The 57,178-nt window shown below is 68.0% G+C and carries 51 protein-coding genes (2 of these 51 only partly in view); 32 read left to right on the top strand and 19 right to left on the bottom strand.

From position 1 onward, the window contains the following. Positions 1-241 carry the end of an HPP family protein gene (locus tag WI697_RS11170; protein WP_231889375.1) on the top strand. The gene continues 557 nt to the left of window position 1, outside the view, so the window shows 241 of its 798 coding nt (coding positions 558-798); its start codon lies off the left edge, out of view; its stop codon occupies positions 239-241. Between the two features lie 315 nt (positions 242-556). Continuing rightward, positions 557-2,515: a putative PEP-binding protein gene (locus tag WI697_RS27480; RefSeq protein ID WP_385998301.1), complete on the top strand. Its 1,959-nt coding sequence runs from the start codon at positions 557-559 to the stop codon at positions 2,513-2,515. Positions 2,516-2,602: 87 nt separating this feature from the next. Here WI697_RS27480 and WI697_RS11150 read toward each other — a convergent pair whose 3' ends face one another. Beyond that, positions 2,603-3,184 carry a helix-turn-helix domain-containing protein gene (locus WI697_RS11150; RefSeq protein WP_345958503.1) on the bottom strand — a complete coding sequence of 194 codons (582 nt, stop codon included), beginning with the start codon at positions 3,182-3,184 and terminating at the stop codon, positions 2,603-2,605. Positions 3,185-3,334: 150 nt separating this feature from the next. Between WI697_RS11150 and WI697_RS11145 the strand changes: the two genes are divergently transcribed. From WI697_RS11145 to WI697_RS11115, 7 genes are all read left to right on the top strand, one after another. Then, positions 3,335-4,099, top strand: a complete 765-nt coding sequence (locus tag WI697_RS11145) for a gluconate 2-dehydrogenase subunit 3 family protein (protein ID WP_345958502.1) — start codon at positions 3,335-3,337, stop codon at positions 4,097-4,099. A gap of 57 nt (positions 4,100-4,156) precedes the next feature. Beyond that, positions 4,157-5,920 carry a GMC family oxidoreductase gene (locus WI697_RS11140; protein WP_385998305.1) on the top strand — a complete coding sequence of 588 codons (1,764 nt, stop codon included), beginning with the start codon at positions 4,157-4,159 and terminating at the stop codon, positions 5,918-5,920. Next, positions 5,917-6,300: a c-type cytochrome gene (locus WI697_RS11135; protein WP_345958500.1), complete on the top strand. Its 384-nt coding sequence runs from the start codon at positions 5,917-5,919 to the stop codon at positions 6,298-6,300. The genes WI697_RS11140 and WI697_RS11135 overlap by 4 nt, the downstream gene beginning before the upstream one ends. A gap of 67 nt (positions 6,301-6,367) precedes the next feature. Beyond that, positions 6,368-7,294, top strand: a complete 927-nt coding sequence (locus WI697_RS11130) for a ketopantoate reductase family protein (RefSeq protein WP_345958499.1) — start codon at positions 6,368-6,370, stop codon at positions 7,292-7,294. Then, positions 7,294-8,157, top strand: coding sequence for a DMT family transporter (locus WI697_RS11125; protein ID WP_345958498.1), 864 nt, complete (start codon positions 7,294-7,296; stop codon positions 8,155-8,157). Before WI697_RS11130 ends, WI697_RS11125 begins: the two co-directional genes overlap by 1 nt. A gap of 51 nt (positions 8,158-8,208) precedes the next feature. Beyond that, on the top strand, positions 8,209-8,574 hold the full coding sequence (locus tag WI697_RS11120) for a nuclear transport factor 2 family protein (RefSeq protein ID WP_385998310.1): 366 nt from the start codon (positions 8,209-8,211) through the stop codon (positions 8,572-8,574). Between the two features lie 12 nt (positions 8,575-8,586). After that, on the top strand, positions 8,587-8,793 hold the full coding sequence (locus WI697_RS11115) for a tautomerase family protein (RefSeq protein ID WP_345958496.1): 207 nt from the start codon (positions 8,587-8,589) through the stop codon (positions 8,791-8,793). Positions 8,794-8,952: 159 nt separating this feature from the next. Here WI697_RS11115 and WI697_RS11110 read toward each other — a convergent pair whose 3' ends face one another. The 5 genes from WI697_RS11110 to WI697_RS11090 form a co-directional block, all read right to left on the bottom strand. Next, on the bottom strand, positions 8,953-10,233 hold the full coding sequence (locus tag WI697_RS11110) for an NAD(P)/FAD-dependent oxidoreductase (RefSeq protein ID WP_345958495.1): 1,281 nt from the start codon (positions 10,231-10,233) through the stop codon (positions 8,953-8,955). A 101-nt stretch (positions 10,234-10,334) separates the two neighbouring features. Then, positions 10,335-10,538, bottom strand: a complete 204-nt coding sequence (locus WI697_RS11105; RefSeq protein ID WP_062763623.1) for a rubredoxin — start codon at positions 10,536-10,538, stop codon at positions 10,335-10,337. 53 nt (positions 10,539-10,591) lie between these two features. Further along, positions 10,592-11,581: an AurF N-oxygenase family protein gene (locus tag WI697_RS11100; protein WP_296715882.1), complete on the bottom strand. Its 990-nt coding sequence runs from the start codon at positions 11,579-11,581 to the stop codon at positions 10,592-10,594. A 501-nt stretch (positions 11,582-12,082) separates the two neighbouring features. After that, a complete protein-coding gene (gene glyA / locus WI697_RS11095) occupies positions 12,083-13,375 on the bottom strand; it encodes a serine hydroxymethyltransferase (protein WP_345958494.1) in 1,293 nt (430 codons plus the stop codon). Positions 13,376-13,647: 272 nt separating this feature from the next. Then, positions 13,648-14,349, bottom strand: a complete 702-nt coding sequence (locus WI697_RS11090) for a glutamine amidotransferase (RefSeq protein ID WP_296715880.1) — start codon at positions 14,347-14,349, stop codon at positions 13,648-13,650. 287 nt (positions 14,350-14,636) lie between these two features. Between WI697_RS11090 and WI697_RS11085 the strand changes: the two genes are divergently transcribed. Then, positions 14,637-15,950: an aminotransferase class I/II-fold pyridoxal phosphate-dependent enzyme gene (locus WI697_RS11085; protein WP_014747881.1), complete on the top strand. Its 1,314-nt coding sequence runs from the start codon at positions 14,637-14,639 to the stop codon at positions 15,948-15,950. Between the two features lie 188 nt (positions 15,951-16,138). Here the strand turns inward: WI697_RS11085 and WI697_RS11080 are convergent, their stop codons facing one another. Beyond that, on the bottom strand, positions 16,139-16,525 hold the full coding sequence (locus tag WI697_RS11080; RefSeq protein WP_062763628.1) for a cupin domain-containing protein: 387 nt from the start codon (positions 16,523-16,525) through the stop codon (positions 16,139-16,141). 244 nt (positions 16,526-16,769) lie between these two features. Here WI697_RS11080 and WI697_RS11075 point away from each other — a divergent pair, with 244 nt between their 5' ends. Then, positions 16,770-17,756: a protein-methionine-sulfoxide reductase heme-binding subunit MsrQ gene (locus WI697_RS11075; protein ID WP_345958493.1), complete on the top strand. Its 987-nt coding sequence runs from the start codon at positions 16,770-16,772 to the stop codon at positions 17,754-17,756. Here the strand turns inward: WI697_RS11075 and WI697_RS11070 are convergent. Next, complete coding sequence (locus tag WI697_RS11070) at positions 17,720-18,886, bottom strand: MFS transporter (protein ID WP_345958492.1); 1,167 nt, start codon at positions 18,884-18,886, stop codon at positions 17,720-17,722. The two genes, WI697_RS11075 and WI697_RS11070, sit on opposite strands and share 37 nt — an antisense overlap. Before the next feature lie 56 nt (positions 18,887-18,942). Next, positions 18,943-19,989: an aldo/keto reductase gene (locus WI697_RS11065; RefSeq protein WP_345958491.1), complete on the bottom strand. Its 1,047-nt coding sequence runs from the start codon at positions 19,987-19,989 to the stop codon at positions 18,943-18,945. A 159-nt stretch (positions 19,990-20,148) separates the two neighbouring features. Between WI697_RS11065 and WI697_RS11060 the strand changes: the two genes are divergently transcribed. After that, entirely contained in the window at positions 20,149-21,075 is a 927-nt protein-coding gene (locus WI697_RS11060; protein WP_062763631.1) for a LysR family transcriptional regulator, read from the top strand. A gap of 4 nt (positions 21,076-21,079) precedes the next feature. Here WI697_RS11060 and WI697_RS11055 read toward each other — a convergent pair whose 3' ends face one another. Continuing rightward, positions 21,080-21,724, bottom strand: a complete 645-nt coding sequence (locus WI697_RS11055; RefSeq protein WP_062763632.1) for a TetR/AcrR family transcriptional regulator — start codon at positions 21,722-21,724, stop codon at positions 21,080-21,082. Between the two features lie 264 nt (positions 21,725-21,988). Here WI697_RS11055 and WI697_RS11050 point away from each other — a divergent pair, with 264 nt between their 5' ends. From WI697_RS11050 to WI697_RS11025, 6 genes are all read left to right on the top strand, one after another. After that, complete coding sequence (locus WI697_RS11050) at positions 21,989-23,566, top strand: class I adenylate-forming enzyme family protein (RefSeq protein ID WP_345958490.1); 1,578 nt, start codon at positions 21,989-21,991, stop codon at positions 23,564-23,566. Next, a complete protein-coding gene (locus WI697_RS11045; protein WP_345958489.1) occupies positions 23,563-24,549 on the top strand; it encodes a glutathione S-transferase family protein in 987 nt (328 codons plus the stop codon). The genes WI697_RS11050 and WI697_RS11045 overlap by 4 nt, the downstream gene beginning before the upstream one ends. Next, positions 24,546-25,319, top strand: coding sequence for a glucose 1-dehydrogenase (locus WI697_RS11040; RefSeq protein WP_345958488.1), 774 nt, complete (start codon positions 24,546-24,548; stop codon positions 25,317-25,319). Before WI697_RS11045 ends, WI697_RS11040 begins: the two co-directional genes overlap by 4 nt. Before the next feature lie 88 nt (positions 25,320-25,407). Beyond that, entirely contained in the window at positions 25,408-25,899 is a 492-nt protein-coding gene (locus tag WI697_RS11035; RefSeq protein WP_345958487.1) for a CreA family protein, read from the top strand. A gap of 120 nt (positions 25,900-26,019) precedes the next feature. Further along, complete coding sequence (locus tag WI697_RS11030) at positions 26,020-26,601, top strand: LemA family protein (protein WP_345958486.1); 582 nt, start codon at positions 26,020-26,022, stop codon at positions 26,599-26,601. A gap of 4 nt (positions 26,602-26,605) precedes the next feature. Next, positions 26,606-27,739, top strand: coding sequence for a M48 family metallopeptidase (locus WI697_RS11025; protein ID WP_345958485.1), 1,134 nt, complete (start codon positions 26,606-26,608; stop codon positions 27,737-27,739). A gap of 15 nt (positions 27,740-27,754) precedes the next feature. On the opposite strand, the gene WI697_RS11020 is transcribed toward WI697_RS11025, so the two are convergent. Further along, positions 27,755-28,255, bottom strand: a complete 501-nt coding sequence (locus tag WI697_RS11020) for an SAM-dependent methyltransferase (RefSeq protein ID WP_062763639.1) — start codon at positions 28,253-28,255, stop codon at positions 27,755-27,757. A gap of 164 nt (positions 28,256-28,419) precedes the next feature. Between WI697_RS11020 and WI697_RS11015 the strand changes: the two genes are divergently transcribed. The 10 genes from WI697_RS11015 (at position 28,420) to WI697_RS27475 (ending at position 37,992) form a co-directional block, all read left to right on the top strand. Next, positions 28,420-29,175, top strand: coding sequence for an SDR family NAD(P)-dependent oxidoreductase (locus tag WI697_RS11015; protein WP_298652329.1), 756 nt, complete (start codon positions 28,420-28,422; stop codon positions 29,173-29,175). 144 nt (positions 29,176-29,319) lie between these two features. Then, a complete protein-coding gene (locus WI697_RS11010; protein WP_296716027.1) occupies positions 29,320-29,742 on the top strand; it encodes a DUF350 domain-containing protein in 423 nt (140 codons plus the stop codon). A gap of 77 nt (positions 29,743-29,819) precedes the next feature. After that, positions 29,820-30,401, top strand: a complete 582-nt coding sequence (locus tag WI697_RS11005) for a DUF1190 domain-containing protein (protein ID WP_062763641.1) — start codon at positions 29,820-29,822, stop codon at positions 30,399-30,401. Positions 30,402-30,415: 14 nt separating this feature from the next. Beyond that, positions 30,416-31,627, top strand: coding sequence for a glutathionylspermidine synthase family protein (locus WI697_RS11000; protein ID WP_345958484.1), 1,212 nt, complete (start codon positions 30,416-30,418; stop codon positions 31,625-31,627). A 107-nt stretch (positions 31,628-31,734) separates the two neighbouring features. Next, complete coding sequence (locus WI697_RS10995; RefSeq protein WP_345958483.1) at positions 31,735-32,235, top strand: RNA polymerase sigma factor; 501 nt, start codon at positions 31,735-31,737, stop codon at positions 32,233-32,235. 6 nt (positions 32,236-32,241) lie between these two features. After that, entirely contained in the window at positions 32,242-33,225 is a 984-nt protein-coding gene (locus tag WI697_RS10990; protein WP_345958482.1) for a FecR family protein, read from the top strand. Between the two features lie 182 nt (positions 33,226-33,407). Further along, positions 33,408-35,852: a TonB-dependent siderophore receptor gene (locus WI697_RS10985; protein WP_345958481.1), complete on the top strand. Its 2,445-nt coding sequence runs from the start codon at positions 33,408-33,410 to the stop codon at positions 35,850-35,852. Between the two features lie 4 nt (positions 35,853-35,856). Continuing rightward, positions 35,857-36,114 carry a hypothetical protein gene (locus WI697_RS10980; RefSeq protein ID WP_345958480.1) on the top strand — a complete coding sequence of 86 codons (258 nt, stop codon included), beginning with the start codon at positions 35,857-35,859 and terminating at the stop codon, positions 36,112-36,114. Positions 36,115-36,157: 43 nt separating this feature from the next. Beyond that, complete coding sequence (locus WI697_RS10975; RefSeq protein ID WP_345958479.1) at positions 36,158-37,621, top strand: PepSY-associated TM helix domain-containing protein; 1,464 nt, start codon at positions 36,158-36,160, stop codon at positions 37,619-37,621. Continuing rightward, on the top strand, positions 37,618-37,992 hold the full coding sequence (locus WI697_RS27475) for a DUF3325 domain-containing protein (RefSeq protein WP_409351432.1): 375 nt from the start codon (positions 37,618-37,620) through the stop codon (positions 37,990-37,992). The genes WI697_RS10975 and WI697_RS27475 overlap by 4 nt, the downstream gene beginning before the upstream one ends. Here WI697_RS27475 and WI697_RS10970 read toward each other — a convergent pair. The 5 genes from WI697_RS10970 to WI697_RS10950 form a co-directional block, all read right to left on the bottom strand. Further along, on the bottom strand, positions 37,874-38,506 hold the full coding sequence (locus WI697_RS10970; RefSeq protein ID WP_345958478.1) for a hypothetical protein: 633 nt from the start codon (positions 38,504-38,506) through the stop codon (positions 37,874-37,876). The two genes, WI697_RS27475 and WI697_RS10970, sit on opposite strands and share 119 nt — an antisense overlap. A gap of 136 nt (positions 38,507-38,642) precedes the next feature. Further along, positions 38,643-39,536 carry a CAI-1 autoinducer sensor kinase/phosphatase cqsS gene (locus WI697_RS10965; RefSeq protein WP_345958477.1) on the bottom strand — a complete coding sequence of 298 codons (894 nt, stop codon included), beginning with the start codon at positions 39,534-39,536 and terminating at the stop codon, positions 38,643-38,645. Between the two features lie 5 nt (positions 39,537-39,541). Beyond that, positions 39,542-40,984, bottom strand: a complete 1,443-nt coding sequence (locus WI697_RS10960) for a sensor histidine kinase (RefSeq protein ID WP_345958476.1) — start codon at positions 40,982-40,984, stop codon at positions 39,542-39,544. 279 nt (positions 40,985-41,263) lie between these two features. Next, on the bottom strand, positions 41,264-44,776 hold the full coding sequence (locus WI697_RS10955; protein WP_345958475.1) for an indolepyruvate ferredoxin oxidoreductase family protein: 3,513 nt from the start codon (positions 44,774-44,776) through the stop codon (positions 41,264-41,266). 341 nt (positions 44,777-45,117) lie between these two features. Further along, a complete protein-coding gene (locus tag WI697_RS10950; protein WP_345958474.1) occupies positions 45,118-45,810 on the bottom strand; it encodes a TetR/AcrR family transcriptional regulator C-terminal domain-containing protein in 693 nt (230 codons plus the stop codon). A gap of 156 nt (positions 45,811-45,966) precedes the next feature. On the opposite strand from WI697_RS10950, the gene WI697_RS10945 reads away from it, so the two are divergent. Continuing rightward, positions 45,967-47,076, top strand: coding sequence for an oxygenase MpaB family protein (locus WI697_RS10945; RefSeq protein ID WP_345958473.1), 1,110 nt, complete (start codon positions 45,967-45,969; stop codon positions 47,074-47,076). A 67-nt stretch (positions 47,077-47,143) separates the two neighbouring features. Here WI697_RS10945 and WI697_RS10940 read toward each other — a convergent pair whose 3' ends face one another. Further along, on the bottom strand, positions 47,144-48,865 hold the full coding sequence (locus WI697_RS10940) for a sigma-54-dependent transcriptional regulator (protein ID WP_345958472.1): 1,722 nt from the start codon (positions 48,863-48,865) through the stop codon (positions 47,144-47,146). 264 nt (positions 48,866-49,129) lie between these two features. On the opposite strand from WI697_RS10940, the gene WI697_RS10935 reads away from it, so the two are divergent. The 3 genes from WI697_RS10935 (at position 49,130) to WI697_RS10925 (ending at position 53,429) form a co-directional block, all read left to right on the top strand. Continuing rightward, positions 49,130-50,941, top strand: coding sequence for a M3 family oligoendopeptidase (locus WI697_RS10935; protein WP_345958471.1), 1,812 nt, complete (start codon positions 49,130-49,132; stop codon positions 50,939-50,941). 54 nt (positions 50,942-50,995) lie between these two features. Next, entirely contained in the window at positions 50,996-52,438 is a 1,443-nt protein-coding gene (locus WI697_RS10930; protein WP_345958470.1) for an ABC1 kinase family protein, read from the top strand. Between the two features lie 280 nt (positions 52,439-52,718). Then, positions 52,719-53,429, top strand: a complete 711-nt coding sequence (locus WI697_RS10925; RefSeq protein ID WP_345958469.1) for a hypothetical protein — start codon at positions 52,719-52,721, stop codon at positions 53,427-53,429. A 27-nt stretch (positions 53,430-53,456) separates the two neighbouring features. On the opposite strand, the gene WI697_RS10920 is transcribed toward WI697_RS10925, so the two are convergent. Both WI697_RS10920 and WI697_RS10915 read right to left on the bottom strand, forming a co-directional pair. After that, the gene (locus WI697_RS10920; RefSeq protein WP_345958468.1) at positions 53,457-56,111 is read right to left on the bottom strand and encodes an EAL domain-containing protein; all 2,655 of its coding nucleotides are present in this window, start codon (positions 56,109-56,111) and stop codon (positions 53,457-53,459) included. 2 nt (positions 56,112-56,113) lie between these two features. After that, positions 56,114-57,178, bottom strand: partial view of a M20 aminoacylase family protein gene (locus tag WI697_RS10915; protein ID WP_345958560.1) — the 3' portion only. Its footprint extends 75 nt past the window's final position; 1,065 of the gene's 1,140 nt are visible here — the last part of the coding sequence; its start codon lies off the right edge, out of view — the gene reads right to left on this strand; its stop codon occupies positions 56,114-56,116.

Raw genomic sequence — 57,178 nt, 5'->3', positions numbered from 1 at the left:
TCATCGCCTGTCGGGCCAGCACTGGCCGCTTCGCGCCACGCAGCCGGCCAGCCAGCCGGTCGGCGCCCGCCGTTTCACCTCGGAAGACATAGCCGGCGCGGTCGACGACATGGGCACCGCGGTCGACATCAGCCGCGAGGATCTGGAAACCCTGATCCGCCGCATCGAGGCCCGCGCCGCCAGCCGCCTGGCCCGCGAAAGCCGCACCCGCCGCCACCATCATCGCCACCGCCCATCCTGATATGCCCGTCCTGACAGACGGGGGCGGCCGGCGCCCTGCGGTGCTTGCCGGAGAGGCGGCAAATCCTTGGAATCGCGGCCGATCACCAGCGGCAGCCGACCGGGCGCCGCCGTCGGGATCGGCTGTGCGGCTGCCCTCCCGCCAAATCTCTCCGTAGACTATCGTCTACTATTATGTACAATCATAAGGCGTGTGTTTATCTACCTGAAAGGGCTTTATGCAGGGGTTTAAGAACCGTGCGTGGAGACATGGCGCGAACCTCGGGCATGCACCTTGCTCTGTACAAAATCCGTCAACAGGCTGATCGAGGTCGTCATGGCGACGCTGAGCAAAATTGATTTCAAGGAATTACTGGCTGGAATAAGTACCCGTGCCCGGAGACCGGAAGACATCCTGTCCGGTATCCGCGCCGCCGATCTTGAAGGCGTCATCTTCCCGCGCTTTGCCGACGAGGAGTACACGCCCTTCGCCTCGGGCGAGGCCATCCATGATGGCGATCATTCGGGGTATCTGGTGCTCCACCGGAGCACCGCACAGCAGATGTCCGAAGGTCCCGGCGACAGCGCCGACGCGCCCGATTACATCTACTCGGTCGCCGAAGGGGACATCGACGATTTCGCGGCGATCAAGGGCGCCGCGGGCTTTTTCACCAGCCATCCGGGCAAGACCACATTCTCTCCGGTGCAATCGGTGTCGGAGGGAAAGTCGACGATCATCGCCGCGAATATCGACTATCACGAAAGCGATGAGCCCGTTGACCTTCATTTCCAGACGAAGAGTGGCGGCTCCCGCATCGTCAGAACCAGAAAGCGCTGGATCTCGACGGTCGATATCGACGGCCGCGAAGCCCGGATCCACGAAGGCGACATGGTGGCGATGTCGGGATCACGGGGTCTGGTCTTCGCGGGCGCACGTGTGGTCGCACCGTCCCGGATCGATACCCTCTACAACCTGCTGACCGACGCCTACCTGGCGGCCGAGACCGAATTCGGGCCGGCCTCTGCCTGGGAACGCCTCTCCGACACGGCGTTCTTTGCCGCCCATCGCGAGGAGATCCGGGAGATCGTCGCGTCGGATGAGTTCAGAGGCTTCCAGTCGCTCATCGGCTTCTGTCATGCCCAGTCGCCTTTGCGGGTCTATGTGAACGTTCACAAAACCGCCTGCGTGGTCCGGGCCCGGCTGCTCGCCTCGACGCTGACCTTCGACGGGACGGGCCTGTCGATCGATTGCAACGAGGCAGCACTGGGGGTCGGCCTGCTGCGTGACGAAAGGATGTGGATCGATCCGTCGGATATCGACATCCTGCGCATTCTGTTCCTGGGCGACGACTGCACGACGAAAGAGCATTACGATCGCATCGTCCGCCAGTACGAGCGCCGGCACGGGGACCGCTACTACTCGATCTTCTCCGCCCGACCGGGCGGGATCTGCGTCGTCAGAACCCTTTGCATGCCGTTCAGCAAGTTCCTGCCCGACAATTTCGACATTGCGGATTTTGCGGCGCGGCACGGCCTCGACCCTGCCAAGACGCAAAGCGCCTTTCGCCGGCTGAGCGGAGAGCGGGAGGTCTATCACGGATGCCGCGGCATCCGCCTGTTCTCGATCCGTCCGGATCTGGCGCGTCTGTGGCTGCGGACCGTGCTGGGTGCGCTGGCCCGCGCAAATGCCGACGGTGCGGGGGTGAAGGTCCGGTTCCTCCTCGCCACGCTCACGCTTCCCGACGAGGCATCCCGCTTCATCATGACGCTCGAAGAGGTCGCATCTTCGATCTTCGGAAGCGTGAAGGCCGCCCCGATCGAAGGTGCGGCGACCATGCTGGAGACCGGTGGCGCCTTCATCTGCCTGGAAAGCATCCTCCGGCAACGCGGCCACGAGCTGGGGATGGTCGGCGGCCTGATCGGGTCGAACGACTTCACGACCGCCTGCCTCAACATGAACCGCAGTGATGCGCCGCGCCATCTGATCCCCGGCTATGTCGAACAGGGTTTTTTTGCATCCAGCCCGTTCACCCATGTCCAGGTGTCGGTGGTGGGGCGGGCGATGCATGAAGCACTGCAGCGCTCCACCCGCCTTGCCCTGGAGATGGACCAGCAGTTCATCTGGGGGCTTGCGGGCGAGTTGACCACCGACTGGCACTCCGTCCAGTGGCTGGCGCGGTTCCTCGCCCCGGCCGGCCTGACCTATCTGTCGACCAGCCCTGAAACCATCATCGCAGCACTGCTCGCCTCTGCCGCAACCCGGTATCAGCGGCCGGAGGTCAGCCGCGCCGCCTGAACGCAGCGCAGCGGCTCAGGTCCCGATCAGGCGATTTCAGCTGATCGGGACCTGTTCCCGCCTCGCCGGCGCGGCATCTTTGGCCGGTCAGGTGATCGACTTGACGTATTTCGTGCCATCGATCACGAGAAGCCACAAGACCGCTTCCGTCGTGTCGTTGACCATTTCATGGGTGCAATCGGCATCGAAGAAAAGACTATCGCCTGTTTTCATGATGATTTTCCGATCGTTCAAGTGGACGCTCAATTGGCCCGCCAGAACGAAGATGTATTCGTGAATGCCCTTCTTGTGCGGAGAAAAAGGGCCCGTGCGCCCGCCGGGCCCGAGTTCATTATGGACGACGTCGACCCCACGCCCTGGAAAAATGGGCGAAAGAGCGCGGCGGACGAAGCCACGTGCGCTGTCGTGAAGGACAGGCTGCGCATCGGCGGGCAGGTATATGATGCTGTTTATGTCGTCTTTGCTCAGCAGGTCTGAAATTCCCACCTCCAGGGCTTCGGCAAGCTTGCCGAGCGTCGTGGCCGAAACACCGCCGTCACCGCGCTCGATCTTCGAAATCATCGCCTTGCTGACCGAGGATGCGGCTGCGAGCGCCGACATCGACAGCCCGCGCAGCTGACGGATTGCCCTCAGATTCTTACCAATATCTTCAGCCGATTGCTGTGCCATCGCCTCTCCGCTGCGCCGCCTGCGCCTCTGCATGCCGGAACCGTCTCGCAACTCTACCAAAAATCCGCCGGCCCTCCCGACCCGACGAATCAGTAGACATATGTCTACTATTCTAATACGATTCAACCATTGAGGGATTGGAGGTGGGCGATGTTGCCAGATGAACCGCAAGGCCTCAGCCGGAGATCACTGCTGACCGGCGCCGGCGCGCTTGGTGTGGGCGCAGGTGTGGTTGCAGCAGCGCCGGGCGCCGTCCTTGTCCGACAGGCCGGCGCCGAAGAAGCCAGCCCCCCGGCAACGGCGTCCGGACAGGCTGCACAGCCCGACGCCGTCGCCGGATATCAGAGCCTCGGCATCGAAGAGGCCGCGATCGTGGAAGCGCTGGTCGCCCATATGTGGCCGGCCGATGATCTGTCGCCGGATGGCGTCGCCCTGGGCATCGCGATCTTCATCGATCGCCAGCTGGCCGGCGCCTATGGCCAGGGCGATCGCCTGTATCTGAGCGGCCCGTTCAGGCAGGGCAAACCGGAACACGGCTATCAGCTTGCCTGCACGCCCGAAGCCTGTCTCAAGACCGGGTTGCGTCATCTTGCGGAGATATCCGACCGGCGCCATGCCGCGCCCCCGGATCGCCTGACGGCGGATCAACTGGAGGCGCTTCTCCACGACATATCCGAGACGCCGCCCGAGCCCGGCGCTTTCGATCTGAAGGCGTGGTTCAACGAGCTGTTCTACCCGCTGTTCGTTCGCGGCGCCTTCGCCGACCCGATCTATGGCGGAAACCGCGACAAACAGGCCTGGCGGATGATCGGCTATCCCGGCCTGCCGGCCACCTACACCACCGACATGGTGACCTGGCGCGGCCGACGGCATCCGGCATCGGACACGCCCATGTCGATTCAGGATTTCTCCTGAGACCATGAGCGCCGTTCAGGCGCCCGAGCCCCCCGAAATGGCTTCAGCGAGGCAGCAATGGCGACGCGACTGCCTGAAAAAGAGATCGTGGTGATCGGCGGCGGCCTGACGGCGGGTCTGGTTGCCCGCAGGCTGGTGCCGGCCGGTCGAGAGGTGCTCGTCCTGGAGCGCGGCCCGGACTGGTCGGGATCGGCGGTCGGAGAGCTGCCGCATCAGCGGGACGAGCTGCGCTGGTCGACCTATCGCGGCATGACCCGCCGCGAAAACGTCGAGACCTATACCCTGCGCCACAGCCCGGACGAGGAGGCGCTGCCGATGCGGCAGTTGCTGTCCTTCCTGCCCGGCTTCGGCGTGGGCGGGGCCGCGCAGCACTGGAACGGGCAGACCTGGCGCTTTTCCGAGTCCGATTATGTCCTGAGACAGCATCTGACGGAGCGCTATGGCGCAAAATCCATTCCGGACGGGATGACGATCCAGGATTGGGGGCTCACCTACCGCGATCTCCAGCCCTATTACGAGGAATTCGAAGCGCTTTTCGGCATTGCCGGCAAGGCGGGCAATCTGAAGGGCGTCAGGCAGGCGGGCGGCAATCCCTTCGAACCCTGGCGCGCCACGGAATATCCGCTTCCCCCGCTGGAGATGTCGGAGGCCTCGCAGATCTTCAAGGACGCGACCGGACAGCTGGGCTATGAGGCGTTTCCACTGCCGGCTGCCAATGCCAGCCAGCCATACCGGAACCCGGACGGGATGCAGCTGGGGCAATGCCAGTATTGCGGCCATTGCGAACGCTTCACCTGCGAAGCGAACGCGAAGGCCACGCCGGCCTCTCTGCTCTTTCCGCTCGTCCGATCCCGCCCGAATTTCGAGCTGCGCGCCGGTGCGGAGGTCATCCGTCTCAACACGACCGCCGATGGGACACGCCTTGAGAGCGTGAGCTATGTCGACGTGGCGACGGGGCAGGAATTCATCCAGCCCGGCTCGCTCTTCGTTCTGTGCAGCTACACGCTGAGCAATGTCCGCCTGCTTCTTCTGTCGAAGATCGGCACGCCCTATGATCCGGTCACCCGCACCGGTACGGTCGGGAAGAATTATTGTTATCAGGTGACATCCGGCCTGAACATGTTCTTCCCGGACAGATACATAAACCCCTTCATGGGGGCCGGGGCGCTGGGTTTCGTCATCGACGACTTCAACAACGACAATTTCGATCACACCGGCCTGGGGTTCCATGGCGGCGGATACATCTCCGCAACCCAGACGAATGGCCGCCCGATCGATACGAGACGCCTGCCGCCCGGCACGCCCCGCTGGGGATCGGCGTGGAAGAAGGCGAATGCCGACTGGTATCTGCGATCCATGAGCATTTCGCTGCACGGCTCGAACTACGCCAACGCCCGGAATTACATGGATCTGGACCCTGATTACAAAGATCAATGGGGCCGGCCGCTTCTGCGGATCACCTTCGATTTCGACGAAAACGATGCCCTTATGTGCCGGTTCGCCAATGGCAGGATGGAAGAGATTGCCGCCGCAGCCGGCGCGAAAATCGTCAGCAAGCCGGGTGTCCGCAAAAGCCCCTACGATACCCGCCAGTATCAGTCGACGCACAACACGGGCGGCACGATCATGGGTGCCGATCCCAACTCTTCCGTCGTCTCGCCTCATCTCCAGAGCTGGGATGTGGAGAACCTGTTCATCTCGGGGGCGAGCGTGTTCCCGCAGAATTCAGGCTATAACCCGACCGGACCCGTGGGCGCGCTCGGCCTGAGATTGGCCGGGGATCTTCTGTCATATCTGTCTGATCCGAGGCGGCTCGGATGAAGAGGATCGGCCAGGTCGTCCTGGGTCTGGTGTCGGTTCTGGCCGCCACTGTCCCCGCCAGGGCCGATCCGGAACGGGGAGAGACGCTCTTCGCCGCATGCGCCGCCTGTCATGAGACGGGCCCCGCGAGCGGCCGGCGGGCCCCGAGCCTGAAGGGCATCATCGGGCGACCTGCCGGAAGCCTGGCCGATTTCCGGTACAGCCGGGCGATGAGCCAGAGCGGAATCGTCTGGACCGACGAGACGATCCGCAAATTCATCCAGTCCCCGCAAGCCTTTGTCCCGGGAAACAGGATGCCGTTCTCCGGAATACCATCCGAGGCCGACAGGGCGGACATCGTCGATTACCTGAAGACCATTTCAAGCGAGAGCAGTTCCTGATCCGGGGGGATCACCCGACTGGAAACCGCTCTGAACAGGCATCGTTATTGGCACAGGAGACTCCGGAATGCGTATCCTCATCCTGGGAGCCGGCGGAATCGGCGGCTATTTCGGCGGCCGGCTGGCCTCGTCCGGGGTCGACGTTCAGTTCCTGGTCAGGCCGTCGCGTGCGGAGGTTCTGGCGCGGGACGGGCTGGTGATCAAAAGCCCGCTGGGCGACCTGCGCATGCCCGTCAAAACGATGACGGCGGCGACGGAGCCGGTCGATGCGGTGCTGCTGGCCTGCAAGGCCTATGACCTGACCGAGGCGATGGAGGCGGTGGCGCCGGCCATCGGCCCCTCGACCCTGATCCTGCCGCTTCTGAACGGCGTCCGCCAACTTGACCTGCTCGATGCCCGCTTCGGCCGGAAACACGTGCTGGGCGGGCTGTGCCACATTGGTGCGACGGTGAACCCCGCCGGTGAAATCCTGCATCTCAACACCCTGCAGCGCTTCGTCTTCGGCCCGCGGATGCCCGATCAGACGGATGCGGCGGAGCGGCTGTTCACGGCGGTGAGGCCCGGCGGCTTCGAGCCGGTGCTGAGCCCCGCCATCACGCAGGAGATGTGGGAGAAGTTCACCTTCCTCGCCACCTATGCCGGTATGACGACCCTGATGCGCGCGCCGATCGGCGCCATCATGGCCGCGCAGGAGGGCGAGGCGATCATGCGCGAGATGCTGGACGAGTGCCTGGCGACGGCAGCCGCCGGCGGTTACCGGCCGCGCGAAGAGGCCATGGCGCAGATGATTTCGTCCCTGACCGAGCGCGGTTCGGCGGGCACGGCGTCGATGTTCCGCGACATGGCGCGCAACGGCCGGACGGAGCACGAGCACGTGATCGGCGACATGCTTACACGCGCCAGGACAGCCGGCGTGCCGGCGCCGCTGCTCCGCCTCAGCCTTGCGAATATGCAGGCCTACGAGGCGCAGCGTTCCGCCACGGCCGCCGGATGATGCCGGCACGTCCAACCGCCTGGCTCAACGGTCTGGTCGGCGTGGTGATCTTCAGCGGCTCGCTGCCCGCCACGCGCCTGGCGCTTCAGGGGTTCGATCCGCTGTTCCTGACCTATGCGCGGGCCACGATCGCCGCCATGGCGGGCGCCGTCGCCCTGGTCCTGCTGAAACAGACACGGCCGCAGAGGGGGGAAATCCCCGGTCTGGTCCTGGTCGCGGCCGGCGTGGTCATCGGCTTTCCGCTGCTGACCGCCCTGGCGCTCGAGCACATCACCGCGGCGCGCGGCCTGCTCTACATCGCCCTGTTGCCGGTGATGACGGCGCTTTTCGCGGTGATCCGTGCGGGCGAGAGGCCTCGCCCGCCCTTCTGGCTGTTCTCGCTTGCCGCCAGCCTGCTGGTCATGGCCTTCGCCGCATCGACCGGGCGCGTCGCCGGCACGCTGCCGGGGGACCTCATGATGCTCGCGGCCATCGTCCTCTGCGGGCTCGGCTATGCGGAAGGCGGCCGCCTCTCGCGCCGGCTCGGCGGCTGGCAGGTCATCAGCTGGGCCCTTCTGATGACGCTGCCGGTGATGCTGCCTCTGGCACTCTACGCCTGGCCGGAAGATCCGACGACGGTCGCCCCTCCGGCGGTTCTGGCACTGTTTTATGTCGGCCTGTTCAGCATGCTGATCGGGTTCATCTTCTGGTATCGCGGCCTCGCCCAGGGCGGCATCGCCAGCGTCGGGCAGCTGCAATTCCTTCAGCCCTTTCTCGGGCTGGCCCTGGCCGCGGCAATCCTCGGCGAGCCGATCGGCTGGTCTCTTCTGGTCGTCATGATCCTGGTGATCGGCTGTGTCGCCGCGGCACGGCGTTTCGCCTGACCGGCCTCATCCCTGCGGATGGTCATCCATCCGGTTCCGGGCCTTCAGCTTGTGGCCGACCTCGACGATGGCATCCAGGACTATTTCGACGCGCTCTATTTCTGCGACGTCGACAGGCTTCAGCGCGTCTTTCACCCGAAGGCGATCTATGCGACCGCCGACGAGACGCCGCTGCTCTACCGCACCATGGACGAGTACATACCGGTGGTGGCTGCCCGGCAATCGCCGGCCTCGCGCAATGAAATCCGGCGCGACCATATCGACGCCATCGACCTCGCCGGAGAAAATACCGCCATGGTCCGCGCACGCTGTTCGATAGGCCCGCGCGATTTCGTGGATTTCCTGACCCTGGTGCGCACCGACGGCCAGTGGCGGATCATCGCCAAAGTCTTTCAGATCATCGAACGTCAGTCATAAGGAGTGATGGACATGCCGTATGTAAACATAAAGATCACCCGCGAGGGCGCCACGGCTGCGCAGAAGGCCGAACTCATCAAAGGTGTGACCAAACTCCTCGCCGATGTGCTGAACAAGAGCCCCGCCGCAACCTTCGTCGTCATCGACGAGGTCGACCTGGAAAACTGGGGAATGGGCGGCCTCCCCGTCGCGGAGTACCGCAAGACTCTCGAAACCTGATCGGCCCTCGAAACGTGATCGAGACATGCCGATAAGCGCCCCCAGCCGCCATTGAGGCGGCGGCCAAGGGCGCGGCAGCGCCCGCCCGGCGAGGGGCTAAAAACCAACTCTCGAACGGCGCCCCCACGGGGGCAGCCAATGGGGGCGCCGTCCGATGCTTCAGGCCGGAACCGCCACCGTCCCGGTCTGAAGCGTCTTGAGCGGCCGCGCCGGGTCGGCGAGCGCGGCCGGATCGAGGATCGGGGCCAGGGCGTCCGCCTGGGCCTGGATCAGGCCGCGGCCCTGGGCGAAATCGAGCGGGGCGTTGACGCAGTCGATCGCCACCACCCGGCCGTCGCGGAGATAGACGGCCGAGAAACTGCCGCTCTCGGGCCGGCCGCGCAGGATTTCGGTGTCATGGCCCGGCACGATGCCGATGGTCTGCAGCTTGATGTCGTATTGCGACGACCAGAAGCGCGGCACGGCATCGTAGGGCTGGTCGCCGCCGAGCATGGCGCCGGCCACCACGCGTGCCTGATCGACCGCGTTCTGCACGCATTCGAGCCGCACCCGGCGGCCGCCGGCGAAGCGGTTGACATGGGCCGCGCAGTCGCCCAGCGCCCAGACATCGGGCAGGCCGGTCCGGCAGAGGCCGTCGACCGCCACGCCGCCCGCCGCCTCGGCCCCGGTGGTGGCGCCGGCGGCGGCGAGCGCCGAGACCTCGGGCACCAGGCCAATACCCACGATCACCAGATCCGCCGGCAGACAGTCGCCATCCGACAGGACCACGCCGGCGACCCGGCCGGCGGCATCGCCGGTCAGCGCCTCGACCCCGACACCGGTGCGGATCTCGACACCGGCATCCCGGTGGCGCGCCTCGATGGCGGCGGCGATGCTGCGGCCCGACACCCGGGCCAGAACGCGGTCGGCGGCTTCGACCACCGTCACCCGATGGCCCTGGCCGACCAGCGCCGCGGCGGCTTCCAGGCCGACATAGCCGGCGCCGACCACCACCACCCGCGGGCGGCCCGACAGATCGGCACGCAGCCGGTCGGCATCGGCCAGGCTGCGGATGGTGTGGATGCCCGAGAGATCCGCCCCCGGGCAGGTCAGCCGGCGGGCGGCCCCGCCCGTCGCCCAGGCGAGCCGGCCATAGCCGATCCGCCGGCCATCGGCGGTGAACAGGCGATGGGCGGCCGGGTCCAGATCGGTGATCCGGGTGCCGGGCACGCGGGTGATGTTGCGCTCCGCCCAGAAGCCGTCGGGCCGCAGCCGGATGTCGGCGGCAAGGGCGGCACCGGTCAGGTAATCCTTGGTCAGCGACGGCCGGTCGTAAGGGGCTTCGTGCTCAGCGCTGATCAGACCGATCGTGCCGGCGAAACCGCCCTGGCGGAGGCTGATGGCGAGCTGGGCCCCGGCATGGCCGGCGCCTGCGATGGCGATGTCGAATGTCCAGGTCATCGTCCTGCTCCCGGGGGGGAAACGGAAAGGCCGGCCGGGGGCTGCGTGCGGGGGTACGCAGCACCCCGGCCGGCGGCAGCGGGATCGCGAACCGGTGCGCCTCAGGCGTCGAGCGGCTCGAAATCCTCGCGACCCGCCCCGCAATCGGGGCAGGACCAGTCCTCATCCAGGTCTTCGAGGCGGGTGCCGGGCGGAATGCCATGGGCCGGCGAGCCGGTCGCCTCGTCGTAGACATAGGTGCAGAGCAGGCACTTCCAGGCCTTGCCGGCGGTGGCGCCGGCTTCGGCCTCGATCTTGGCGGTCATGGGCACGGAAGAAATTCCCGAATTGTGTCGGAGGGGGTGGGCGGCACCCGACGTCAAATCGCGATGCCCTGGGCCGCAAAGCTGTTGCGGCCGGCATCGGTCGAGAGAATGCCCACCTCGTGCGACAGGCCGACGATGCCGGTATAGTCCAGCCGCTCGCGGGCCGCGGCATTCAGCGGCCGGCAGTCGGCGATGATGGTGGCGGCACCCGGCACGCGCAGCTGCTCCAGCACCGACGACCAGATGTCGAGTTCGAGATCGGCGAACCATTCGATCGGCTTGGGCAGCACGCTGGCGAAGAAGGCCTGCTCCCGCGGGCTCAGTGCCGGATAGAAGGTCTTGGTCATCAGGGTGAAGATCTTGGAATGCGCCAGCTCGTCATGACGATGGGCGGCCACGGTCGCCATGTTCATCGGCTGAATTTCGGCGCAATCCGACAGCTGATGCAGATAGTCGCTGACGAAGATCTCGGACACGACCGAGGTCGCAAGATGCACCAGGATCTTCTGCCAGTCTTCCGACTGCAGCGACTTCTCGCGGTTCATCATCGTGACCAGGTTGAAGCTCGGGATCTTCAGATCCTCGAGCCCGCGCCGGGTGCGGGTCAGCCGGTTGGCATTGGCCACCAGCAGCAGGTGATAGGCCTCGTCGACCAGGGTTTCGCAGACGATCTGGCGGCTGGTTTCGTCGGTCAGACCGGGGATGCGGCCGTCCAGCGCGTCGTAGCACGAGGGCGAGACGATCGCGCTTTCGATGGCGACGGTCTTCTCGTTATAGATGATCCAGCCGGCCGACAGGATCTTCGACTTCAGCTCGGGCGCCAGCCGCTGGTAGAGCGGGTGGGCGTGGAAGGGCAGCAGCTCTTCCAGGAAATCCGGCCGGGCCGGATCGAAGGCGAGATCGACCGCATCGCGGCGCACCTTGGCGCGCTTGATCCAGCCGTCGCCGATGCGCTGCAGCAGCGCCTTGACTTCCGACTGTTCGTGCTGATGCGCGGCGTCAGTGCCGCCGGTGGCGATGGCGGGGGCGCTCATCGTCGTCATGACAGGGCTCTCCGAAAACATGTGCGAAGGGACAGGGTCACTGGTCCGCGCACCCGTGGCTCAAAGCGGGTGGCGGCATCCATCTCTCTCGGTCGATCTTCGAACGACGGCGTCTCGTCCGGCGGGGTCGCGCGGCGGGCCGCTCTCCTTGGTGCTGGCGCAGGTCCATGGCGGCCCGCGTCTCATTTTTGGCCTATGTCATTATTTGTAACGGCCTGTGCCATAAACTAGCGATCTGCCTTAACTCTGTCCAGCGCAAACACAACCGTTAGTGAAAGAATCCTGAGAAATTTTCATGTCTGATTGGGATCGTTTTCTTTTCAACTCAGCTGCATAGGTCAGGTGATCTGGCTTAGTGCAACACGCCATGGTTGCGGTTTCACATAACTGTCATGAAAAAAGCCGCCCGGTTGTCGCCGGGCGGCTCCAGTGGCGTCGCAGGTGAGGCTCGATCCCCCGCAACGTGGGAGTGGACGACAGACGGGTCCTGAACAGACGGTATCAGGCCGCCGGCAGCGGGAAACGGGCGCAGAGGGCGTCGACTTCGGCGCGGACCGCGGCTGCGGTCGCGGCATCCAGCCCGCCATTGTCGCGCAGCGCCCCCAGAACCTGCAGGATCAGCCGGCCGACGGTTTCGAACTCGGCCGGCCCGAAGCCGCGGGTGGTGCAGGCCGGGCTGCCCAGACGAATGCCCGAGGTCACCATGGGCGTGGCGGTGTCGAAGGGCACGGCGTTCTTGTTGGCGGTCAGCCCCACCTCTTCCATCGCCTCGACCGCGGCTTTGCCGGTCAGCGCGAAGGGCCTGAGATCGACCAGCACCAGATGGCAATCGGTGCCACCGGTCACCAGCCGCAGGCCGCCTGCATCCAGCGTGCGGGCAAGCGCTGCGGCATTGCCGACGACGTCGTGGATATAGGCGCGATAATCCGGCTGCAGTGCCTCGTGGAAGGCGACGGCCTTGGCGGCGATGACATGCATCAGCGGCCCGCCCTGGACGCCGGGGAACACCGCCTTGTCGATGCGCCGCGCGATATCCGGATCGTTGGTCAGGATGATGCCGCCGCGCGGGCCGCGCAGGGTCTTGTGGGTGGTGGAGGTCACCACATGGGCATGCGGCACCGGATCGGGATAGAGGCCGCAGGCGATCAGCCCGGCATAATGGGCGATATCGGCCATCAGCCAGGCGCCGACCTCGTCGGCGATCGCGCGGGCGCGGGCGAAATCGATCGTCCGGGGATAGGCCGAGCCGCCCACGAAGATCAGCCGCGGCCGGGTCCGCCGGGCTTCCGCCGCCATCTGGTCCCAGTCGATGGTCTCGTCATCGGCGCGTACCTTATAGGTGACCGCCTTGAACCAGCGCCCCGACAGGCTGACCGGCGAGCCATGGGTCAGATGCCCGCCGCAGGCGAGATCCAGCCCCATCACCGTATCGCCCGGCTCCAGCAGGGCAAACAGCACCGCCAGATTGGCATTGGCACCGGAATGCGGCTGGACATTGGCATAGGCGGCGCCGAACAGCCGGCGAACCCGGTCGATCGCCAGCGTCTCGGCCCGATCGACCGGATCGCAGCCGCCGTAATAGCGCCGGCCGGGATAGCCTTCGGCATATTTGTTGGTCAGCACCGACCCCTGGGCCTCGCGAACCGCGCGGCTGACCAGGTTTTCCGAGGCGATCAGCTCGATCTGGCTCTGCTGACGGCGTTCCTCGGCACGGATGGCGCGGGCGAGGTCGGGATCGATCGCGGCAAGCGACGCATCGCGATCGGGAACGGAAACAGGCGCAGTCTTCAGCATGGTGGCGATTTCCGAAGGCAGCGGTGGGGGGAAAGAAGCGACGACGACAGCAGAACGCAACCCGCACCAGCCACCCGGGGTGGCTGGTGCAAGCCGCCATTGCGGCGGCGGCCAAGGCCACGGTAGTGGCCGCCCGGCGAGGGCCAAACAGACTCCCGCTCCCGCACGCCCCGTGCGGGAGCAAGCCGCCATTGCGGCGGCGGCCAAGGGCGCGGTAGCGCCTGCCCGGCGAGGGACTAACCGACTCGCCCGCCCGGCGAGGGACTGACACACTACCCGTCGAGATTGCGCAGCCAGGTCTCGAGGCAGGCTTCGGCGCGCGGCTTCAGGATCGGGCCCCAGTGCTCGTTATCGGCGCGCAGCCGCGGCACGTCGACGCCGGCGGCGCCGAGCTCGATGGTGTGGCCGATCAGCCACCGCTCGAAGCCCTCGCCGCCCGCTTCCGGGTGGAACTGGGCGCCGAAGGCGTTGGCGCCGTAAGAGAAGGCCTGCACCGGGCAGATTTCCGTGGAGGCGAGCGCCTCCGCCCCCTCGGGCAGGTCGAAGCGATCCCCGTGCCAGTGCAGCACCGGCCCGCCTTCGAACACGTTCAGGCAGGACCGGCGGCCGGCTTCGGTCAGCGTCAGCTCCGAAAAGCCGATTTCCTTGGCCGGGCCCGGATAGACCTTCGCCCCCAGCACCCGCGCCATCAGCTGCGCCCCCAGGCAAACGCCGAAGATCGGCTTGCCGCTGGCCAGGCGCCGCTCGATCAGCTGCAGCTCTTCGGTGAGGAAGGGATATTTCTCCTCCTCATAGGCACCGATCGGCCCGCCGAGCACCACGATCAGCCCGGTGGTCAGGGGATCCAGGGTCCAGAGCTCGTCCACACCGGCATCGTAGTAGTGGACCTTGTAGCCGGCGCGTTCCAGGACCGGCCCGAAGCAGCCCAGATCCTCGAAGGCGAGGTGGCGAATGGCGACGGCGGTCTTCAGCATCGTTGCCTCCGATTAATGACACATGCCAATATCTCATTTGGCATGTGCCGATATATCTAGCCTCTTCCTCGCCGCACTGCAACCACGACGTTCGCCCGAAATGCACGACCCGGGCAGCCTGGTTCCGCCTGCCGCGACACGCCACACCTGCCGGCCCTCTCCCGCGCTCTCTGTCGTGGGGGCCGGACCGGCTCGCCGATTGCCCCCGAAAGCGGATGACGCCATAAATGTCCGAGACACTCGGTCCGATCCGGACCCATGCCCCACTCACCGGAGTCCCTCACCCGATGCATTTCGTCACCGGCAGATCGGCGGCAGAGATCGCTGCCAGCGTCGAGCGGGCGATCCGCAGCGGCCAGGTCTCCCCCGGCGAGCAGCTGCCCTCGGTGCGCGATGTGGCCGAACGGCTGGGCGTCAATCGCAACACCGTGACCGCCGCCTACGCCCGTCTGCGTGAAGCCGGTCTCGTCACCGGAAACGGCCGCCAGGGCTCCCGCGTGGCCGCGCCGCCCTCGGTCGAGATTTACCGCAGCGAGATACCGGCCGATGTCCGCGACCTCGCCTCGGGCAATGTCGATGCGTCGCTGCTGCCCGATCTCGCCCCTTTCCTCGCCCGGCTCGACCTGCCGCCCGGTGGCTATGAGATGGTGGAGGACGATCCCGAACTGGTAGCACACGCTCAGCGGGTGTTCCGCGCCGACGGTCTGCAGGCCGGCCGCATCGCCATCGTCTCGGGCGCCATGGACGGGCTGGAACGGGCATTGCGCGCCCATCTGCGGCCGGGAGACCCGATCGCGATCGAGGATCCGGGCTATGTCTCGGCCCTGCTGCTGGTCCGTTCCCTGGGCCTCAGGCCCGTGCCGATGGCCCTGGACGAAGACGGCGTGCTGCCCGAAGCGCTGGATGCCGCCCTCGCCGCCGGGGTGCGCGCGGTGGTAACCACCCCCCGCGCCCAGAACCCGACCGGCGCCTGTCTCGGCGCCGAACGGGCCGCCCGGCTGCGCGCCCTGCTCGACCGCCATCCCGAGGTGCTGGTGATCGAGGATGATCACGCGAGCGCCGTGTCGGGCGTGCCGGCCCAGACCCTCGCCCCCGCCCGCATGGCCGCCCGCCCCTGGACGGTGATCCGCTCGGTGTCGAAATTCCTGGGCCCGGATCTGCGCCTTGCCATCGTCGCCGGCGACCCGATGACCATCGCCCGCATGCAGGACCAGCAGGCGCTGGGCCCACGCTGGGTCAGCCACATCATCCAGCGTCTGGTGCTCAGGCTGTGGACGGCCCCCGGCACCGACCAGGTGATCGAACGGGCCGCCCGTTCCTACGGCGCCCGGCGCGAGGCCCTGGCCGCACGGCTGGCCGATCACGGCGTCATCGCCCTCGGCCGCTCGGGCCTGCATGTCTGGGTGCCCGTCCAGCGCGAGGCAGAAGTCGTCCAGGGCATGCTCGCCCGCGGCTGGTCCATCCAGGCCGGAGAAATCTTCCGCCTGCGCAGCGGCCCCGGCGTGCGTGTCGGCATCGCCGGCCTCCATCCGGGCGAAGAGGACACCGTCGCCCGGGCCCTGGCCGACAGCATGCGGCCGGGGCGGTTGCTGTATACGTAGGGAGGGAGAGGGAGAGGGAGTCGTTTTTTTGGTCCCTCGCCGGGCGGGCGAGTCTGTTAGCCCCTCGCCGGGCGGCCACTCCCGTGGCCTTGGCCGCCGCCGCAATGGCGGCTTGCACCAGCCATCCTTGATGGCTGGTGCAGCTCCGGGGGGAGGGCCTGAGTACCGGGTGCGGTGCCCGGCGTCCCTCAGCCGGCGCGGGGGTCCTGAGCGACCGAGTGTTCGGTGCCGGCCATGGAGGTTACCGCGAAGGTGGTGGCCTCGGGGGCCGGGGCCGGGTGGTGCCAGATGCCGGCGGGGATGACCACGAAGCCGCCCGCCTCGATCTTCACGGTTTCCGGACCGCTGTCGTGCAGCAGGGTCAGCTGGATGGCGCCGTCCAGCACCTGGACCTGCTCGTCATGGGGGTGGCGTTCCCACGGCACCTGGCCGGCATAGCGCAGCAGATAGGCCATGCAGCCATTGGCCGCGGCCAGCGGCCGCATGGCCGCCATGGCGTCTTCCGGCCTGGTATCGGGGCCGATGGTCAACAGGGGCAGATCGCCGGCGATCTTACCGATGGCATGAACGTCCATGACACACATCTCCTCTCCTGGCGTGGCAGGGGCGCCGGTGCTTCGCCGGCAGGAGGGGATTCCACCATGGATTGAACCATTGAGTCGATATGCGTCGTAAAAATTCATCATTTGCGCGAGGCCCTGCCCCTGCCGGGCCGGCTCTCACAGGAAAGTGACCCGCCGCGAGCGGCTGCCGGCTTGCCCCGCCGGCCGATCTGCCGACATCTGTGGGGCAGCCCCACCCGTCTCAGGGACCCGCCAGATGTCCTCAGCCCGCACGCCTGCCCTGCCCTGGAACGACCCCCGCGGCCGTTTCTCGCCGATGAAGGCGCTGGTCTTCGGCCTGCTGTTGCTGCCGGGCGTGTGGATGATCTGGACCCTGGTCGCAGCCGCACCGGACATGCCGCAGCAGCCAGGCCCCGGCATCGGGCTTCAGGGGCTGCCGGATCGGGGATTGCTGGGGCTGGGCGGGCCGGCCGGCGGCATCGACGAAGCCGGGCTCAGCGTGCCCCAGGTCAAGGAGACCCTGCTGCTGGCGGGGCTCTGGGCCGTGCGGCTGCTGACCCTGTCGCTGCTGGTCACACCGCTCAAACTCTCGCTCGGCCGGCCGAAGATCGGCCAGCTCCGGCGGATGATCGGGGTCGCGGCCGGGCTCTACACGCTCGCCCATTTCGGGCTCTATCTCGTCTGGATGAAGCTCGATCTGGCCCGGATCGCATCCGAGATCTGGCTCAGGACCTATCTCACCATCGGCTTCGTAGCCGTGCTGATCCTGGCGGCCCTGCTCGCCACCTCTACCGACGGCATGGCGAAACGGCTGGGCGGCAGCACCTGGAAACGGCTGCACAAGGCGGTCTATGCCGCCGCCCTGCTCGGCGCCCTGCACTTTTTCATGCAGACCCGGCTGGAGCCGGGGGAGGCGACCATTCTGGCCGGCATTCTGGGCTGGGCCGCGCTCTGGCGGCTGGCCGATGCCCGGCGCCCCGGCTGGGTGCGGGGGGTGCCGGGCCTTGTCGGCCTCGCCCTGGCCGCGGGGCTTCTGACCGTCGGGATCGAAGCGGCCTGGTTCGCCTTCGGCACCAGCCTGGATCCGTGGCGGGTGGTGGCGGCCAATCTGATGCCCGATGTCTTCCCGCGCCCCGCCGCGGTGGTGGCGATGGCCGGGCTCGGGATCGTCGGGCTGCACCTCGCCGTCAGGCCCCGCCCCCGCGCTCAGCCTGCCCGGCCGCGCCGGAATTCGGTCGCATAGATCGCCAGCATGGCAAGGCCCAGCCCGGCACCGGCCACGACCACGCCCACCCAGCCGCCGGCATGATAGATCACCGTGCCGAGGGCGGCGCCCGAGGCCCCGGCAAAGAACATGATCGTCATATAGATGGCGTTCACCCGGCCGCGGATCTCGGGCGCGGTCGAAAAGATGATCCGCTGGCCCGTGATCTGATTGGCCTGGATGGCCGCGTCCAGCACCACCGCCAGCACCGCCATCGCGATGATCGAGCCGGCCGAAACCGCCCCGCCCGAGGCGAGGAACGACACCACCACCAGCATCATCGCCACCCCGGTCTGCACCCGGCTGTAGCCGCGATCGGCCAGCCGGCCCGCCACCGGGGCGACCAGCGCGCCGCCGGCACCGGCCAGCGCGAACAGGCCGATCTGGTGGATGCTGAGGCCGAAACGCTCTGCCAGCATGATCGGCGCCGTGGTCCAGAACAGGTTGAAGGCCGCAAACATCAGCGCCTGATAGGCGGCCCGCCGGCGCACCGCCGGCAGGCGGCGCAGCAGGCCGGGCATCGAGCCCAGGATGCGAAGATAGGCGACCAGCCCCGATCCGCTGCGGCTCCGCCCCGGCTGCCAGGCCGGCATCATCCGCCAGAGGGCGGCGCCCACCACAAGCATCAGCGCGGCCGAGGCCCAGAACACCGCCCGCCAGCCGAAGCTGCCGGCAATGAACAGGGCGGCCGGCCGCGCCAGCATGATCCCGGTCAACAGCCCCGCCATCACCGTGCCGACCACCTGGCCGCGGCGCGCATCGGGCGCGAGTCTTGCGATGAACGGTACCAGCACCTGGGCACCGGTGGCACAAAGACCGACCATGAAGCAGAAGGCGAAGAGCGGCAGTGCCTCGGTCGACATGGCGATGCCGGCCAGGCCCAGCGTGGTCAGCACCAGCGTCGCCAGCACCAGCCGGCGGTTTTCGACCAGATCCGCGGCCGAGACCAGCAGGAACAGGCCCACCCCATAGCCGATCTGGGTGATGCCGGTCAGCGAGCCGGCAAGATCGGGGTCCAGCCCCAGATCCGCGCCGATCGCCGCCACCATCGGCTGGGCATAATAGAGATTGGCGACCAGCGCACCGGTCGCCACGGCAAAAAGCGCCACGAGGGCCCCGGAGGGCCCTCGCGACACGGATGGTTCAGAGGTGGCCGCAGCCTCGCTCACCGATCGTCTCCCCGCCGCCGGGAAGCCGCGCGTCCGGCCCCCTGGCGTTCCAGCATCCAGCCCGGATATTCGGGCGGAAGCGCACTCACCGCATCCAGCCGCGCCAGATCCTCGGTCGACAGCTCGACCTCGGTCGCGGCCAGGTTGTCGTCCAGCTGCTCCACCGTATTGGCACCGATGATCACCGACATCACCGACCGCTGATGCAGCAGCCAGGCGAGCGCGATCCGCGCCACCGACACGCCCCGCGCCGCCGCGATCTCGCGCATCACGTCGATGCAGTCGAAAGCACGGTCGCGGTTCACCGGCGGGAAATCGAACGTCGCCCGGCGCGACCCCTCGGGGCCATTGCCGTCACGGTCGTACTTGCCCGACAAGAGGCCGCCCGCCAGCGGGCTCCACACCATCAGACCCAGCTTTTCGGCCTCGATCAGCGGCACCAGCTCGCGTTCGAGATCGCGCCCGGCGATGGTGTAATAGGCCTGAAGCGTGGCGAAGCGGCTGAAACCGCCCCGATCGGCGATGCCCAGCGCCTTCATGATCCGCCAGGCGGACCAGTTGGACACGCCGACATAGCGCACATGACCCTGGCGGACAAGATCGTCGAGCGCCCGCACCGTCTCTTCGATCGGCGTCACCGGATCCACGCCGTGGATCTGGTAGAGGTCGATATAGTCGGTACCCAGCCGGCGCAGGCTGGCCTTGACCGCATCCATGATATGCCCGCGAGAGGCGCCGCGGTCATTGGGCCCGTCGCCCACCTGCCCCAGAACCTTGGTCGCCAGCACCATGTCGGTGCGCGGCCGGCCGGAATTGCGCATGGCGGCGCCGGTGATCTCTTCCGAAAGTCCGCCCGAATAGACATCGGCGGTGTCGATGAAATTGACGCCCCGATCCAGCGCCCGGGCAAGGATCGCATCCGCGCCCGCCTGATCGAGCCTGCCGATCTGGGTCCAGAAGCCGCCGCGGCCGCCGAAGGTCATGGTGCCGAGGCAGAGTTCCGACACGAGCAGGCCCGTGCCGCCAAGGGTGTTGTAGCGCATCGCTTTCCCCATTCGATCGCTGTCGTTGTCGACAAGGCCCGATATGGCACGGCGCGCCCTGTCGGATAACCGCCCGGATCGGTCACGCCGTGTATAGTATGGCTGAACAATGGCGGTGCGATCCGTCACCCCTGCTCCTGCGATCCGGACCCTGCATCCATGGCGAACGGCGACCCTTTCGACGGGCTGCATGAATTTCTGGCCATCGCCCGGCGCGGCAGCATCCGCGGTGCCGCGGCCGAGCTGGGCGTCACGCCGGGGGCGGTCAGCCAGGCGCTTCAGGGGCTGGAACGGCGGCTGGGCCTGCCGCTCTTCCATCGCACCACCCGGCGGATTTCGCTCACCGAGGCGGGGGAAACCCTGCTCGGGCGGCTGGGCCCCGCGGCCGACGCCATCACCGGCACCATCGACGGTCTGCGCCGGATGACGGCCGAACCCTCGGGCACGCTTCGCCTGCTCGCCCACCGGATGGCGGTGGAAACGGTGATCCACCCGCTGATCCCGGCCTTCCGCGCCGCCTGCCCCGGGGTCACCGTCGACATCACCATCGATGACGGGCTGGAAGACCAGATCGCCGGGCGCTACGACGCCCATATCGCGATCGGCGAATTCATCGACCGCGACATGATCGCGGTCAGGGTCTCGCGCCCCTTCCGCTGGCTGGTGGCGGCCTCCCCCGACTATCTGGCCCGCCGCGGCCGGCCCGAGGTGCCGGAAGACATCGCCCGCCACGACTGCATCCGCTTCCGCCTGGCCCGCAGCCGGCGGATCTATCGCTGGGAATTCGAACGCCCCGGCCCCGACGGCACCGCCCAGGCGCTGTCGGTCGACCCGCCGGGGGACATCGTCACCAACGACACGAAGCTGGTCCGCACCTTCGCCCTGCAGGGGCTGGGGCTGGTCTACGGGTCGGAGCTGATGCTGGCGGACGATCTTGCCGCCGGACGGCTGGAGACGGTGCTGGATGCCTTCATGCCCGCCCGCGACGCCCTGTTCCTGTGCTATCCCCGGGCCAGCCGCGGCGACCCAAAGCTTCGCGCCTTCGTGGAGGCCTGCCAGCGGCAGCTGCGCCGCAGCGGCGGCTGACCGGTCAGGCGGGGCGGCGTAACCCCCCGGCCCCCGCCGTCCGGAACCGATCGAGCCCAGCCATGCAGAACCCGACCATGAAATCGACCAGCACCGGCTTGTCGCGCGCATCGTCCGCCACCTTGGCGAAGGGCCAGATGATCGCCTCGTCCAGCGCACCGGTGATGCAGGCGGCGGCAAGCTCGGTGTCGAAGGGGATGAATTCACCCGCGGCGATACCGTCCTGCAGGATCTCGGAAAACAGCAGATGGAAGCGGTGGCGGCAGTCCAGGCGCACCGCCTCGATTTCGGGTGAGACCGGCTCGGCCAGCAGGGCATGGGCCAGACGCGGCCGGCGCAGCGCCCGTTCGACATGCACCTGCACGGCAGCCGCCAGCCGCTCGCCATGCGGGCCCGGCCGGTCCGCCGCCTCGACCGAGGCGGCCAGTTCGCGCAAGGCCGCCGTCCGGAAGACCTCGGCATAAAGCGCGGTCATGGTCGGGAAATAGCGGTAGATCGTGCCTTCCGATATCCCGGCCTTCTCGGCCACCAGCCGGCTGCGCACACCCCGGAAACCGACCTCGGCGATCAGCTCGCGGGTCGCCTTCAGGATCATCATCCGCCGCTCGGCAAGGCGGCGGCGGGTCTCGGGTGTCTGTCGATAGGCCAAGGCTGGGGGCTCCGGTCCGGACATATCCTTCTGCGAGCATGCACCGCCATGCACGCACTTGCCAGTGGATAAGCAATGAGTCCATACTCATTTCTTAAAGGGGCCATCATCGGGTGAATGACGTCCGCACCCGTATCGACCATCCCGGTCGCCCCCGCCGGACGGAGAGCCCAGATGACCATCGACCCGCGTCCCGAGACCCAACCTGTAGACGATCTTGATATATCACAGGCAATCCGGGATGCCGGAGCGAAAACGCATGAGGTGCTGCCCGGCACACCCGGCGGGCATCTGGCGGAGATCGCGGCGCGCTTTCCCGACCGGCCGGCGATCGAGGGCGAGGGCCTGGTGCTGGACTATGCCGGGCTGGATGCGCGGGTGAACCGCACCGCCCGTCTGCTGACGGCGCGCGGGCTGGGCCGCGGCGACCGCATGGCGGTGCTGGCGGAAAACCGGCTGGATTATGTGGTGCTGGCCTTCGCCGCCGCGCGCACCGGTATCATCCTTGCGGCCCTCAACTGGCGGTTGTCGGATGGTGAACTCAGCCATTGCGTCCATCTGGTGGCCCCGCGGCTAGTGATCGCCTCGCCCCGGTTCCGCGACACCGCGCGCCGGCTCGGCCTCGACCCGCTGGTGTTCGGCCCCGACTGGGAGGCGGCGCTCAGCGCCGAAGAGCCGGGCCCGATCCCCGGCGCCGAAGCCGAGGCCGAAGCCCGTCAGGAAGACGGGCTGCTGATCCTTTACACCAGCGGCACCACCGGCCTGCCCAAGGGCGCCATGATCAGCGCCCGGGCCGAGATGGCGCGGTTCACCCTCAGCCGGCGGGAACTCGGGCTCAGGCCCGAGCATATGTTCATCGCCTGGGCGCCGATGTTCCACATGGTCTCGATCGAGCATGCGATGCATGTGCTGATGACCGGCGGCCGGGTGGTGGTGGTCGATGGGGCCGACATCCCGCGGCTGGTCGATCTGGTCGAGACCGGGCCGCATTGGTGGCTGGTGCTGATCCCGGGCATGATCGAACGGGTGGCGGCCGAGATCCGCAGCCGCCGGGCCGCCCGGCCCGACTGGCGACCGGCGCGGATCGAGATGGTGGGTGCACTGGCCGATCTGGTACCTCCGGCGCTGATCGCCGAGATTTCGGGCGTGCTGGAAGCGCCCTACTGGAACAGTTTCGGCTCCACCGAAACCGGCATGCTGCCGGCCGCCGGCACCCGCTTCGCACCGGGCGAAGCGCCGGCCGACCTCGCCAAGGCCCCGAACAGCCTGCATCTCTGGCGGCTGGTCGACCAGGACGACCGCGACGTGCCCCCGGGCACGGCGGGCGAGATCGCCGTGCGCGGCCCCTCGGTCTTCAGCGGCTACTGGAATGCGGCCGCGACGAATGCCAAAGACTTCCGCGGCGGCTGGTTCCATATGGGCGACATGTTCGTGGAGCGCCCCGACGGCCGGCTCGATTTCGTCGACCGCGCCAAATACATGATCAAATCGGGGGCCGAGAACATCTATCCGGTCGAGATCGAGCGGGTGCTGATGACCCATCCCGCCGTGGGCGAGGCGGTGGTCGTGCGCCGCCCCGACGAGCGCTGGGGCGAGGTTCCGGTCGCCTTCGTGGCCCTGGCGGACGAGGCCCCCCCGGTGACGGCGGCCGAGCTGACCGCCTGGTGCCGGGCGGGGCTCGCCACCTATAAATGCCCGCGCGAGATCCGTTTCGTCGCCTCGCGCGACGACTTCCCGCGCAGCACCAGCGGCAAGGTCCAGCGCAAGACGCTGGAGGCGCAGCTTCAGGCCGAAACCGCGCCCCCCGTCGCCCGCGACGTCGTCGGGGAGAGTGCCGCATGAGCACGATCATCCTGCACCATTACGACTATTCGCCCTTTTCCGAAAAGATCCGGCTGATCTTCGGGCTGAAGGGGCTGGACTGGCGGTCGGTGATCGTGCCGGCGATCAATCCCAAGCCCAGGCTGATGCCGCTGACCGGCGGCTATCGCTTCACGCCCGTGATGCAGATCGGCGCCGACATCTATTGCGACACCCGGCTGATCGCCCGCGAGCTGGAGCGCCGTTTTCCGACGCCGCCGCTGTTCGCCAGCCTGGCCGAACAGGGCCTGGCCGGGGTGGTGGAGGCCTGGGCGGAGCGCGACCTGTTCTGGCCGCTCGCCCGCTATATCAGCGGGGTCAATGCCGAACGCACCGAGCCCGGGCTGAATGCCGACCGGGCGGCGCTGCGCGGCAAGCCCGAGCCGTCGCTGGCCCGGCTGCAGCAGGTGGCACGCGACAGCCTGGGCCAGGCGCTGGGCGAAATCCGCCGGGTGGACCAGATGCTGGGCGACGGCCGGGCTTTCCTGCTGGGCGGCAAGCGGCCGGGTCTGGCCGATCTTGCGGTCTATCACGGCCTCTGGTTCCTCGACGCCCTGCCGATCCGCTGCGGCACAGCGCTCGACCTCTACCCCGCCATCCGCGCCTGGATGGGGCGGGTGGCCGCCCTCGGCCATGGCCGCGAAAGCCCGTTCACGGCCGAACAGGCGCTGGATGCCGCCGCCGCCGCCTATCCGGATCCGCTGCTCGCCTCGGCCGACGGGGCGGCGCCGGCGCCGGGCAGCCTGGTCGAGGTGCGGCCCGAAGGCTATGTGACCGAGCCGGTGACCGGCGAGCTGATCCGCGCCGATGCCGGCCGGATCAGCCTGCGCCGCATCCATCCCGCCGTCGGCGAGGTGATGGTGCATCTGCCCCGCCAGGGCTATGTGCTCCGCCCCGCCGGGCATGGCGGCCATACCCTCGCAACCGCCCTGGAAGACCCTGTCGGAGAGGAAGCCTGCCGGTGACCACCCTGCTCGACGGCAAGATCGTTCTGCTCACCGGTGCCGCCTCGGGCATCGGTGCCGCCACCGCCCGCGCCATGCTCGACGAGGGTGCGCAGGTGATGCTCACCGATCTCGACGCCGCCCGGCTCGACCGTCTGGCGGCAGAGCTGGCCGAAGACCATCCGGGCCGGGTGGCCGCCCTGCCCCAGGACGTGACCGACGAAGCCGGTTGGGAAGCGGCGACGGCGGCCGTGGCCGACCGGTTCGGCCCGATGACCGTGCTGGTCAACAATGCCGGCGTGCTGCCCGAACTCTGCCGGCTGGAAGACACCAGCCTGGCCGAATGGCGGCGGGTGATGACGGTCAATCTGGACGGCGTGTTCCTGGGGGTGAAGCACGGCATCCGGGCGATGAAGGATCGGGGTGGCGCCATGGTCAACATCTCGTCCGTCGCCGCCATGATCGGCATGCCGATCACCGGCGCCTATAATGCCAGCAAGGCCGGGGTACACATGCTGACCAAATGCGCGGCGCTGGAATGCGCGCATCTGGGCTATGCGATCCGGGTGAATTCGGTCCATCCCGGCTATGTCCGCACGCCGATGACCGGGCAGATCGCCGACACGCTGGGCGGCGACCGCTTCGACCGGCGGATGACGGCGGTCACGCCGATGCGGCGGCTGGGCGAGCCGCGCGAGATCGCCGATGCGGTGGTGTTCCTGGCCTCGGACCGGTCGTCCTATGCCACCGGCACGGCGCTCGTCATCGACGGCGGCTGGACCGCGCAATAGCCCCGGGAGGCGGGGGCCTGGACCAGAGGGGGAGGTTCAAGGCAGGATCGGGAACGTCCCGCCCCTCCTCCGGAAGGCCCGCATCCCCATGTCCCGCTCGCTGCTCCTCGCCGGCCTCGCCGGCGCCGTCTGCCTGATCGGCGCCACGCTGGCCCTCGCGCCGGCGCCGGCCAAGGCCGAAGAAGTCGGCTGCGTCAGCACCACCTTCAAGCTGATCGGCCCCAACAACAAGATCTGCATCGACAGCTTCCGCGACCCCAAGGTCGACGGCGTGGTCTGCCATGTCAGCCGCGCCAAGACCGGCGGGCTGAAGGGCGCCGTGGGCCTGGCCGAAGACACCTCCGACGCCTCGATCGCCTGCCGCCAGGTCGGCCCGATCACCATCCGCGAAAAGCTGAAAGAGGGCGAAGACGTCTTCCGCGAAAGCCGCTCCTGGCTGTTCAAGCGCCTCCAGGTCGTCCGCTTCTACGACGAGCCCAACAACACCCTGGTCTACCTGACCTATTCCGACGAACTGGTCGACGGCTCGCCCAAGAACGCCATCTCCACCGTGCCGATCATGCCGTGGCCGGAGAAATGAGGCAGCGCGCCGGCTGCGGCATGATCATCATGTGTCATCCACCCGCGGCAATTGCCCGGCGCCGCGCGGCGGCATAGTCTGGGCGGCGGTTCTGGCGCAGACGAGAGAAGGCGCAGGCGGATGGAAATCTGGATCATCCTCGGCATCGTGGTGCTGGTGGCGCTTTATGCCATCGCCACCTATAACGGCCTGGTCGGGCGGCGGAACGGGGTGCGCAATGCCTTTGCCCAGATCTCGGTGCAGTTGAAGCGCCGGCATGATCTGGTGCCGAACCTGGTCGCCGCGGTGCGTGACGCCATGGCCTTCGAGCGCGAGACCCTGGAAGCCGTGGTCGCCGCGCGCGGCAAGGCGGTCGCAGCAACCCAGCGGGCGGAACGGGGCGGCAGTGCCGCCGATCGGGCCCAGGCGCTGGCGGCGGAACGCGAACTGGGCGCCGGGCTCGGCCGGCTGCTCGCCGTGGTCGAGGCCTATCCCGAAATCCGCTCGGGCACCCATGTGTCGGAGCTGACCGAAGAGCTGCGCTCCACCGAAAACCGCATCGCCTTCGCCCGCCAGCACTATAACGACAGCATCCAGTCCTATAACGACCGGGTGCAGATGTTCCCCTCGAACCTGATCGCCGGCATGTTCGGCTTCCGGACCGAGGAATTCTTCCAGGTCGATGCCGCCGAGACGGCGGTGCCGACCGTGTCGCTGCGCTGATCCCATGGCCCGCGGCAAAGGCTGGCGGCCCTGGCAGAGGCAGGCCTCCCCCTGGGCGCGCCGGGGCCCCTGGGAGACGGGGCAGGAGACGGCGCCGGACCCGATCCGCGAGGCCGAGGACCGGCCGGAGCCGGTCGAGGGCATCCGGATCGACCGCACCGATTTCACCGGCGCCATCCGCGCCAACCGCCGCAAAAGCCTGGCGATCTGCCTGGGGCTCACTTTGTTCGGCATGGCGCTCGGCTATCTGGTCGGCTGGTGGGTGGCCCCGCCCTATGTGCCCGAAGGTGCCGGCCTGCCCGCGATGCTGCTCTCGGGCGGTGGCGCGGTGGGGGCGGCGGTGATGGCGGTGGCCGGCGGGCTCTGGTCCACGCTGGCGCTCACCACCGGTGATCGCATGGCGCTCGGCATCGCCGGCGCCCGCGAGGCCGACCCGATCGCCGATCGCCGGCTGCACAACGTCGTCGAGGAAATGGCCATCGCCGCCGGCCTGCCCAAGCCGCGGGTGATGGTGATCGAAACCGACATGCCCAATGCCTTCGCCGCCGGGCTCCGGCCCGAAAAGGGCACGATCGCGGTCACCCGCGGGCTTATGAACCGGCTCAGCCGCGACGAACTGCAGGCGGTGGTGGCGCATGAAACCGGCCATCTCGCCAATGGCGACAGCCGCTACATGGTCGTGGTCTCGGTGATGGTCGGGCTGATCGTCATCGTGGCGGCGATGGCCCGCAACATGGCCTATTTCGGCGGCGGCTCCCGCCGCGGCAGCGACCGCAATGGCGGCAACGCCCTCGCGCTGGTGGCCCTGCTGCTGATGGTGGTCGCCATCCTCGCCCCCTTCGCGGCCCAGGCGATGCAGTTCGCGCTGTCGCGGCAGCGCGAATATCTGGCCGATGCCACGGCGGTGAAGCTCACCCGCAATCCCAAGGCGATGATCGGGGCGCTGATGCGGCTCGACGAAGCGGCCGCCGCAACCGGCCGCGATGCCCCGACCTCCGCCCGGGCGCTCGAGGCACTCTGGATCGTCAACCCGCTCGACGGGCCGGGCGAAAGCGGCCGCCGGCGCCGCCGGGCCGGGCTGTTCTCCACCCATCCCTCCATCGACGACCGGATCGCGCGGATCCGCGCGATGGGCTGAGCCGCAGCCTCGCCATCAGCCCTTCACACAATGCCGCGGACCGCCGCTCGTCCCGGTCTCGTCGATCTCCGCCAGCTGGCGGCGGGCCGGCTTGACGTCCAGCAGCGGCGTGCCGTCCAGGCAGTCCAGGCCGCGGACCAGCAGCGTGCAGCCCTCCCGCCCCTCCAGCGTCACCTCGGCGGTGCCGATCGGGTTGGGGCGGTTGGGGGAGCGGATCGAGAAGGTGCCCCGCGTCGCGCCGCTATGGCCGGGGTTCTGCACCACCAGATCCCGCCGTGCCCGGTCGAGCCAGTAGAGCAGTTCCAGCCGTGCGAAATCCCCCAGCCCTGCCAGCGCCGGCGCCCAGAGCGGATCGATCTCCACCCGGCAGAGGGGCCCCTCCCCCGCCCGGCCCTGGCGCGGACACTGCCCCCGGCCGGTCCAGGGGGTGCGGATCCGGCCGATGAACACCAGCCCGGCATCATCGGGCGCCGGGGCGGTCACCGTCTCTTCCAACGGGCGCAGATCGATCTCCATGGGGCACGGGCCTCCGGTCGCGGGATGAATACCGTCCGATCATGCGCGGATGGTTCTCGATTGCAAAGCATCGGCGGCACGGGTTGAATCACCGGGCTTCCGCCCCATCTGGCGAAAGCCCCCCAGGGTCCGGTTCCGGACGTCGAAACAGCGGCAGGTTTGAGATGCAGGACCAGGAATCGCCCGCCACCCGCAAGACCATGCTGCTGACCGGCGCCAGCCGGGGCATCGGTCACGCCACGGTGAAACTGTTCTACCAGCATGGCTGGCGGGTGCTCACCCTCTCGCGCGCGCCCTTCGATCCCGAATGCCCCTGGCCGGGCGGGCGGGAAAACCACATCCAGGGCGACCTGGCCGACCCCGAGGCCTTCGAGGCGATCGCGGCCGAGGTACGCCGCCGCCTGGGCGGCGGCGGGCTGAACGCGCTGGTCAACAACGCCGCCATCTCGCCCAAGCGGCCGGGTGGCGCGCGTATGGGCGTGGCCGATACCGACTACGCCACCTGGGCGGCGGTGTTCAACGTCAACCTGTTCTCGGCGGCACTGCTCTCACGCAACCTGCTGCCGGAACTGAAGGCCACCGGCGGCACCATCGTCAACGTCACCTCGATCGCCGGCTCGCGCGTGCACCCCTTCGCGGGCGTCGCCTATGCCTGCTCCAAGGCCGCCCTGGCCACGCTGACCCGCGAACAGGCCTTCGATTTCGGCCGCTTCGGCGTGCGGGTGAACGCGATCGCCCCGGGCGAGATCGACACCTCGATCCTCTCCCCCGGCACCGAAGACATCGTCCGCACCCAGATCCCGATGCAGCGCCTGGGCGACCCCAAGGAAGTCGCCCGCACGATCATGTTCCTGTGCTCGCCAGACGCGTCCTACATCAACGGCGCCGAAATCCACATCAATGGCGGGCAGCACGTCTGACGGCGAGGGGCCCGGCCCCCGTCTCCCCCGTCTCCCATACCCTCCGGCCCCCTCCCGATTGTCCCACCCCCGCAGCCGCGCTATGGTGCCCCCCGACGGGCCGGCGGTCATGATCCCGCCGGCCGGCCGCAAAAGGACGCGCCGATGCAGCCGACCGATATGTTCTTCGACTACACCCTGGCCGCCCTGCCCGATTATCTGGGCTTCCTCGGCACCATGGCGGCGCTGATCGCCGTCTTCACCGCGATCTATCAGGCGATCACGCCCTATCGCGAGATCCGGCTGATCCGCGCCGGCAACCGGGCGGCGGCCATCTCGCTCTCCGGCACGATCATCGGCCTGGCCATCGCGCTCAACACCGTGGCGGCGGGGGCGGTTTCGATCCTCGACATGGCGCTTTGGGGCGCCATCGCCTGCATCAGCCAGCTGGTGGTCTATCTGATCGTCGCCCGGCTGCTGGGCGATCTGTCGGCCGGCATCGAAGAGGACCGCATCGGCTATGGCATTCTGCTGGGCGGTGTGTCGGTCGCAACCGGGCTGGTGAACGCCGGGGCGCTGACCTATTGAACCTGAAGCCCTCGTTTCAGGGCCCGACGATCCCCATCTCTCGCTCATCCTCCCCCAACGCACGAGGTTGCTCCCCGATGCGTCGCTCCCGCGCCGTGACCACCCTGCTCATCGCCGGTACCGCCCTCACCCTCGCCGGTTGTGGCGAAGACACCGAACAGGTGAAGATCTACGGCACCAGCGAGGCCTGCAGCGCCGAGATGACCGCCGCCGACTGCGCCGCTGCCGAAGCCGAGGCCCGCGAGGCCCATATCGCGACCGCGCCGCGTTTCGACAGCCTGGCCGCCTGTGAAGAGGATTTCGGCGCCGATGGCTGCCAGCCGGTGCCCCAGCAGCAGGCCTCGTCCGGCGGCAGCTTCTTCATGCCCGCCTTCGCGGGCTTCATGCTCGGCCGGATGATGGGCGGCGGCGGAGGCTTTCACGGCCGCCCGGTCTATGTCGACCGCAACGGCTACATGTACAGCGGCGCCGACCGCTTCGGGCAGACCCGGCGCGAGAACGTGTTCCGCAACGGCCGGCCGACCAACTGGGCGGGCTCGGCCAATGTCGCGCGCAGCACGGTCAGCAATCCGGTGAAGCCTGCGGGTACGGTGTCGCCCGCCCGGCGTTCGGGCGGCTTCGGCGCGACCGGTGCCCGCGGCTATTCCTTCGGCGGCTGACGGAGACATCCCCCATGCGTCGCGTCACCCACCCACCCCGCCCCGACTGGGCCCGCCGGATGGAAGAGGAGCTGGGCTTCGTCTTCCACTCCCCCGACGGCACGGTCTATTGGGACGAGACCGCCCATTGGGCCTTCACCGAAGACGAGATCGACCGGATCGAGGATGCGGCCGACGCCTTCCATGCGCTCGCCATCCGCGCCGCCGATCGCGCCGTTTCCCAGAACCGTCTGGCAGAGCTGGGCATTCCGGGCTATGCGGTGGCGGCGGTGGCCGACAGCTGGCGCCGCTTCCGCGAGGGCGACCCGCTGGAAGCCCCGGTCTATGGCCGGCTCGACATCGCCTGGACCGGCGAAGGTGCGCCGGCGCTGCTGGAATACAATGCCGCCACCCCCACCAGCCTTTACGAGACGGCGGTGGTCCAGTGGCACTGGCTGGAAGAGACCCATCCCGAGGCCGACCAGTTCAACCGCCTGCACGAGGCGCTGGTCGAGGCCTGGGCGGCGCGCGGGGCCGCCATGGCCGGGCGGCCGATCCACTTCACCGCGGGCGACGTGACCGAAGACATGGCGACGGCCGGCTATCTGCAGGCGATCGCCACCGAAGCCGGGCTCGCCACCAAACTGGTCGCGATCGGCGACATCGCCTTCGACGAGAGCGACCGCCGCTTCTACGACCCGGACGGCACGCCGATCGAGGCGCTGTTCAGCCTGTACCCGGTCGAATGGATGCTGCGCGAAGACTGGGGCGTGCCCCTGATCGAGGCGGTGGAGGCCGGGCGGCTGGTGCTGTTCGAACCGCTGTGGAAGCAGCTCTTCTCCAAGGGCATCCTGGCCTTCATGTACGAGCTGGAGCCCGACCATCCGGGGCTGCTGAAGGCGGGGTTCGCCCCCGGCCTGTTCGCCCCGGGCGACCGGGTGGTGGCCAAGCCGCTCGCCGGCCGCGAAGGCGATGGCGTCGAGATCGTGACGCTTGGCCCCGACGGCATGCCGGCGGCCGACAGCGTGGTACGCCAGGCAAGCCCCGGCCCGCGCATCGCCGGCGACGAGGGCTGGGTCTACCAGGCCTTCACGCCGCTTGCCCCCGCCCCGGGCGGCCATGCGGTGGCGGGCGTCTGGATCATCGGCGACAAGGCCGTGGCGATGGGCCTGCGCGAGGATGCGGGCGAGATCACCGGGGTCGGCAGCCGCTTCGTGCCGCATCTGTTCACGCCCCGGGCGAACTGATCCCAAGGGGAGGTCTCGTTTTTCGTTATTGCGACTGACTCGCAATAACCGTACGGTCAGCGCCGTCGGGTCCGCTGCGGATCCCGAGGCGGTGCCGAGGCTGTTCCTTGTCGGGATCCACGCTCAAACGGCTGTTCCTGGCACATGGCCGGGAGTTGCAATCCTATCTGACGCGCCGCATGCGGGACGCGGAGACGGCGGCCGACCTGACCCAGGAGACCTTCCTGCGCTATGCCGAACAGGGCGCAGAGGTCACCGATGGCCGTGCCTGGCTTTACCGCACCGCCCGCAATCTGATGATCGACCACCAGCGGGCCGGGCTCCGCCGGCGCACCCGGCCGCTGACCCCCGACGAACTCGCCCGCCTGCCGGAAGACCGGCCCGGCGCCGACCGCGAGACCGACGGCCGGCAGACGCTGGAGCGGATGCACCGGGTGGTCGAGGGCCTGCCGCCGCGCACGCGCGAGATCTTCCGCCTCAACCGTATCGAGGGATTGAGCTATGCCGACGTCGCCCGACGGCTGGACATCTCGGAAAGCTCGGTGCAGAAGCATCTGGCAAAGGCGCTGGCGATGATCATGCGCGAGGTGAGACCCGAGGATGTCTGAGGCAGGATGATGGCCGCCGAAGATCGGGAAACCGACGGGAGCATAGAGGCCCGGGCCGCAGCCTGGGTGGTCCGGCTGAGCGGCGTGCCGCTCGACGCCGAGGAACGCCGGCACCTGGATCTCTGGCTCGCAGCCGACCCCGCCCATCAGGCCGCTTTCAACCATGCAGACGCCCTCTGGCAGCGGCTTGGGCAGACGGCCGACATGCCCGTCGCCCCCATGCCGATGCGCTTCGCCCGCCACAAGGGCTCCCCGCTCCGGCGGATGACCGGGCTTGCGGCCGCCGCCTGTCTGGTGGCCGCCGTCGGGCTGGGCATGCTCGGCATCGACCCCCGGCTGATGATCGCCGCCGACCATGTGAACGGCCCCGCGGGTGTGGCGGAGATCACGCTGCCCGACGGCAGTATCGCGATCCTCGATGCCTCCAGTGCGATCGCGGTGGAATTCGGCAGTGGAGAACGGCGGATCGACCTGCTGGCCGGCCGCGCCTGGTTCAGGGTCGCCGCCGCGGCGGATACCGGCGGGCGGCCTTTCGTTGTCACCGCCGGCCGCGGCCATGTCCGGGCATTGGGGACGGCCTTCGTCGTCAGCCGGGAGGCGGAAGATCGCACCGGGGTGGCGGTCACGGAACACAGCGTCCGCGTCGAAACCGGGCCCGAAACGGCCGTCACGATCGGAACCGGTCAGGCCGTCACCTATGACGGCACGGGACGTATCGGTGCGGTCGCGGCGGTCGACCCCGCCCGCGCCACCGCCTGGCGCGACGGCCGGCTGATCTTCGACCGCCAGCCGCTCGCACAGGTGGCAGCGGTGCTGGAGCGTCATGGCCGGGGCCATGTGCTGATTCTGGACGAAGCCCTGGCGGCACGACGGGTCAGTGGCGTGTTCCGCGCCGACGACCCGGCGGGCGCGCTTGCTGCGATCGCCCGCGAACTCGGCGCCCGCATCCACATCCTGCCGCTGTTGACCGTGATCCGCCCCGGCGGTTGAGCGATCAGCCGGCCGTTCCGCAACCCCCCCCACCGGCCTTTCGAAAAAAAATGCCCGGCAGCGTTACCGGATCTTCCGCCTCGCACGTCTTCCTCTGACCGGCGCGATCGATACGCAATCGCATAAGCGACGATCCCCCGGCAGGTATGGGCACAAGGCATCGGACCGGGAAGGATGCAGGGATGACGGCACGGGCGACGACAAGGCTTTCAGGGGCTGGCAAGGCACGCCGGCTGGCCATGGCGCTGGCGGGCGCAACCAGCCTTGCGGCAATGACGGCGGCACTGACGCTGCCGGCCGCATCCGCTGTGGCAGCGGGCGCGGCGATGCGCTTCGATATCCCTGCCCAGGATCTGAACCAGGCGCTGCTCAGTTTCGCAACCCGCGCCGGCCTTCAGCTCGCCTATGATCCGGCCCGGCTCGACGGCCGGCGGAGCGCCGCCGTGGCAGGCGATCTGACCGCAGATCAGGCCCTCGACCTTCTGCTGGCCGGCACCGGTTTCACCTGGCGTTATACCGGCCCGGATCGCGTCGCCCTCGAAGCCCTGCCCGAGGGCGGCACTGCGGTGCGGCTCGACCCGCTGCGCGTCGACGGTGCCCGCACGGGAGAGCGGGCCAACGGACCGGTCGCAGGCTATGTCGCCACCCGCAGCGCTGCAGGCACCAAAACCGACACGCCGCTGACCGAAACCCCGCAATCGGTGAGTGTGGTCACCGCCGACCAGATGCGGGTGCAGAAGGCATCGACCCTGGCCGATGCGCTCGGCTACACCGCTTCGGTGGTAACCATGCCCTCGGTATTCAGTCGGCTTGCCGACGACGTCTCCATCCGCGGCTTCAACGTCGCCAACGGCAATACCGGCATGCTGCGCGACGGCATGAAGCTGCAATCGAACGTCTATGACGGCAGCCAGGAGCCTTACGGGCTGGAGCGGCTGGAGGTCCTGAAGGGAGCGGCCTCGGTGCTCTACGGCCAGCTTGGCCCGGGCGGCGTCGTCAATGCCGTCACCAAACAGCCGACTCGTGATCCGCTGCATGAAATCGGCGTCGAGTACGGCAGCTACGACCGGATCCAGCTTCAGACCGATCATGGCGGCGCCCTCGACGACGAGGGGCGCTGGTCCTATCGCTTGACCGCCCTCTACCGGGATGCCGATACCTGGGTCGACGAGGTGGAAGACGACAAGCTCTACATCGCCCCGGCCATCGCCTTCGAACCCGATGACGACACCAGGATCACGCTTCAGGCCAGCCATCAGCGGATCAAGACGAAGTTCGGCCCGCCTCTTCCCGACACCGGTACGCTCTATCCCGGCCCAGGCGGAGAAGTGATCGGCCGGGACACCTTCCTGGGCGAGCCTGATTACGACACCTATGACAGCCGGGTGAACAGCATCGGCTGGCGGGTGGAACATCAGGCCTCGGATGACGTGACCCTGCGCCATGCGCTGCGCTACTACCGCGCCGATGTCACGTGGGATTACATGCAGATCGGCTGGTCCGAATCATTTGCCGCATATCTGCGCCGCGCCAGCGATCGCGAAGAGCATTCCACCGGCCTGACATCGGACAACTCCGTCGAATACAGGGTCACCACCGGTCCGGTCGACCATACCCTGCTCGGCGGCATCGATCTCTATCGCCGGGTCTACGACACCGACCGCTACCGGGGCAGCTTCAGCCTGTTCGACCCGGTCAATCCGGTCTATGGCACCGATCCCGCGGTGAATTTCGGCGCCAACAGCGGCTCACGCACCGAAAGCGATCAGGCCGGCCTCTATCTTCAGGACCAGATGAAGATTGCAGACCGCTGGGTGCTGGTGCTGGGTGGCCGCTACGACCGGGTCGAGAGCGACGTCACCGGCAAGGCGGCAGGTACCGCCGAGACGACGACCGACAATGCCTTCACCGGCCGGGCCGGGCTGGTCTATCTGTTCGACAACGGCGTCGCCCCCTATGTCAGCTTCAGCCAGTCCTTCTCGCCCAATGCCGGTGTCGACCGCGACGGTCGCGCGCTTGATCCCACCACCGGCGAACAGGTGGAGGCCGGCCTGCGCTGGCAGATCCCGGGCAGCGAGACCATGCTGAGCGCGGCGGTCTATCAGCTGACCCAGGACGATGTGGTCGATACCGATGCCCTGGGTGACACGGTCCAGACCGGACAGGTCCGCGCCCGCGGCTTCGAGGCCGAGGCGCGCAGCCGCTTCGGCCCCCTCCAGCTCATCGCCAGCTATGCCTATACCGACACCGAGATCACCCGGAGCGACACCCCGGGCGAAAAGGGTGAGAGCCAGAACGGTGTGCCGCGTCACATGCTGTCGGTCTGGGCCGATGTCGGGCTGGACGGGCTGGGTCTCTACGGCATGAGGGCCGGGGCGGGCATCCGTCGCATCGGCTCGTCCAACCTGATCGGTGAGCCGAAAGGCGTGGAGGCGCCGGCCTATACCCTGACCGACGCGATGGTCTCCATCGACCTGGCGGAGCTGTCGCCGAACCTCGCCGGGACGGAATTCCGTGTGAACGCCCGCAACCTCTTCGACGAGGACTACCTCACCTGCAACACCGTCGACGGCTGCCGCTACGGCGACCCGCGCACCGTCATCGGCACGCTGTCCTATCGCTGGTAACGGCATGAACGGCATCGTCTGGCGGATTCTGGCTGCCGGTCCCGGGGCATGGGCTGCGGCCTATGCCCTGACCGCCGGTCTGGCCGTGCTCCTCGCCCCTGCGATCGGCCGCCCGGACGCGGTGATCACCGCCACCCTGCCCGCCTTCCTGATCCAGGCCCTGCTGGCGCTGCGCGCCTTTGCGGTTGCCCGTCCGGCACGTGCCTGGATCGAACTCGCAGGGCTCGCCGCCCTGGGCGGTGCACTGGCGGCGCCGGGCTGACAATCGGACCGCCATGTCGAAACCGCTCCCCCTGATCCGATCAATGTCGTGGCTGCATGCCTGGGCCGGGCTGATCTTCGGCTGGCTGCTGTTTGCGATCTTCACCACCGGCACGCTGGCGGTGTTCGATGATGAACTCGACCGCTGGATGCGCCCCGAACTGGCCGCGACCGGCCCCTTCGACGCCGACCGGGTCACAGCCCGGCTGCTGGAAGAGCTGCCGCCCACGCCGCGCTGGATCATCACCCTGCCGGATGCCCGCCGTCCCCAAGCCTCCGTCGGCTGGTTCCAGGACGGCAGTTTCCGGCGGCGGCTGATCGATCCGGCAACCGGCGCCGAACTCACGCCCCGCGAGACCATCGGCGGTGACTTCTTTTTCCGCCTCCACTACCGGCTCTATCTGCCCGGCGGTTTCGGTAAATGGGTGGTGGGGGCGGCGGCCATGGCCATGCTGGTGGCGCTGGCGGCCGGCGTGCTGATCCACAAGCGGATCTTCAAGGACGTCTTCACCTTCCGCCCGGCGTCGAACCCCAGGCGGGCCTGGCTCGACGGTCATCTGCTGGCGGGGGTGCTGTTTCTCCCCTTCCATCTGATGATCACCTATACCGGCCTCGCCATCCTCTACGACACTTACATGCCGGCAGCGGTGGACCGGCTCTATGACGGCAGCCGCGGCAGCTTTCTGGCGGAACTAGCACCGGAGCCGCCGACGCGCCCTGCCGCGGGCCGTTCCGCACCTCCGGCTCCCCTCGAACCGATGCTCGACAGCCTCCGCCGCCCCGACGGCAGCCAGGGTGTGCGCGTCATCATCATCGACCATCCGGGCGACGCCGCGGCCCTGGTCCAGCTCCACGATGCCTGGGACCGGCGTCTGGTCCGCGTCGCGCAGGTCACCCGCTTCGACGGCGTCACCGGCATCCGCCTCTCCGGGCCCGAAGATCTGCGGCCCGCCCACCACGTCCAGGGGGCGATGATCGGTCTGCACCGGGTATCCTTCGCCGATCCCTGGATCCGCTGGTCCTATTTCGCCGCCGGCGCCGCCGGCTCGGCAATGATCGCAACCGGCCTGGTGCTGTTCACCAGTCGTCCCCGCAAGGACGGGGACCGGTTCCCCGACCGTGTGGCCAGGGCCAATATCGGGGCCGTCGCCGGGCTGCTGCTTGCCTGCATTGCCCTGCTCTGGGCCAATCGCCTGCTGCCCGCGGACATGCCGTTACGCGCGCCGGCCGAACTCGGCTGCTTTCTGGCGGTCTGGATCGCCGCGATCATCCACGGTTTCACCGTGCCGCCGGAGCGCGGCTGGCCGGTGCAATGCGGTCTCTCGGCCCTGCTGTGCATCGCGCTGCCGGTGCTCGATCTCGGGAGTTCCGGCGGCTATGCCCTCGACGGATGGCGGACAGGTGATGCCGTTGTGATCGGCGTGCATCTGTCGGCGGTCATCGCGGGCCTGGGGCTCGGCCTCATCAGTCTCCGCCTGCGCCGCAGGCTGCGGAAGGAGGCGGCATGATCCTGCTCACCGCCCTGTTCCTGTCCCTGGCGGGGTTCGCGGGTCTCGGCCTGGCCATGGAACGCCACCACCGACAGGTGTGGAATCGCCCGCCGCGCCGATCACAGGCTGCCGCCCTGCGCCTTGCCGGCAGTCTTGCCCTCACCGCCTCGGCGGCTCTCGCCGTCCACGACCGCGGCTGGGGCATCGGCCTCGCGGCCTGGATCTGCCTGATGCCGGTCGCGGGGGTTGCCTTCACGCTGCTGCTGACCGTCAGCCCTGCCCGCTCGCCCGCCGTAGCCGGACGTTCCACCACACGATCGCCGGCACCACCAGCACCGTCGGCACCAGCCAGGTGGCGATCGGGGGCAGGCCGAGGGTCGGGCCGTTGACGACCAGGGCGGCGGTGATGGTGCCGATCAGCGCGCCCATCATGCGCGAAAGGTGGCGGGCGATGCGCGGCGGGCCGACGCGGCTCACCTCCATCAGGTCCTGGCAGGCAAGCGCGCCGCCGATCAGGCCGAAGACCGGCATGACGACATTGGCCGCCCCGCCCACCGCACCGGTCAGGCCGGCGACGATCATCACCAGGGCCAGGCCCAGCATCAGCCCGGCGATCAGCCGGTCGGCCATGCCCGGCTCCGCCTTGCGCCGGCGGGCGGCACGCCAGCCGGCGGCGAGCAGATAGGCCGAAAATCCGGCAATGGCGAGCAGGAAGGACGAGAAGTTCACCAGCGCCAGCACCACCGAGGCGGCAAGCGATACCGCCATCGACCAGCCGAAAACCCGGCCGATCCGTCGGTGGCGGTCATTGCCCTTGCCCGGCAGGACCATCAGGGTCAAGCCACTCGCCAGCGCCAGGGCGCCCGCCCCCACATGCAGCACCAGAAACGCCGTCGAAATCATGCCTGCCCCGTTGCGATATTTTACGGCCGCCCATCGGGCAGCTGCGGCTTCATCATAATGGTACCGCCGTGCCGATGCTTGTGCGATCGAACACGGTTTGAGTGAGTTCCGTGTAAAATGCCCCCTCCGCCGGTCGTCAGCTGCGACGGCGAAGTTCGGCCGGATCTCCCAAGGCCTGGAGGCGGCGGGCGACCTCGGCGCAGTCGTCGTCGATCCGGGCGGGCACGTGCAGCAGGGCCTCGAGATGCGCATCGTCGAAGCTCTCCACCGGCACGCCCTGGGCGCGGGCGATGCGATGGCTGCGCACCAGCCCGGGCAGATAGGTCTCCAGCGAACGGGCCGAGGTCCGGATGCTCATCAGCGGCGTCTGCACCATGCGCCCGGCAGCCCGACCGCTTTCGGCGAGCGCCCGTTCGCGCACCGCCCGCGAATTGGCGGCGTTGTAGTTGAAAATCGCACCGCCCAGCAGGCCGAAGGCCAGGATCGGGGCGTATTCGGCATAGATCGCCACGTCGTGTTGGGGCGGGCCGGTGATCAGGGCCATCGCCACCCCAAGCCCGGTGCCGATCAGGAACAGCATGATCAGGCTGAACCAGTCGACCAGCAGCACCAGAAGGAACAGCGCCGTCAGGGTCGACATCTGCCAGATGACCGAACCGCCGTTCATCACCGTCATGAAGGTGAAGAAGAAGGGCAGGCAATAGCCCAGCATCACCAGCCAGACCGCCGGGATCCAGGGCTGCAGCCGCGCCGGCCAGCGCCGGCGGAAGGCAAGCAGCAGGCACAGCACCGACCCGGCCAGGCGCAGGCCGAGATTTTCATAGGCCTGGGGAAAGAGGAAGGTCCAGACCATCCAATAGGCCGGCATCATCACCGCACCGGCGATCGACACCGGCACGAGATTGGGCTCGATATGGCGAAAGCCGTTCAGGATGATGCCACGCAGGCTGCCAGCCGGAACGTCGGTGCCGGGGCGCGCGGCCTCGCCAGCCGGCCTCGGGTCGGATCGGTAGGTGCTGCTGCCCGACATGGTCTTCAGCCCATCACCGTGCTCGGGCCCGTCGGCATGCCGCCCCGCCCCTTGTCACCACGTCCCCCGGTGCGCGGATCGGCACCGCCGCTCAGCCGGCCGCCGGCCCCCTGGTCGCTGATCCCTGAATGCGGTCCGCCGCGTCTGCCACTGCCCACCACGCGCGCCGCCGGCCAGGCAATCTCGGCACGGGTGCCCTCGTTCACCCGGCTGATCAGCTGGAAGCGACCGCCATGCATCTCGATCAGCGACCGGACCAGCGGCAGGCCCAGCCCGGTGCCTGCATAGCGACGGTTGAGCGCACTGTCCACCTGTCCGAAGGCCTCCATCGCCCGGTTGATGTCTTCAGGTGCGATGCCGATGCCGGTATCGACCACCGCGATCGTCAACCCGCCCTCTTCGGCGATCCGCGCCTCTACCGTGACACTGCCGCCGATCGGGGTGAATTTGACCGCGTTCGACAGCAGGTTCAGCAGCACCTGCTTCATCGCCCGCTGGTCGCCGCGCAGCGCCGGCAGGTCGGGTGCCAGCATGTTGACCAGTTTCAGCCCGGCCTTTTCGGCCTGGCCGCGCATCAGATTGGTCGTGGTCCGGACGATGCTCTCCAGCGTGAAGACGCTTTCGTCCAGGTTGTAGGCGCCGGCCTCGATCTTCGACAGATCCAGAATGTCATTGACGATGTCGAGCAGGTGGACGCCGCTTTCGTTGATCAGCCGGGCGAATTCCATCTGCTCGTCGATCTGGGCGTCGGTGCGCGGCCGATCGTTCATCAGGATCTCCGAAAAACCGATGATCGCATTCAGCGGCGTGCGCAGTTCATGGCTGGTATTGGCGAGGAAATCGGATTTGGCGATGTTGGCCGCCTGGGCGGCCTGCACCGCATCGGCCAGTTCGATCCGCAGGCGCAGCCCGTCGTCCAGCAACCGTGCCAGATAATGCGCGCCCACCGCCAATACGGCTGCCGATGCGGCGATCGCCAGCAGCAGCGGCAGATCCATCCGCCCGGCGATGATCAGCCCGCCCGCGAGTGCTGTTGATGTCACCCCCAGCCAGACCAGAGCCGCCGTCAGATGACAGGACATCATCACCGTGCCGGCCACACCGATCGCGGCGGTGGCGAACAGCACCTTGGCCATGTCGATCGAGGCGGCGGCAGGCGCCAGCACCAGCGGCGCCAGCCCCCAGATCACACCGCTGACCGCGATGATCATCAGGATCGGCAGGGCGCGTTGTTCGGGTTCCGTGTCGGCACCGCCGTCGCGCAGATCACGCTGGATGGCGGCGAAGCGCAGGCCCACCAGACAGTTGACCGCCACCAGCCAGAGCGCGATCTGCTGCTGGGCGGCGGCGGGCCAGATCAGCACCGCCAGACAGATCGAGACCAGCGGTTCCATCAGGATGCCGATCCGGGCGGCGCGATAGAGCGCATCGAGCTGCGCGGCGCGCATGCGCGCCGTCACTGTCGCCGCCTGACCCTCCGCTCCACCGTCCCGCCGCAGGTTCATGATGTGCCGATATGCCCTCTATCCCGGCCCTTGAAACAGGTCCGGCCATTATGGCGGGATTCAGTGCCCTTGGCGATGGAGCGTTGTGAGCAGATCCGTGGATGCACCTCATACGTGCATGTCTGACAGTCATATAAAATTAAGACGCATAAAATTCTTTGAAACTGCGAAAATCCCCGGCCCCGACGCAAAGCCGGAGCCGGGGACCATCTGTCCGAAGCGTCATTCCGCCGCCTGTACCACCGGCCCCGGCCTCTCCCACGCGGCCAACAGGCGCCGTTCCTTCAGGCGAACCCGTTTCAGGTTCTCGTCCTTCACGTGACCGAAGCCCCGAATGTCCATCGGCAGCTTCGCGATCTCCACAGCGCGGGCGTGATTTTCCGGCGTCAGCCCCGCGACCAGCCGTTCCACCGTGGCACGGTACTCGGCGATCAGCCGGCGCTCGGTCCTGCGTTCGGCGGTGTGGCCGAAGGGGTCGAAGACGGTGCCGCGCAGCCGCTTCATCCGGGCGAGCAGGCGGAAAGCGCCCATCACCCACGGGCCATAGCTCGATTTGCGCGGCCGGCCGGTGGCCTTGTCGCGCCGGGCGAAAAGCGGCGGGGCCAGGTGGAAGGTCAGCCTGACATCGCCCTCGAACTGCCGCGCCAGCTTGTCTTGGAAGGCGCCGTCGGTGTAAAGCCGCGCCACCTCGTACTCGTCCTTATAGGCCATCAGCTTGAACAGCGACCGCGCCACCGCATCGGTCAGCGCGGTGCTGCGGGGCATCACCCGCATCTCGTGCTGGCGCACACGCTCCACCAGTTCGGCATAGGCGCCGGCATAGGCGGTGTCCTGATAGGCGGTCAGGAAATCGGTCCGCCGGGCCATCACCTCGTGGATCGTTTCCGACAGCCGCTCGCTTTCGGCCACCGGCCGGCTGCGCATGACCAGATCCCGCACCCGGCGGATATCGTGGGCCGCACGCCGCCCCCAGAGGAAGGCGTCGAGGTTGAGCTTCACCGCAACACCGTTCAGCTCGATCGCCTTCAGGATGCTGGCCTCGGCCAGCGGCACCAGCCCGCGCTGCCAGGCATAGCCCAGCAGGAACAGGTTGCTGGCGATGCTGTCGCCCAGCAGGGCCGTCGCGATCGGCCCGGCCTCGATGAAATCCACCCCCGCAGGGCCGGCCGCCCGGCGATAGGCCGCACGCAGATCCTGGCCGGGGAAGGCCAGATCCGGGTCCTTGACGAAGGCCGCGGTCATCAGTTCCTGGTCGTTGATCACCGCCCGGCTGCGCCCGGGATCCAGCAGCCCCAGCGCATCGGGGCGCGCGCCCACCACCAGATCGGCGGCCAGCATCAGATCGGCGCCGCCGGTGGTGATGCGGATCGACTTGATGTCCTCTGGGCGCTCTGCGATGCGCAGATGGGTGAAGACCGCCCCGCCCTTCTGGGCCATGCCGGTCATGTCGAGCACGCCGACGCCCTTGCCTTCCAGATGGGCGGCAACCCCGATCAGCGCACCGATGGTCACGACACCCGTGCCGCCGACACCGGCGACCAGAATGCCATAGGGCCGCGCCCCCAGCGCCGGCAGCTCCGGATCGGGCAGCACCTCGAAGGGGGTGGCATCGGCGGCCTTGGGCGCGGGCTTGCGGATCTTCGCACCAGAGACGGTCACGAAGCTGGGGCAAAAGCCCTGCAGGCACGACAGATCCTTGTTGCAGTTCGACTGGTCGATCTGGCGCTTGCGGCCGAATTCGGTCTCCAGCGGCTGCACCGACACGCAATTGCTCTTGGCCGAGCAATCGCCGCAGCCCTCGCAGACCAGATCGTTGATCACCACCCGACGGTCGGGGTCGGCCAGGGTGCCGCGCTTGCGACGGCGGCGCTTTTCGGTGGCGCAGGTCTGCTGATAGATGATCACCGTGCAGCCCTCGATCTCGCGCAGCATGCGCTGCACGGCGTCGAGTTCGCCGCGGTCGTGGACCGTCACGCCCGCCGGCAGGCCGGCGCCACCCTCGTAAGCCGTGGTGTCGTCGGTCACCACCACCAGGCGGCGCACACCTTCCTGAAGCAGTTCATGGGCGATCTGCTGCACGGTCAGCGAACCGTCGATCGGCTGGCCGCCGGTCATCGCGACCGCGTCGTTGAACAGGATCTTGTAGGTGATGTTGACCTTGGCCGCGATCGCGGCGCGGATCGCCAGGGATCCCGAGTGGAAATAGGTGCCGTCGCCCAGATTCTGGAAGACATGGGGCTCGGTGGTGAACGGCGCCTGGCCGATCCACGAGGCCCCTTCGGCGCCCATCTGGCTGAAGGTCTCGGTGCGCGGCATCACCCAGGTCGCCATGTAGTGGCAGCCGATGCCGCCCAGCGCCCGGCTGCCCTCGGGCACCACGGTCGAGGTGTTGTGCGGGCAGCCCGAACAGAAGGTGGGCTTGCGCTCGATCGCCGCCTTGCCCGAAGACGCGTCCTCCAACTGGCGCAGATGCGCCACCCGGGTGCGGATACGCTCGGCCAGGCCCGGCTCGTCGGGCAGGAAGCGGGCCAGACGGTCGGCCAGCACCTGGGCGATCCGGCTGGGGCGCAGCTCCCCCGCCGAGGGCAGGATCCAGTTGCCGGCCTCGTCGAACTTGCCCACCACCAGCGGCCGGACATCGGCGCGCCAGCCGTAGAGATGCTCCTTGAGCTGCGGCTCGACCACGGCCCGCTTCTCTTCGACGACCAGCACCTCTTCCAGGCCCTCGGCGAAGCGGCGGATGCCTTCCGGCTCCAGCGGCCAGGGCATGGCGACCTTGTAGAGCCGGATGCCGATCCGGGCCGCCAGCGCCTCGTCGATGCCCAGCTCGTCCAGGGCCTGGCAGACGTCCAGATGGCTCTTGCCGGCGGTGACGATGCCGATACGGGCGCGCGGCGCGTCCATCACCACCCGGTCCAGCCGGTTGGCGCGGGCGAAGGCCGCGACCGCCGCCAGCCGGTAGCGATGGTGGCGGTATTCCTGGTCCATCGGCGCGTCGGGCCAGCGGATATGGACGCCATCGGCCGGAAACTCGAACTCCGGCAGCAGAACCCGCACCCGGCCGGCATCGACATCGATCGAACCCGAGCTGTCGACCGTGTCGGCGATGGTCTTCATCCCCACCCAGGCGCCCGAGAAACGCGACAGCGCCCAGCCGATCAGGCCGTAATCCAGGATTTCCTGCACACCCGACGGGTTCAGGATCGGGATCAGGCAGTCCATGAAGGTGTATTCGGCCTGATGCGGCAGGGTCGACGATTTGGCGCCGTGATCGTCGCCGGCCAGCAGCAGCACGCCGCCATGGCGCGACGAGCCGGCCATGTTGCCGTGCTTCATCACATCGCCCGACCGGTCGACGCCGGGGCCCTTGCCGTACCACATGCCGAACACGCCGTCGTATTTCGCCAGCGCCGCATGTTCCGGCCGGGTCATGTTGTCCATATTGGCCTGCTGGCTGCCCCAGACCGAGGTCATCGCCAGATCTTCGTTCACCCCCGGCCGGAAGACGACGTGATGCGCCTCCAGATGCTTGCGCGCCTTCCAGAGCTGCTGGTCGAGCGCACCCAGCGGCGAGCCGCGATAGCCCGAGATGAAGCCGGCGGTGTTCAGCCCGGCGGCCAGGTCGCGCTGGCGCTGCATCAGCGGCAGCCGCACCAGGGCCTGGGTTCCGGTCAGAAAGATCCGTCCGCGCTCGACGGTGTACTTATCGTCCTGCGACAATTCGGGCAGCGTCATTTCGGCGTCTCCACACGACATCGTCCCCGCCTGAGGCGGATCCCCGGGTGATGGCCCCGCCTTCGCCGCAATCGATGCGTCGGGCATCGATGCGCCGGGCCGGGCTCGTCTTGTCGATGCTGACCGGCCTGGCTGCCGGCAGATCAAATTAGGTCAGTATTAGTGACCTATTTTCCCGGTTATACGATGGATGCGGGCCATGCCGCAACATCCTTGTCCGAGGGGAATAGAGCACGGATTTTTCAGGATTTTCCGAAAGAAAACCCCTGACATCCCTTAAGAATCATGCGGAAAATTATCGCCCGAGGCCTGTTCGGCACGACCCGCGACCTGGCCCCCGATCACAGCCCGGCAGGCCGGTCGGCCGCAGCCCGGGCGCGCCTCAGAACCGCGTCGGCCCCTTCCAGAAAGAGCTCGACGCCGAAGGCCAGCTGCGCCGGACCATAGGTGTCCACCCCCAGACCGGCGATCCGCTCCAGATTGGGAAATCCGGGCTGCCCGGCCTCGGACAGCGCCGCGCGGAGTGAACGGGCACGGGGTCGTTCCGCCTCCCGGCCCGCCTGGACGATGTCGCGCGCATGGCCGAGACAGAGGGTGGCGAGCATGGTCACCATCCGAACGGCATCTTCATCGGGAAATCCGGCCGCGTTCAACCGGGCGAACAGCGCCTCGGCGGGTTCCAGCGCCCAAGCGGTCACCGCTTCGTTGAACCAGAGGTATTCGGACAGCTCCCCCAGCGAGGTGACGCTGTCCACGAATTCTCTGGCATAGACCCGGCACGCCTCGCGCCAGTCTTCGGCGGCCGCGACGCCTTGCCCCTGCAGGCGTTCTGCGAAGCTGTCCAGAGCGACGAGTTCGAAAAGGGACTGCCTGTCTTTCACATGATAGTGCAGCGCCTTGCGGTCGACGTTCAGGCGGTCCGCCAGCGACTGAATGGACAGATCCGCGATGTCGAATTGTCGGGCGGTCTGAACGATCTGCCGAAGATCCAGGCCGGCCCGTTTTCCCGGCCGGCGGGTTCGCCGCACTGCCATGTCATCCCCGCTCCCTGTCTGCCCGGCTCTGGTGATCAGGCAAGGGTCTTCCTTATCACGCCCCCGGTGCCGATGCAGCACGCCCGCACGCCTTGACTCATATTCCCTCTCGGGAATATCGTTTATTCCCGAACGGGAAATAGGGAGGCTAACCCCATGAGCGTACAATCAGAAACCGAAGAACGCCGGCCGAACGTCATCGTCACCAGAGAGCGCCTGCTTGGAAAGGCGAGCCGCTGGCGACGCCATGGTCAGCCGAAGGTCGCGAGCCCCGGAGACGTCGGGGATCGCGGCGTGTTCGGCCCGGGCTCGGTGGCCTGGGATGTTCTTCTGCATCCGGCGGTCATCGTGTTTCAGTCGCCGGCTCAGTTCATTCTGCAGCTCACCTACAAGCCGGTCGTGGCCGGGGTTCGGGACTGGGATCCCATCTCCCGCAAGGCGCATCGGGGCGAGCTGACGATGTTCGACGTCTTCGACCGCGCCCAGCGCAATTCGGGCATCCACGCGCCGATGTGGCTGGGTGATCTGGACACGGCACGGCGCGTCTCTCAGCACCTGATACGGGTCCACGAGAAGGTGGCCGGTGACGTCATCGATGTCGGCGCGCCCGAGATCGGCGGCTACCGGGCCAATTCCCCGCGCGAATCGATGTGGGCCGCGCTGACCGAGATGCATTCCATGCTCTGGGTCTATGAACGCCTCGGCTTCCGGGGCCTCCGGCTTCCGCGGCGCCTCCCGGCCGAGGAGCGGGATCGCTACATTCGCGAGGTCAGCGACTACTGCCGCCTGTTCCCGCACGATGAAGCGGACCTCCCTGCCTCAATGGCAGATCTGAAAGCGCTCTACAAAAAATACGACCATCTCTTCGGTGTGACGAAGACGCTCAGCATCATTCCGGAAACGGGCGACGACTTCCATGACTTGTGGAAATCGTCGATTCAGAAGAACTATCACCCGTCACAACGCAAGGTCAAACGCCAGCTCTTCTTCCAGGAAGGTCTGTTCAAACTCATCGCCATGAGTGCCGTCTCCGCGAAGACACGCCGCAACAGCGGCGTGACGCCGCGCCGGGAGAAGATGATCCTGGCGGCATGCTTCGCGATGATGCCGTTGATCTGGCTGCTCCAGCGCGGCCCGATCGAACGCTATTTTCTGCGGATGATGTGGGGGCCGGACGCGGTCGAACTGGTGAAGTCCGCGCGCCGGCTGCATGCAGAAGCAAAGCGGGCACGAAAGAACACCGCCCGGCAGGCGCGCTACGCCTGACGGCCGGAACGGGGGGATGCGGTGCGGCGGGCGGGCTCATGCTCGCCCGCGTCTTTTCTGCGCCGGCTCAATCGGTGCCGTCGAGACCCAGATCGCGCAGCTTGCGATAGAGGGTGGACCGGCCGATGCCCAGGCGGCGGGCCATCTCGCTCACCCGGCCGCGATACTGGCGCAGCGCCATGCGGATGATGTCGGCTTCGATCTCTTCCAGCGGCCGGATATGGCCCGCCTCGTCGAAGGCGCGGATCGGCGCCTCGGCCTCGTCGTCGCGTGGGCGCAGGCCGGCTGCCGGCAGCGGGCCCTGGGGGGCCGGCGGCATCGGCGCCGGCATGGGCGCCTGGGCGAAGCCCTGCGGCATCATCGGGGCCGGCTGCCCGCCGCCGGCCGCGACCAGCATCGGGCGCCCCCCCGGCATCTGAGTGCCCGGCATCTGAGTGCCCGGCACCTGAGTACCCGGCATGGGCGCAGGCGCCATCTGGCCCCCCGCCTGCGGATAGGCGAGCCCGCCCGGCGTCGGCGCCAGCGGCGGCTGACCGCCGGGCACGGCATAGACCGGCGGGCCGGCGCCGTAATCGCCGGGCAGCGCGGTATCGCCGAAGCCGTTGGCACGATAGGCCGCCTGCTGGACCTGGGGGAAATGCTCCACATCCAGGATGTCGCCGTCCGACAGCACCACCGCCCGGAAGATCGCATTCTCCAGCTGGCGGACATTGCCCGGCCAGTGATAGGTGGTCAGCAGCCGCTCCGCCGCCTCGGTCAGGCCGCGGATGCGCTTGCCCTCGGCCGCCTCGAAGCGCTGGATGAAATGGCGGGCCAGAACCAGGATGTCGTCGCGCCGGTCGCGCAGCGGCGGCACATAGATCGGAAAGACGTTGAGACGGTAATAGAGATCGTCGCGGAACTGGCCGGTCTGGACCAGATCCCACAGATTGCGGTTGGTGGCCGAAATCAGCCGGATGTCGATCGGCACCGGCTGTTTGGAGCCGACGGGGTCGATTTCGCCCGCCTGCAGGGCGCGCAGCAGCTTGACCTGCAGATCCGGGCGCAGCTCGCCGATTTCGTCCAGAAACAGGGTGCCGCCCGAGGCTTCCTGGAACTTGCCGATATGGCGCTCGCTCGCCCCGGTAAACGCCCCCTTCTCGTGGCCGAACAGAATGCTCTCGACCAGATTTTCGGGGATCGCGCCGCAATTGACCGTCACCAGCGGCCCGTGGGCACGGTCGCTGCGGGCATGGATCGCCCGGGCGATCAGCTCCTTGCCGACACCGCTTTCACCCTCGATCAGGATCGGGATGGTCGAATTGGCTGCCCGCGCCACCAGGCCCAGCACGGCGCGGATCGCCCGGCTGTCGCCCAGAATATCGGTCACCGGCATCGGCCGGCCGCGCCGCGGCGCCACCCCGTCCAGATCGTCGGCGACGCCGGGACGCAGCGCCTGGCGGATCGCGATCTGCAGCCGGTCGGCCGAGACCGGCTTGACCATGAAATCCGTCGCACCGGCCCGCATCGCCTGCACCGCCACATCAATGCCGCCATGGGCGGTGAAAACCAGAATCGGCAGATGCGGCCGGGTGGGACGCACCTGGTTCAGCACATCGATGCCCGACAGCCCCGGCATGGTGAGGTCGAGCAGCACGGCATCCACCCGCTCGCGCCCCGGCATCAGCAGGCGCACCGCCTCCTCGCCGCTGCTCACCGGCCGGGGCCGATAGCCGAAACGGCCGATCGTCGCCTCCAGCAGCCGGCGCTGAGCGGGGTCGTCATCGACGATCAGGATGGTGGGTGTCATATGATGGATGCGCCGTTCCGATGCCGTGGACGGGCGGCCGGAAACCCGGCCGGCCGCGGGAGACTGCATATTTAATCAGATAAGCGTATCACGTCCATTTACCAAGTTGGCCAACGCCAACGGCGCGATGGCCTGATGGCTGGGGTTGACCTGTGACGGTTCATTGAAATCAGCGGCGCATGTCCGTTCGGGTTGGTCGGCTCCGCCCGCCGGCCTATATTGTGTCCACCACGACGACACGGTTCCTTGAGGAGCAGCCTTCCCATGCCCGACGGCCACGAGCCCCTTCGCCCCGAGATCGGCGATCTGCCCCGCTGGCGCCTCGACGATCTTTATGCGGCCCCGGACGATCCGGCGATCGATGCCGATGTCGCCACGGCACGTGCGGATGCGGAGGCCTTCGCCACGGCCCATGAAGGCCGCTTGGCCGAGCTTGCGCCCACGGCCCTCGCCGATGCGATCGAAACCTATGAACGCATCGAAGAGGCGATGGGCCGGATCGGGTCCTATATCGGGCTGATGCACGTCACCCGCCTGGACCAGGCCGAGGCCGGGCGCCGCTATCAGACGGTGTCGGAACAGCTGACCGAGATTTCGAGCCGGCTGCTGTTCTTCGTGCTGGAGTTCAACCGGCTGGACGATGCAGCACTCGAAGCCGCCTACGAGGCCGAGCCGCGGCTTGCCCGCTACCGCCCCTGGATCGAGCGGCAGCGCGCCTTCCGGCCGCATCAGCTGGAAGACCGGCTGGAAAAGCTGCTGCTGGAGAAGTCGGTCTCGGGCCGCGCAGCCTGGGTGCGGCTGTTCGATGAAAGCTGGGCCTCGGCCCGCTTCACCATCGACGGCGAAGAGCTGACCTCGGACGCCGTGCTCTCGCGCCTGGGCGATCGCGACCCCGAGCGCCGGCGCAAGGCCGCGGCCGCCTTCTCGGAAGGGCTGGGCCAGCGCATCCCGATGCTGACGCTGATCTACAACACCGTGGTCAAGGACAAGGAGACCGAGGATCGCTGGCGCGGCTTCGCCCGGCCGATCTCGTCGCGCAACCTGTCCAACCAGGTGGAAGACGAGGTGGTGGATGCGCTGATCAAGGCGGTGCGCGAGGCCTATCCGCGGATCTCGCACCGCTACTATGCGCTGAAGGCCCGGCTGCTCGGCATGGAGAAGCTGAACTACTGGGACCGCAACGCCGCCTATCCCCAGGATGCCGATGCCGCGATCCATTGGGACCGGGCGCGCGAGATCGTGCTCGACGCCTTCGGCCGCTTCATGCCCGAAATGGCCGAGATCGCCGGTCGGTTCTTCACCGAGAACTGGATCGATGCGCCGGTCGCCCATGGCAAGGCCGGCGGTGCCTTCTCGCATCCGACCGTGCCGGGTGCCCATCCTTATGTGCTGATGAACTATCAGGGCAAGGCGCGCGACGTGATGACGCTTGCCCACGAACTGGGCCATGGCGTGCATCAGACGCTGGCGGCCCATCAGGGCCTGTTCCTGTCGGAAACCCCGCTGACGCTGGCCGAGACCGCCTCGGTCTTCGGCGAAATGCTGACCTTCCGCGCCCTGCTGGATGCCGAGACCGACCCGACCCGCCGCCGGCTGATGCTGGCCTCGAAGATCGAGGACATCATCAACACCGTGGTGCGCCAGGTGGCCTTCGCCAGTTTCGAGATGAAGGTCCACGACGCGCGCCGGTCGGGCGAGCTGACACCCGAAGATCTGGGCCGGATGTGGTTCGAGGTTCAGACCGAAAGCCTGGGCCCGGCCTTCGATTTCTCGGAAGACTATCGGAACTGGTGGGCCTATATCCCCCACTTCTTCCACACGCCCTTCTATGTGTATGCCTATGCCTTCGGCGAATGCCTGGTGCACGCGCTTTACGCCGTGCACGAACAGGGCGATCCGGATTTCGTCGCCAAGTACCGCACCCTGCTCGCTACCGGCGGGGCCAAGGATCATCGCGAACTGCTGGCCCCCTTCGGCCTGGATGCCGGCGATCCGGCGTTCTGGAGCCGTGGCCTTCAGCTGATCGAGGGCTATATCGACCGTCTGGAAGCGGAAGTCGCGGCGGCGGGTCTCTGAGGGCCCGGCTGCCGGGCCTCCGGCGCCGCCTGCCCGGAAGGAGCCTCCTCCCCCATGACCACGCCGACCTCTCATGACGATACCGCCGCCCCGGGTGGGGCGCCCCGCTCTCATGACGATACCGCCGCCCCGACAGGGGCGGCGGCTACGTCCGACGAAGACGATCGCCTGGGCGGCCGGATCCGGCGCTATGCCCGGGTCGGCACCGGTGTCGGCGGCCTGGCCGCCCGGCTGGCGGGCGAGCGCCTGTTCGGCCTGCCGCTGGATCGCGGCCGCCATGCCGAAGATCTGCGCGCAGCCCTGGGCGGGCTGAAGGGGCCGCTGATGAAGGCGGCGCAGATCCTGTCCACCATCCCCGACGCGCTGCCGCGCGAATATGCCGAAGAACTGGCCCAGCTTCAGGCCGATGCGCCGTCGATGGGCTGGCTGTTCGTCAAGCGGCGCATGGCGACCGAACTCGGGCCCGACTGGCGCAGCCGGTTCGGCAGCTTTGAACGCGAGGCCGTGGCCGCCGCCTCTCTGGGGCAGGTCCACAAGGCCACCACCCATGACGGCCGGGCGCTTGCCTGCAAGCTGCAATATCCCGACATGGCCTCGGCGGTGGAGGCGGATCTGCGTCAGCTGAAGCTGATCTTCGGCATCTACCGCCGCTATGACCGGGCGATCAACCCCGACCAGATCCATGCCGAACTGTCGGCGCGGCTCAGGGAAGAGCTGGATTACGGCCGCGAGGGCCGGCAGATGCGGCTCTATGCCCATATGCTGCGGGACGAACCCGATGTGCATGTGCCCGACTGGCTGCCGGAGCTGTCGACGAAGCGGCTGCTGACCATGACCTGGCTCGACGGCGCGCGGCTGATGTCGTTCCGCGACGCGGATCAGACGGTGCGCGACCGGATCGCCATGAACATGTTCCGGGCCTGGTATGTGCCCTTCTACGAGTACGGCGTGATCCATGGCGACCCGCATCTGGGCAATTACGCCGTCCGCCCCCAGGATTACGGGATCAACCTGCTCGATTTCGGCTGCATCCGTGTGTTCCGGCCGGGCTTCGTGAAGGGGGTGATCGACCTCTATCACGCGCTCGACCGCAAGGACGACGAGCTGGCGGTGGAAGCCTACCGCGCCTGGGGTTTCGAGAAGATCGACAAGACCCTGCTCGAGGTGCTGAACACCTGGGCCGGTTTCCTCTACCGGCCGCTGCTGGAAGACCGGGTGCAGCGGATCCAGGAAGAAAGCAGCGGCCAGTACGGCCGCGCGGTGGCCGAGAAGGTCCATGCCGAACTGAAGCGGCTGGGCGGGGTGACCCCGCCGCGCGAATTCGTGCTGATGGACCGGGCCGCGATCGGGCTGGGATCGGTCTTCCTGCATCTGAAGGCCGAAATCAACTGGCACCGGATGTTCCGCGATCTGATCGACGATTTCGATGTCAACACCCTGACCAGGCGCCAGGAGGCGGCACTGGCGGCGGTGGATCTGGACCGTCCGGCCGATTGAGGACCGGTGCCCGATCATTGACCGGTTTTGCCGAGGCGGCGGCGGAACCGGTCACCGCATGTCATTTTCGTGGCAGACGCCCCGTATGGCGGCCCCTGCCGTGACATTATCGGGAGTCGCAGCGAAATCAGCCGGTTACCTCGGTTACATAAAAAACCGTCAAAATCCTTGATATAAAAATCATGGTTAACAGATGGTTTACGCTTGCTCAGTGTTCCGGGGGCCCCATATGACCCCTTATGACGGCGGGGCAAAGACGGGACATCGGGAGGGGCAAACCATGGTTGTCGACGGACTATTGGCCATCGAGGCCGCCGCGGCCGCGGCTGCGGTGCTCGCCGCCTTCAGACTTGCTCTTTTGCCGCACGAGGATGCACGCATCCGGCCGATGAGCCGGGTTTTCGGCGTGCTGATGGGCATTTCGATCCTGGCCGGGCTGGGGCTTGCGATCGTGCAGCCCTCGGTTCTGCTGCTGATCGTCACCCTGCTTGCCATCTATACGCTGATCGCCGGCTGGCGGGCCAACACCCGACAGACCGCCGAGCCGTCCACCGCCGACCGGATGATGTCGGGCGTGGTGATCGGCACCGGCCTTCTGACCGTGATGGCCGGGCTGACCGGCATGATCGGCCGCGAGGTCGACCCGGCGCTGGCGGCGGTGATGCCGGTTGCAGCCAATGTCGCGCTGCCGGTTCTGGGCCTGGTCGGCGCCTTCCTGGCGGTTCAGGACGTTCTGGAAGAACCGGGCCGGGTGCGGGTCGGCCGGCATATGGTGCGCATGCTGGGCGCGCTGGCCGCCACCGTCACGCTCGCCCTGGTTCTGCACCGTCCCTTCGCGGGGCTGGGCGGCGGCATGATCGCCGATGGCGCCCATTGGATGGCGCCGGCGGCCGTCACCCTGCCGATGATCACCATGTGGACGCTGAGGCTGCGCCGTGCCGCGGCCGCCATGGCCGCCCGGCGTCGCACGCCGCAGGAAGCCGTGAACTGAGACGCCATAAGCTGGTGCGGGCGTCCGTCAGCCGGGCTGAGACGCCTGATCACCGGGGACGGTTCTGACCCGTGTCAAGTCGGCGGCTGCCGCCTGTTCGCGCGCAGCCGCCATGCGGTGCCCCGCCCAGCGTTCGAAATCCGCGGCATCCATCGGCCGGGCGATGGCATAGCCCTGGGCGACATCGCAGCCCCAGCTGCCCAGCAGCGTCAGGATTTCCTCGCTCTCCACCCCCTCGGCCACCACCGAGAGCCCCAGATTGTGGCTCATGCCGATGGTCGAGCGCACGATCACCGCATCTTCGCTCGCCGCCGACAGATCGCGGATAAAGGACTGATCGATCTTCAGTTCCTGCACCGGCAGCCGCTTCAGATGGGCGAGCGAGGAATAGCCGGTGCCGAAATCATCCACCGAGATCGTCACGCCGCTCAGTCTCAGCCCTTCCAGCACTGCGCGCGACCGGTCGGGGTCGGTCATGATCGCGCTCTCGGTCACCTCCAGCGTCAGCCGCCCGCCCGCGATCCCCTCGGCCTCCAGGCTGCGGCCGACGAAGCCCACGAGATCCGGATCATCCAGGTCCAGGGCCGAGATGTTGACCGACAGCCCGATATCGAGCCCGGCCAGCCGCCAGCTGCGCATCCGGTGCACCGCCTCTCTGATCACCCAGCGGGTCATGCCGCTTGTGGCACCGCTCTGCTCGGCCAGCGGGATGAATTCGGCCGGCGAGATCATGCCATAAGTGGGATGCTGCCAGCGGATCAGCGCTTCCGCCGCCACCAGCCGGCCGGTGGCGACATGGATCTTGGGCTGATAGAGCAGCCGGAACTCGCCATGTTCCGCCGCATGGCGCAGGTCGCGGATCAGGGCGATCCGGCGGCGATGGTCGTCGTCGCGCCCGGCCTGATAGAGCTGGATCCGCCGCGGCAGGCGTGCCGCATCCTGCATGGCGATCGCCGCCCGCCGCAGCAGATCCTCGGCCGTGCGCGCGTCGTCGGGATGGATCACGATCCCCACCCGGCAGGCGATCGAGATGTCGGTGCCGCTCACCTGCTGGGGCACCGCGAACAGCCGCTGGATGCGATCGGCGGCGATCACGGCCCGCGCCTGATCGGTATCGGGCATCAGCACCAGAAATTCATCGGCCAGCAGCCGTGCCGCAATCTCCCCCGGCGCTATCGCCGTCTCCAGCCGGCGGCCCAGTTGGCGCAGCACGGCGTCACCGCCGGTATGGCCCACCGCCTCGTTCACCGCGCCGAAATCATTCAGGCCCAGATGCAGCACGGCCACCGGCTGGCCCCGCTCCACCGCCGCCTCAAGCCATTCTTCAGCCGCCCGACGGTTCAGCAGGCCGGTCAGTTCGTCATGACGCGCCTTGTGGCTGGCCTCACGCTCGATCTCCGCCATGTGCAGCCGGGCCAGCTCTTCCCGGCGTTCGGCGGCGAAGCGCCGCTCCCGCTGCTGGTTCATGGCATCCGCCAGGCCGAAGGCCAGCAGCATCACCTCGATCGACGACCCGATGATCAGGGGCCAGACCCGGAAGCCGCTGGGCGGCAGCAATTCGCTGATTTCCAGGTAATGCAGGGCCACGGCGACGATCAGCGCGAAGAAGGCCGGCACGGTGAACCGGGCTTCGCGCACGCCCCTGAACAGCAGACGGACATTCAACAGGTAGACCACCACCACCAGGCCGAGGCCGATCAGGCTGAACCCCACCGCCAGCGCATACTGCCCGAACGCCAGCGGCACCAGCCCGGACAGGGCCGCGATCATCAGCAGGCTGACCACGCGGCGGGTGGCCACCGATACATGGCGGTGCAGACGGACATAACGGACAACGAACAGGCTGCCGGTGACGAAGGCCAGGATGATCGAGCCCGCGGTCATGGCATTGCTGAGGCCCGGAAGATCCGGCCAGAGATACTGAAAACCGAAACCGCGGAAACTGACGCTGCCAGTCAGCACCGCCAGAAGATGCAGGACGTAGAGACCCACCGCGCCCTGGTGGGTGACCAGAAAAACCAGGAGATTGAACAACGCCAGTGCGGCAAGTCCGCCATGGAACATCGAAAGCAGCGCGCTTTCACGTCCTGATGTCGTAAAGAACCCGGTGTAGTCGTACAATCGGAACGGCATGCTCGCGAACAGGCCGTCATGGGTTCCCAGGCGCAGATAGACCGTGACGGTCGCATCCGGCGGCAGCTGATAGGGCAGCACGAGGTCGCGATAGGGCAGAAGCCGGGTTGCGAAGGATCGCCGGTCGCCGGTCTGATTGGCCAGCAGGACCTGCCCGTCGGGCGCCGTGACGTACCAGTCGACATAATCCTGTTGCGACGTGCCGAGATCGATCACCACCCGTGCCGCCCGCGCCGACGGATTGGTCAGCGTCACACGGGCCCACCAGGCCATGTCGGGCGCATATCCGAAACGCAGAAGCCGGTTCGGCGTGGTCTGCCAGCCGGTGGCCCGGCGCGCCGCCTCCAGATCCATCCGGCCGCCCGGATCGGGCAGGATACGGGCGAAGGGCGTAAGATCCAGGCCGGCCTCGATGCCCCGGATCGTCACGACCGGCGCCTCCGCGGCAGAGGCTGTCCGCAGCGGGCCGCCCCCGGCCAGCGCGGATGCCAGCAGCAGCATCCAGGCCAGGGCAAGGCGCAGGCAATGGCGGGCCGTGACCGGGTGCATGTTCAGGCGGCACCTGCCGGCGCCGAGGCTTCGGCCAATGCCACCCAGAAAGCGGCGGCATCGCCCAGAACCGCATCGTTGAAGTCATAGCCGGGGTTGTGGATCATGCAGCTGGTCGGTCCTGATTCGATGCCGTTGCCCACCACCAGATAGCAGCCGGGAACGCCCTCCAGCATATAGGCGAAATCCTCGCTGCCCATCGATGCCTCGGGGATGTCGATCACCCGCCCGGCACCGAAGGCGTCCACCGCCACCGCGCGCGCAAAGGCGGTCGCGCCGGCATCGTTGATCACCGCCGGATAGCCGCGGTCCACCTGGACGGTCGCCGAAGCCCCCCAGGCGGCGGCCTGGCCCGCGACCAGCTCGCGGATCCGCATCTCGATCAGGCTGCGGGTCTCGGGGTCGGTGGTCCGCACGCTCGCCTTCAGCACCGCCGTTTCGGGAATGACGTTCGCCGCCTCGCCGGCCCGAAACGCGCCCACCGTCACCACGGCCTGCCGGGTGGGCGGCACGTTGCGCGCCACGACCGATTGCAGGGCGAGCACGATCGCCGATCCGGCCACGATCGGGTCCACCGCCCGTTCGGGATAGGCGCCATGGCCGCCGCGGCCGCGGACGGTGATCACGTAATCGTCCGATGCCGCGGTCAGCGCGCCCGGGCGGAAGCCGAACACGCCGGCAGGCAGCCCCGGCATGTTGTGCAGGGCATAGATCCGATCGACCGGAAAGCGGGTGAACAGCCCGTCGCGCATCATCACCGCCGCCCCGCCGCCATGTTCCTCGGCCGGCTGAAAGATCACCCGCGCGGTGCCGCGGAAGCGCCGCCGCTCGGCCAGGCAGCGCGCGGCCGCCAGCAGGATGGTGGTGTGGCCGTCATGGCCGCAGGCATGCATCCGGCCGTCATGCAGGCTGGCATGGGGCAGGCCGGTGGTCTCGGTGATCGGCAGGGCGTCCATATCGGCCCGGATGCCGATCACCGGCCCCGGCCCGGTGGTCAGGGTGCCGACGACACCGGTGCCGCCCAGGCCTTCATGAACCTCCCACCCCCAATCGGCCAGCGATCGGGC

This window comes from Tistrella mobilis (assembly GCF_039634785.1).
Lineage (GTDB): Bacteria > Pseudomonadota > Alphaproteobacteria > Tistrellales > Tistrellaceae > Tistrella > Tistrella mobilis.
This window is presented reverse-complemented; position numbering and strand designations above follow the sequence as displayed.

What these genes read in the sequence shown, in the direction of transcription:
- WI697_RS10930 (WP_345958470.1), top strand. Translation starts at nt 50,996, where the DNA reads ATGACCACGCCGACCTCTCATGACGATACCGCCGCCCCGGGTGGGGCG.
- glyA (WP_345958494.1), bottom strand. Translation starts at nt 13,375, where the DNA reads ATGCTGAAGACTGCGCCTGTTTCCGTTCCCGATCGCGATGCGTCGCTT.
- WI697_RS11085 (WP_014747881.1), top strand. Translation starts at nt 14,637, where the DNA reads ATGCATTTCGTCACCGGCAGATCGGCGGCAGAGATCGCTGCCAGCGTC.
- WI697_RS11150 (WP_345958503.1), bottom strand. Translation starts at nt 3,184, where the DNA reads ATGGCACAGCAATCGGCTGAAGATATTGGTAAGAATCTGAGGGCAATC.
- WI697_RS10960 (WP_345958476.1), bottom strand. Translation starts at nt 40,984, where the DNA reads ATGCGCGCCGCGCAGCTCGATGCGCTCTATCGCGCCGCCCGGATCGGC.
- WI697_RS11000 (WP_345958484.1), top strand. Translation starts at nt 30,416, where the DNA reads ATGCGTCGCGTCACCCACCCACCCCGCCCCGACTGGGCCCGCCGGATG.
- WI697_RS11075 (WP_345958493.1), top strand. Translation starts at nt 16,770, where the DNA reads ATGTCCTCAGCCCGCACGCCTGCCCTGCCCTGGAACGACCCCCGCGGC.
- WI697_RS11035 (WP_345958487.1), top strand. Translation starts at nt 25,408, where the DNA reads ATGTCCCGCTCGCTGCTCCTCGCCGGCCTCGCCGGCGCCGTCTGCCTG.
- WI697_RS10925 (WP_345958469.1), top strand. Translation starts at nt 52,719, where the DNA reads ATGGTTGTCGACGGACTATTGGCCATCGAGGCCGCCGCGGCCGCGGCT.
- WI697_RS10945 (WP_345958473.1), top strand. Translation starts at nt 45,967, where the DNA reads ATGAGCGTACAATCAGAAACCGAAGAACGCCGGCCGAACGTCATCGTC.
- WI697_RS10920 (WP_345958468.1), bottom strand. Translation starts at nt 56,111, where the DNA reads ATGCACCCGGTCACGGCCCGCCATTGCCTGCGCCTTGCCCTGGCCTGG.
- WI697_RS11090 (WP_296715880.1), bottom strand. Translation starts at nt 14,349, where the DNA reads ATGCTGAAGACCGCCGTCGCCATTCGCCACCTCGCCTTCGAGGATCTG.
- WI697_RS10980 (WP_345958480.1), top strand. Translation starts at nt 35,857, where the DNA reads ATGAACGGCATCGTCTGGCGGATTCTGGCTGCCGGTCCCGGGGCATGG.
- WI697_RS11005 (WP_062763641.1), top strand. Translation starts at nt 29,820, where the DNA reads ATGCGTCGCTCCCGCGCCGTGACCACCCTGCTCATCGCCGGTACCGCC.
- WI697_RS11030 (WP_345958486.1), top strand. Translation starts at nt 26,020, where the DNA reads ATGGAAATCTGGATCATCCTCGGCATCGTGGTGCTGGTGGCGCTTTAT.
- WI697_RS11140 (WP_385998305.1), top strand. Translation starts at nt 4,157, where the DNA reads ATGGCGACGCGACTGCCTGAAAAAGAGATCGTGGTGATCGGCGGCGGC.
- WI697_RS10940 (WP_345958472.1), bottom strand. Translation starts at nt 48,865, where the DNA reads ATGACACCCACCATCCTGATCGTCGATGACGACCCCGCTCAGCGCCGG.
- WI697_RS11115 (WP_345958496.1), top strand. Translation starts at nt 8,587, where the DNA reads ATGCCGTATGTAAACATAAAGATCACCCGCGAGGGCGCCACGGCTGCG.
- WI697_RS27475 (WP_409351432.1), top strand. Translation starts at nt 37,618, where the DNA reads ATGATCCTGCTCACCGCCCTGTTCCTGTCCCTGGCGGGGTTCGCGGGT.
- WI697_RS10975 (WP_345958479.1), top strand. Translation starts at nt 36,158, where the DNA reads ATGTCGTGGCTGCATGCCTGGGCCGGGCTGATCTTCGGCTGGCTGCTG.
- WI697_RS11065 (WP_345958491.1), bottom strand. Translation starts at nt 19,989, where the DNA reads ATGCGCTACAACACCCTTGGCGGCACGGGCCTGCTCGTGTCGGAACTC.
- WI697_RS10950 (WP_345958474.1), bottom strand. Translation starts at nt 45,810, where the DNA reads ATGGCAGTGCGGCGAACCCGCCGGCCGGGAAAACGGGCCGGCCTGGAT.
- WI697_RS11080 (WP_062763628.1), bottom strand. Translation starts at nt 16,525, where the DNA reads ATGGACGTTCATGCCATCGGTAAGATCGCCGGCGATCTGCCCCTGTTG.
- WI697_RS11020 (WP_062763639.1), bottom strand. Translation starts at nt 28,255, where the DNA reads ATGGAGATCGATCTGCGCCCGTTGGAAGAGACGGTGACCGCCCCGGCG.
- WI697_RS11025 (WP_345958485.1), top strand. Translation starts at nt 26,606, where the DNA reads ATGGCCCGCGGCAAAGGCTGGCGGCCCTGGCAGAGGCAGGCCTCCCCC.
- WI697_RS10970 (WP_345958478.1), bottom strand. Translation starts at nt 38,506, where the DNA reads ATGATTTCGACGGCGTTTCTGGTGCTGCATGTGGGGGCGGGCGCCCTG.
- WI697_RS11015 (WP_298652329.1), top strand. Translation starts at nt 28,420, where the DNA reads ATGCAGGACCAGGAATCGCCCGCCACCCGCAAGACCATGCTGCTGACC.
- WI697_RS11145 (WP_345958502.1), top strand. Translation starts at nt 3,335, where the DNA reads ATGTTGCCAGATGAACCGCAAGGCCTCAGCCGGAGATCACTGCTGACC.
- WI697_RS10935 (WP_345958471.1), top strand. Translation starts at nt 49,130, where the DNA reads ATGCCCGACGGCCACGAGCCCCTTCGCCCCGAGATCGGCGATCTGCCC.
- WI697_RS10955 (WP_345958475.1), bottom strand. Translation starts at nt 44,776, where the DNA reads ATGACGCTGCCCGAATTGTCGCAGGACGATAAGTACACCGTCGAGCGC.
- WI697_RS11110 (WP_345958495.1), bottom strand. Translation starts at nt 10,233, where the DNA reads ATGACCTGGACATTCGACATCGCCATCGCAGGCGCCGGCCATGCCGGG.
- WI697_RS11060 (WP_062763631.1), top strand. Translation starts at nt 20,149, where the DNA reads ATGGCGAACGGCGACCCTTTCGACGGGCTGCATGAATTTCTGGCCATC.
- WI697_RS10985 (WP_345958481.1), top strand. Translation starts at nt 33,408, where the DNA reads ATGACGGCACGGGCGACGACAAGGCTTTCAGGGGCTGGCAAGGCACGC.
- WI697_RS11105 (WP_062763623.1), bottom strand. Translation starts at nt 10,538, where the DNA reads ATGACCGCCAAGATCGAGGCCGAAGCCGGCGCCACCGCCGGCAAGGCC.
- WI697_RS27480 (WP_385998301.1), top strand. Translation starts at nt 557, where the DNA reads ATGGCGACGCTGAGCAAAATTGATTTCAAGGAATTACTGGCTGGAATA.
- WI697_RS11100 (WP_296715882.1), bottom strand. Translation starts at nt 11,581, where the DNA reads ATGACGACGATGAGCGCCCCCGCCATCGCCACCGGCGGCACTGACGCC.
- WI697_RS11045 (WP_345958489.1), top strand. Translation starts at nt 23,563, where the DNA reads ATGAGCACGATCATCCTGCACCATTACGACTATTCGCCCTTTTCCGAA.
- WI697_RS11135 (WP_345958500.1), top strand. Translation starts at nt 5,917, where the DNA reads ATGAAGAGGATCGGCCAGGTCGTCCTGGGTCTGGTGTCGGTTCTGGCC.
- WI697_RS10990 (WP_345958482.1), top strand. Translation starts at nt 32,242, where the DNA reads ATGATGGCCGCCGAAGATCGGGAAACCGACGGGAGCATAGAGGCCCGG.
- WI697_RS11010 (WP_296716027.1), top strand. Translation starts at nt 29,320, where the DNA reads ATGCAGCCGACCGATATGTTCTTCGACTACACCCTGGCCGCCCTGCCC.
- WI697_RS10965 (WP_345958477.1), bottom strand. Translation starts at nt 39,536, where the DNA reads ATGTCGGGCAGCAGCACCTACCGATCCGACCCGAGGCCGGCTGGCGAG.
- WI697_RS11125 (WP_345958498.1), top strand. Translation starts at nt 7,294, where the DNA reads ATGCCGGCACGTCCAACCGCCTGGCTCAACGGTCTGGTCGGCGTGGTG.
- WI697_RS11130 (WP_345958499.1), top strand. Translation starts at nt 6,368, where the DNA reads ATGCGTATCCTCATCCTGGGAGCCGGCGGAATCGGCGGCTATTTCGGC.